The organism is Magnetovibrio sp. (genome assembly GCF_036568125.1).
Lineage (GTDB): Bacteria > Pseudomonadota > Alphaproteobacteria > Rhodospirillales > Magnetovibrionaceae > Magnetovibrio.
This window is the reverse complement of the sequence record NZ_DATCTF010000010.1, coordinates 1-56,531: the sequence shown is the minus strand read 5'-3', so window position 1 is coordinate 56,531 and position 56,531 is coordinate 1. Positions and strand designations below refer to the sequence as shown.

Annotated in this window: 58 protein-coding genes and 1 tRNA gene (1 of these 59 running past the window's edge); 31 read left to right on the top strand and 28 right to left on the bottom strand. The window is 56.8% G+C overall.

Going from position 1 to position 56,531, the window contains the following annotated elements; translation table 11 throughout:
- The 8 genes from VIN96_RS05010 to VIN96_RS04975 form a co-directional block, all read right to left on the bottom strand.
- Window positions 1-609 carry the 5' portion of a hydrogenase expression/formation protein gene (locus tag VIN96_RS05010; protein WP_331894366.1) on the bottom strand. Its footprint begins 231 nt before the window's first position, so the window shows 609 of its 840 coding nt (coding positions 1-609); its start codon is at window positions 607-609; its stop codon lies off the left edge, out of view.
- The gene (locus tag VIN96_RS05005) at window positions 606-998 is read right to left on the bottom strand and encodes a hypothetical protein (RefSeq protein WP_331894364.1); all 393 of its coding nucleotides are present in this window, start codon (window positions 996-998) and stop codon (window positions 606-608) included. Before VIN96_RS05005 ends, VIN96_RS05010 begins: the two co-directional genes overlap by 4 nt.
- Window positions 995-1,318 carry a HypC/HybG/HupF family hydrogenase formation chaperone gene (locus VIN96_RS05000; RefSeq protein ID WP_331894362.1) on the bottom strand — a complete coding sequence of 108 codons (324 nt, stop codon included), beginning with the start codon at window positions 1,316-1,318 and terminating at the stop codon, window positions 995-997. The genes VIN96_RS05005 and VIN96_RS05000 overlap by 4 nt, the downstream gene beginning before the upstream one ends.
- Before the next feature lie 4 nt (window positions 1,319-1,322).
- On the bottom strand, window positions 1,323-1,910 hold the full coding sequence (locus tag VIN96_RS04995; RefSeq protein ID WP_331894360.1) for a HyaD/HybD family hydrogenase maturation endopeptidase: 588 nt from the start codon (window positions 1,908-1,910) through the stop codon (window positions 1,323-1,325).
- 9 nt (window positions 1,911-1,919) lie between these two features.
- Window positions 1,920-2,624, bottom strand: coding sequence for a Ni/Fe-hydrogenase, b-type cytochrome subunit (gene cybH, locus VIN96_RS04990; RefSeq protein ID WP_331894359.1), 705 nt, complete (start codon window positions 2,622-2,624; stop codon window positions 1,920-1,922).
- A 22-nt stretch (window positions 2,625-2,646) separates the two neighbouring features.
- Window positions 2,647-4,437 (bottom strand): nickel-dependent hydrogenase large subunit, encoded by a 1,791-nt coding sequence (locus tag VIN96_RS04985; protein WP_331894358.1) that lies wholly within the window; start codon window positions 4,435-4,437, stop codon window positions 2,647-2,649.
- Between the two features lie 22 nt (window positions 4,438-4,459).
- The gene (locus VIN96_RS04980) at window positions 4,460-5,548 is read right to left on the bottom strand and encodes a hydrogenase small subunit (RefSeq protein WP_331894357.1); all 1,089 of its coding nucleotides are present in this window, start codon (window positions 5,546-5,548) and stop codon (window positions 4,460-4,462) included.
- A gap of 253 nt (window positions 5,549-5,801) precedes the next feature.
- Window positions 5,802-6,104 carry a ribbon-helix-helix domain-containing protein gene (locus VIN96_RS04975; RefSeq protein ID WP_331894356.1) on the bottom strand — a complete coding sequence of 101 codons (303 nt, stop codon included), beginning with the start codon at window positions 6,102-6,104 and terminating at the stop codon, window positions 5,802-5,804.
- A gap of 200 nt (window positions 6,105-6,304) precedes the next feature.
- Here VIN96_RS04975 and VIN96_RS04970 point away from each other — a divergent pair, with 200 nt between their 5' ends.
- The 11 genes from VIN96_RS04970 to VIN96_RS04920 all read left to right on the top strand — a co-directional run bounded on the left by VIN96_RS04970 (window position 6,305) and on the right by VIN96_RS04920 (window position 11,335).
- A complete protein-coding gene (locus tag VIN96_RS04970) occupies window positions 6,305-6,796 on the top strand; it encodes a YeeE/YedE thiosulfate transporter family protein (protein WP_331894355.1) in 492 nt (163 codons plus the stop codon).
- Window positions 6,797-6,799: 3 nt separating this feature from the next.
- On the top strand, window positions 6,800-7,429 hold the full coding sequence (locus VIN96_RS04965) for a YeeE/YedE thiosulfate transporter family protein (protein WP_331894353.1): 630 nt from the start codon (window positions 6,800-6,802) through the stop codon (window positions 7,427-7,429).
- A 34-nt stretch (window positions 7,430-7,463) separates the two neighbouring features.
- Complete coding sequence (locus tag VIN96_RS04960; RefSeq protein WP_331894351.1) at window positions 7,464-7,769, top strand: sulfurtransferase TusA family protein; 306 nt, start codon at window positions 7,464-7,466, stop codon at window positions 7,767-7,769.
- 18 nt (window positions 7,770-7,787) lie between these two features.
- The gene (locus tag VIN96_RS04955) at window positions 7,788-7,991 is read left to right on the top strand and encodes a hypothetical protein (protein WP_331894350.1); all 204 of its coding nucleotides are present in this window, start codon (window positions 7,788-7,790) and stop codon (window positions 7,989-7,991) included.
- 110 nt (window positions 7,992-8,101) lie between these two features.
- Window positions 8,102-8,374, top strand: coding sequence for a hypothetical protein (locus VIN96_RS04950; protein ID WP_331894348.1), 273 nt, complete (start codon window positions 8,102-8,104; stop codon window positions 8,372-8,374).
- A gap of 4 nt (window positions 8,375-8,378) precedes the next feature.
- On the top strand, window positions 8,379-8,855 hold the full coding sequence (locus VIN96_RS04945) for a hypothetical protein (RefSeq protein WP_331894346.1): 477 nt from the start codon (window positions 8,379-8,381) through the stop codon (window positions 8,853-8,855).
- A gap of 9 nt (window positions 8,856-8,864) precedes the next feature.
- On the top strand, window positions 8,865-9,155 hold the full coding sequence (locus VIN96_RS04940) for a hypothetical protein (RefSeq protein ID WP_331894345.1): 291 nt from the start codon (window positions 8,865-8,867) through the stop codon (window positions 9,153-9,155).
- Window positions 9,156-9,177: 22 nt separating this feature from the next.
- Window positions 9,178-9,456, top strand: coding sequence for a hypothetical protein (locus VIN96_RS04935; RefSeq protein WP_331894343.1), 279 nt, complete (start codon window positions 9,178-9,180; stop codon window positions 9,454-9,456).
- 29 nt (window positions 9,457-9,485) lie between these two features.
- Window positions 9,486-9,677 (top strand): hypothetical protein, encoded by a 192-nt coding sequence (locus VIN96_RS04930; RefSeq protein WP_331894341.1) that lies wholly within the window; start codon window positions 9,486-9,488, stop codon window positions 9,675-9,677.
- 43 nt (window positions 9,678-9,720) lie between these two features.
- On the top strand, window positions 9,721-10,668 hold the full coding sequence (locus VIN96_RS04925; protein WP_331894339.1) for a sulfurtransferase: 948 nt from the start codon (window positions 9,721-9,723) through the stop codon (window positions 10,666-10,668).
- Between the two features lie 22 nt (window positions 10,669-10,690).
- Window positions 10,691-11,335, top strand: coding sequence for a hypothetical protein (locus tag VIN96_RS04920; RefSeq protein WP_331894338.1), 645 nt, complete (start codon window positions 10,691-10,693; stop codon window positions 11,333-11,335).
- On the opposite strand, the gene VIN96_RS04915 is transcribed toward VIN96_RS04920, so the two are convergent.
- Window positions 11,332-12,753 (bottom strand): homospermidine synthase, encoded by a 1,422-nt coding sequence (locus VIN96_RS04915; RefSeq protein ID WP_331894337.1) that lies wholly within the window; start codon window positions 12,751-12,753, stop codon window positions 11,332-11,334. The two genes, VIN96_RS04920 and VIN96_RS04915, sit on opposite strands and share 4 nt — an antisense overlap.
- A gap of 409 nt (window positions 12,754-13,162) precedes the next feature.
- Here VIN96_RS04915 and VIN96_RS04910 point away from each other — a divergent pair, with 409 nt between their 5' ends.
- Both VIN96_RS04910 and VIN96_RS04905 read left to right on the top strand, forming a co-directional pair.
- A complete protein-coding gene (locus VIN96_RS04910; protein WP_331894336.1) occupies window positions 13,163-13,651 on the top strand; it encodes a hypothetical protein in 489 nt (162 codons plus the stop codon).
- Window positions 13,652-13,971: 320 nt separating this feature from the next.
- Window positions 13,972-14,952: a site-specific integrase gene (locus VIN96_RS04905; protein WP_331894335.1), complete on the top strand. Its 981-nt coding sequence runs from the start codon at window positions 13,972-13,974 to the stop codon at window positions 14,950-14,952.
- A gap of 56 nt (window positions 14,953-15,008) precedes the next feature.
- Here the strand turns inward: VIN96_RS04905 and VIN96_RS04900 are convergent, their stop codons facing one another.
- The gene (locus VIN96_RS04900; RefSeq protein ID WP_331894334.1) at window positions 15,009-15,245 is read right to left on the bottom strand and encodes a helix-turn-helix transcriptional regulator; all 237 of its coding nucleotides are present in this window, start codon (window positions 15,243-15,245) and stop codon (window positions 15,009-15,011) included.
- 104 nt (window positions 15,246-15,349) lie between these two features.
- Here VIN96_RS04900 and VIN96_RS04895 point away from each other — a divergent pair, with 104 nt between their 5' ends.
- Window positions 15,350-15,721: a hypothetical protein gene (locus tag VIN96_RS04895; RefSeq protein ID WP_331894332.1), complete on the top strand. Its 372-nt coding sequence runs from the start codon at window positions 15,350-15,352 to the stop codon at window positions 15,719-15,721.
- Window positions 15,722-15,883: 162 nt separating this feature from the next.
- On the opposite strand, the gene VIN96_RS04890 is transcribed toward VIN96_RS04895, so the two are convergent.
- Window positions 15,884-16,180, bottom strand: a complete 297-nt coding sequence (locus VIN96_RS04890) for a hypothetical protein (RefSeq protein ID WP_331894331.1) — start codon at window positions 16,178-16,180, stop codon at window positions 15,884-15,886.
- Window positions 16,161-18,101, bottom strand: a complete 1,941-nt coding sequence (locus tag VIN96_RS04885) for a hypothetical protein (RefSeq protein ID WP_331894329.1) — start codon at window positions 18,099-18,101, stop codon at window positions 16,161-16,163. Before VIN96_RS04885 ends, VIN96_RS04890 begins: the two co-directional genes overlap by 20 nt.
- Before the next feature lie 318 nt (window positions 18,102-18,419).
- Here VIN96_RS04885 and VIN96_RS04880 point away from each other — a divergent pair, with 318 nt between their 5' ends.
- Window positions 18,420-19,208 carry a hypothetical protein gene (locus VIN96_RS04880; RefSeq protein WP_331894327.1) on the top strand — a complete coding sequence of 263 codons (789 nt, stop codon included), beginning with the start codon at window positions 18,420-18,422 and terminating at the stop codon, window positions 19,206-19,208.
- 274 nt (window positions 19,209-19,482) lie between these two features.
- On the opposite strand, the gene VIN96_RS04875 is transcribed toward VIN96_RS04880, so the two are convergent.
- The gene (locus VIN96_RS04875) at window positions 19,483-21,030 is read right to left on the bottom strand and encodes a hypothetical protein (protein ID WP_331894325.1); all 1,548 of its coding nucleotides are present in this window, start codon (window positions 21,028-21,030) and stop codon (window positions 19,483-19,485) included.
- A gap of 970 nt (window positions 21,031-22,000) precedes the next feature.
- Window positions 22,001-22,075, bottom strand: a tRNA-Val gene (locus tag VIN96_RS04870).
- A gap of 247 nt (window positions 22,076-22,322) precedes the next feature.
- On the opposite strand from VIN96_RS04870, the gene VIN96_RS04865 reads away from it, so the two are divergent.
- From VIN96_RS04865 to fliN, 5 genes are all read left to right on the top strand, one after another.
- Entirely contained in the window at window positions 22,323-23,225 is a 903-nt protein-coding gene (locus VIN96_RS04865) for an N-formylglutamate amidohydrolase (RefSeq protein ID WP_331894323.1), read from the top strand.
- 7 nt (window positions 23,226-23,232) lie between these two features.
- On the top strand, window positions 23,233-23,772 hold the full coding sequence (locus VIN96_RS04860; RefSeq protein WP_331894321.1) for an N-acetyltransferase family protein: 540 nt from the start codon (window positions 23,233-23,235) through the stop codon (window positions 23,770-23,772).
- A gap of 59 nt (window positions 23,773-23,831) precedes the next feature.
- Entirely contained in the window at window positions 23,832-24,752 is a 921-nt protein-coding gene (locus VIN96_RS04855) for a hypothetical protein (RefSeq protein ID WP_331894319.1), read from the top strand.
- A gap of 156 nt (window positions 24,753-24,908) precedes the next feature.
- Entirely contained in the window at window positions 24,909-25,601 is a 693-nt protein-coding gene (locus VIN96_RS04850) for a class I SAM-dependent methyltransferase (RefSeq protein ID WP_331894318.1), read from the top strand.
- Between the two features lie 101 nt (window positions 25,602-25,702).
- Window positions 25,703-25,972, top strand: a complete 270-nt coding sequence (fliN, locus tag VIN96_RS04845; protein WP_331894317.1) for a flagellar motor switch protein FliN — start codon at window positions 25,703-25,705, stop codon at window positions 25,970-25,972.
- Between the two features lie 16 nt (window positions 25,973-25,988).
- On the opposite strand, the gene VIN96_RS04840 is transcribed toward fliN, so the two are convergent.
- The gene (locus VIN96_RS04840; protein WP_331894315.1) at window positions 25,989-27,272 is read right to left on the bottom strand and encodes a Y-family DNA polymerase; all 1,284 of its coding nucleotides are present in this window, start codon (window positions 27,270-27,272) and stop codon (window positions 25,989-25,991) included.
- Window positions 27,269-27,751, bottom strand: coding sequence for a translesion error-prone DNA polymerase V autoproteolytic subunit (locus tag VIN96_RS04835; RefSeq protein WP_331894313.1), 483 nt, complete (start codon window positions 27,749-27,751; stop codon window positions 27,269-27,271). Before VIN96_RS04835 ends, VIN96_RS04840 begins: the two co-directional genes overlap by 4 nt.
- A 231-nt stretch (window positions 27,752-27,982) precedes the next feature.
- On the opposite strand from VIN96_RS04835, the gene ald reads away from it, so the two are divergent.
- Entirely contained in the window at window positions 27,983-29,095 is a 1,113-nt protein-coding gene (gene ald / locus VIN96_RS04830) for an alanine dehydrogenase (RefSeq protein WP_331894312.1), read from the top strand.
- Window positions 29,096-29,103: 8 nt separating this feature from the next.
- On the opposite strand, the gene VIN96_RS04825 is transcribed toward ald, so the two are convergent.
- A complete protein-coding gene (locus VIN96_RS04825) occupies window positions 29,104-29,424 on the bottom strand; it encodes a hypothetical protein (protein WP_331894310.1) in 321 nt (106 codons plus the stop codon).
- A 249-nt stretch (window positions 29,425-29,673) separates the two neighbouring features.
- On the opposite strand from VIN96_RS04825, the gene phnD reads away from it, so the two are divergent.
- Window positions 29,674-30,537 (top strand): phosphate/phosphite/phosphonate ABC transporter substrate-binding protein, encoded by an 864-nt coding sequence (gene phnD / locus VIN96_RS04820; protein WP_331894309.1) that lies wholly within the window; start codon window positions 29,674-29,676, stop codon window positions 30,535-30,537.
- 51 nt (window positions 30,538-30,588) lie between these two features.
- Entirely contained in the window at window positions 30,589-32,319 is a 1,731-nt protein-coding gene (locus tag VIN96_RS04815) for a PAS domain-containing sensor histidine kinase (RefSeq protein ID WP_331894307.1), read from the top strand.
- 18 nt (window positions 32,320-32,337) lie between these two features.
- Here the strand turns inward: VIN96_RS04815 and VIN96_RS04810 are convergent, their stop codons facing one another.
- Window positions 32,338-34,008 carry a formate--tetrahydrofolate ligase gene (locus VIN96_RS04810; RefSeq protein WP_331894306.1) on the bottom strand — a complete coding sequence of 557 codons (1,671 nt, stop codon included), beginning with the start codon at window positions 34,006-34,008 and terminating at the stop codon, window positions 32,338-32,340.
- A gap of 147 nt (window positions 34,009-34,155) precedes the next feature.
- Window positions 34,156-34,614 (bottom strand): helix-turn-helix transcriptional regulator, encoded by a 459-nt coding sequence (locus VIN96_RS04805; RefSeq protein WP_331894305.1) that lies wholly within the window; start codon window positions 34,612-34,614, stop codon window positions 34,156-34,158.
- Between the two features lie 434 nt (window positions 34,615-35,048).
- Between VIN96_RS04805 and VIN96_RS04800 the strand changes: the two genes are divergently transcribed.
- Genes VIN96_RS04800 through VIN96_RS04785 form a run of 4 tightly spaced genes read left to right on the top strand, consistent with a single transcriptional unit; the run spans window position 35,049 to window position 38,186 of the window.
- Entirely contained in the window at window positions 35,049-35,222 is a 174-nt protein-coding gene (locus VIN96_RS04800) for a hypothetical protein (RefSeq protein ID WP_331894304.1), read from the top strand.
- Window positions 35,223-35,243: 21 nt separating this feature from the next.
- Window positions 35,244-35,861 (top strand): protease complex subunit PrcB family protein, encoded by a 618-nt coding sequence (locus tag VIN96_RS04795; RefSeq protein ID WP_331894303.1) that lies wholly within the window; start codon window positions 35,244-35,246, stop codon window positions 35,859-35,861.
- A gap of 11 nt (window positions 35,862-35,872) precedes the next feature.
- The gene (locus tag VIN96_RS04790) at window positions 35,873-37,264 is read left to right on the top strand and encodes an FAD-linked oxidase C-terminal domain-containing protein (protein WP_331894302.1); all 1,392 of its coding nucleotides are present in this window, start codon (window positions 35,873-35,875) and stop codon (window positions 37,262-37,264) included.
- Window positions 37,265-37,286: 22 nt separating this feature from the next.
- A complete protein-coding gene (locus VIN96_RS04785) occupies window positions 37,287-38,186 on the top strand; it encodes a Dyp-type peroxidase (protein ID WP_331894301.1) in 900 nt (299 codons plus the stop codon).
- Between the two features lie 19 nt (window positions 38,187-38,205).
- Here the strand turns inward: VIN96_RS04785 and hisS are convergent, their stop codons facing one another.
- The 4 genes from hisS to VIN96_RS04765 all read right to left on the bottom strand — a co-directional run bounded on the left by hisS (window position 38,206) and on the right by VIN96_RS04765 (window position 42,048).
- The gene (gene hisS, locus VIN96_RS04780; protein ID WP_331894300.1) at window positions 38,206-39,540 is read right to left on the bottom strand and encodes a histidine--tRNA ligase; all 1,335 of its coding nucleotides are present in this window, start codon (window positions 39,538-39,540) and stop codon (window positions 38,206-38,208) included.
- A gap of 82 nt (window positions 39,541-39,622) precedes the next feature.
- Entirely contained in the window at window positions 39,623-40,153 is a 531-nt protein-coding gene (locus tag VIN96_RS04775; RefSeq protein ID WP_331894299.1) for a hypothetical protein, read from the bottom strand.
- Window positions 40,154-40,199: 46 nt separating this feature from the next.
- Window positions 40,200-40,748: a phosphoribosyltransferase gene (locus VIN96_RS04770; protein WP_331894298.1), complete on the bottom strand. Its 549-nt coding sequence runs from the start codon at window positions 40,746-40,748 to the stop codon at window positions 40,200-40,202.
- A 4-nt stretch (window positions 40,749-40,752) separates the two neighbouring features.
- Window positions 40,753-42,048: an NCS2 family permease gene (locus VIN96_RS04765; protein ID WP_331894297.1), complete on the bottom strand. Its 1,296-nt coding sequence runs from the start codon at window positions 42,046-42,048 to the stop codon at window positions 40,753-40,755.
- 159 nt (window positions 42,049-42,207) lie between these two features.
- On the opposite strand from VIN96_RS04765, the gene rimO reads away from it, so the two are divergent.
- The 4 genes from rimO (at window position 42,208) to VIN96_RS04745 (ending at window position 46,329) form a co-directional block, all read left to right on the top strand.
- Window positions 42,208-43,527, top strand: coding sequence for a 30S ribosomal protein S12 methylthiotransferase RimO (rimO, locus tag VIN96_RS04760; RefSeq protein ID WP_331894296.1), 1,320 nt, complete (start codon window positions 42,208-42,210; stop codon window positions 43,525-43,527).
- A gap of 82 nt (window positions 43,528-43,609) precedes the next feature.
- Entirely contained in the window at window positions 43,610-44,047 is a 438-nt protein-coding gene (locus VIN96_RS04755) for a hypothetical protein (protein ID WP_331894295.1), read from the top strand.
- A gap of 38 nt (window positions 44,048-44,085) precedes the next feature.
- Window positions 44,086-44,739 carry an MBL fold metallo-hydrolase gene (locus VIN96_RS04750; RefSeq protein ID WP_331894294.1) on the top strand — a complete coding sequence of 218 codons (654 nt, stop codon included), beginning with the start codon at window positions 44,086-44,088 and terminating at the stop codon, window positions 44,737-44,739.
- Between the two features lie 69 nt (window positions 44,740-44,808).
- A complete protein-coding gene (locus VIN96_RS04745; protein WP_331894293.1) occupies window positions 44,809-46,329 on the top strand; it encodes a hypothetical protein in 1,521 nt (506 codons plus the stop codon).
- Here the strand turns inward: VIN96_RS04745 and VIN96_RS04740 are convergent.
- The 5 genes from VIN96_RS04740 to VIN96_RS04720 all read right to left on the bottom strand — a co-directional run.
- Window positions 46,304-47,584, bottom strand: a complete 1,281-nt coding sequence (locus VIN96_RS04740; RefSeq protein ID WP_331894292.1) for an HlyD family type I secretion periplasmic adaptor subunit — start codon at window positions 47,582-47,584, stop codon at window positions 46,304-46,306. The genes VIN96_RS04745 and VIN96_RS04740 overlap by 26 nt on opposite strands.
- Complete coding sequence (locus VIN96_RS04735) at window positions 47,581-49,263, bottom strand: ATP-binding cassette domain-containing protein (RefSeq protein ID WP_331894291.1); 1,683 nt, start codon at window positions 49,261-49,263, stop codon at window positions 47,581-47,583. The genes VIN96_RS04740 and VIN96_RS04735 overlap by 4 nt, the downstream gene beginning before the upstream one ends.
- Window positions 49,264-49,311: 48 nt before the next feature.
- On the bottom strand, window positions 49,312-50,619 hold the full coding sequence (locus tag VIN96_RS04730) for a TolC family protein (RefSeq protein WP_331894290.1): 1,308 nt from the start codon (window positions 50,617-50,619) through the stop codon (window positions 49,312-49,314).
- 122 nt (window positions 50,620-50,741) lie between these two features.
- Window positions 50,742-55,508: a FecR domain-containing protein gene (locus tag VIN96_RS04725; protein ID WP_331894289.1), complete on the bottom strand. Its 4,767-nt coding sequence runs from the start codon at window positions 55,506-55,508 to the stop codon at window positions 50,742-50,744.
- 147 nt (window positions 55,509-55,655) lie between these two features.
- Window positions 55,656-56,531: calcium-binding protein (locus tag VIN96_RS04720; RefSeq protein WP_331894288.1), on the bottom strand; the 876-nt coding region annotated here is incomplete at its 5' end.

Sequence of the window (56,531 nt, the reverse complement as noted above, 5' to 3'; positions counted from 1 at the left end):
GCGCAACACGTCCATATCCTGCTGGCTCATCGGCAACAGGGTGAAATTGATGATGTGGTTTTCACGGTTTGATTGATAGCTGAGCGCACGGTCGCGAATTTCCGCCAGGACCGGTAACGCATTCATGGTATCTTTGGCGTCTTCGGGAATAACCATGTTGGCATCCACGGTTTCGCTTGCTGGCAAGCGCAGCACCAACGGTACGTCCGCGATGATGACGACTTCCGGTTCATCCGAACGCGATAGGTTTTTGACCCGCCACAGCCCCGGAAAGATACTTTCTTGAATGTTCAACGGTTGCGGCTCGCTCATGTGACCGGACACCTCGCCCCGCCCCAGCACCTCGCCGATCAGTTCACGCGATTTTTCATCGAACTCATTCAAGCTAAAGCTCACCGATGCACCGTCGCTGGCTTGGCTCGCCATGATGCCGGCGATTTCCCGCAGTTTTTCGATTCCCGCCGTCGCGTCGCGCGCCAATTCCTCGGCGCGCGCCAGACGCAAGGCATTGTCCGTAGCATGGACGTCCAAGACATCCAGCCCGTTGCCATTGATGGACGGAATGTTCAGTTCCACGCCTTCGTCCTGGTCCCATTCGAACATTTTCATGCGTCGGCGCTCCTGTTTGTATCAACGGGAAGTAGTTCCGCGAGTTTGAATTCGTATTCCGCCCAATCCTTGATGCGCGGCACCAGGCCTTTGATATCACCGTCGCGCACGAACGCCACGGTGGGCTTAACCAACACCCCGTATTCAGCCGACAACGCCTCTTCATCCTCGGCGTTGACGACGGCGATTTGCAGAGATCCGTTTCGGCCCTTGACCAGTTCAGGTAAGATCACCGCCAAGTCTGCGGTTTCGGGACGTTTACCGACCTCGCCGGGAAAAAATACCAACCAATCGCCGTTGGAAACGATTGCAGCCAACTCAGCGGGGCCGAACACGCCCGCCGCGGTGCGTTCGATCAAACGATCGATGGATGAGGATGCGGTGATCATGCTGCGTTTTCCTTTTGACTTGGTTGAGCGCGGTGCGCTTCGGGAAGTTCCGGTTCGCGATCGATCAGATCCGCAAACAAGTGCTCGAAACTGTCGCCGTGCAACACGGCGTTGAGCGCTTGCAGTGCATCGGAAATTTGGTCGGCTTCGTCCTCATCGAGGATGCGCATGGCGTTGTCCAAGTGCACCAGCACCCAATCGCCCACTTGTGGCTTATCCAGCAACAGCGTCACCACGTCGCGAAACCCGCCATCTCGATCCTGGCAGTCGGCACGGCCGTCGCCCACCGTCACGATGCGCATAGGAATACCGAGACACATAACCTTACGCCCCCCCCGCCGTTTCAAGGGGGTGCTCGGCTTCGTATGCGCCGATGCCCAGATCGTGAACCAACAGACCTTCGCCTTCAGCCAGTGGAACGGTACGTTCCGTCACCTCGACGCCCCAGTCACGCAGTTGCTTGACTGCGATGTCCAGCGCTTGGTCGATTTTCGATTTGACCAAGTCGGTGAGCGAGCCGCCCCAATCTTCCAAATCCAATGCCTGCACGCCGATCAACGTCAGTTCGTTTGGATAATGACCGGTGAAGTCAGCGGCCGAGAGCACTTCCTGAAAGCCGGTTTGGTGCAGGCTCATTTTTTTCGCGCCAGTAAACTTGGGCACCTCATCGCCGGTAACGACGATCATCTCGCCGGGATCGAGACCGTAATCAACCGCATCGAAGACCAGCAGATTGTCCGCCTCTTGGACAAACTGCACCAAATAAAGGCCCTGGGTGCCGCCATCCATAATCACCACATCGTCCGAGGTCTGGTAGCGGCGATGAAATTCTTCCACCGCCCGCACACCGAAACCTTCATCGGCCCAAAGGATGTTGCCGATGCCGAGCACCAGGGTGTTGCCATTGCTCATCACACCCTCTCAATCACGGTTGTCTTTGAACATGCGATCACCGCTGATCATGGTCGAGATCAGGCTTTGACGCGACATGATGTCTTCGCGGATCGCCGCATAGACGTGAACGATGACGAACACCACGAACACCCACATCCCCATCCGGTGCCATGCGTGCAGCGACAAGGTGTTGGGGAAGATGTCGTAGACCCAGCCGAACAGGGTCGCCTGCCAACTGCCGATGCCCATGCCTTCGCCGTACAGCGCAAAGCCGGTGCCGATCATGAACAGCGTCATCAAGGTGATGCAAAAGAACATGAAGAACTGCGCCAGCGGATTGTGGCCGACATATTTTTTGGGTTCTTTTTCCATGAACAGGTACCACCGGAACTCAAAGAACAGTTCGCTCCAATAGTCCGCGCGCCAAAACGGAATGAACAAGATCTGCCGGGAATGGTGGTTGCCCACCACCGCCCAGTAGAGCCGCCCCAAAAAGCCGATGGCGAAGACATACGCCGCCGTAAAATGGGCGAAGCGAATATACCCCATCACGAAGTGATCGCTGGCCTCGCCACCGCCCACGCTGGGCAGCGGATTGCCGATGAAGTAACCCGACACCGCCAGCACCACGATGCTGAGCGCATTGATCCAGTGCCACAGCCGCACGGGCAGTTCGTAGACATAAACGGAGGTGGAGGGATCGATCGTTCCCGGTTTCACATCCATATTCATGGTCTTGCCTCCCCTTGGCTGATCAGCGGACTTTGACGTCGGCCATTTCCTGACCGTCCGGCGACATCACGTGGGTGGAACACGCCAAGCACGGATCGAAACTGTGCAGGGTGCGGATAATTTCCAGCGGTTGCTCGGGATCGGCCATCGGCGTGTCCATCAACGAAGCTTCGAACGCACCGATGTTGCCTTCGCCGTCACGCGGCGAGCCGTTCCATGTGGTCGGCACGATGCACTGGTAGCTTTTGATCTTGCCGCCTTCGATTTCCACCCAGTGACCCAACGCGCCGCGCGGCGCTTCGGTAAAACCCGCACCCCGTGCCGACTTGGGCCAAGCCGCCGGGTCCCACTTGGCCGTGTTGGCGGTGGAGCTGTCGCCGGCTTTGATGTTGGCGATCATCTTGTCGAAGAAATAACGCATCTTGTGCGCCGCCCACTGGCATTCCAGACCGCGCGCGGCGGTCCGTCCCAGGGTTGAGAACAAGGCCGTGACCGGCACGTCCAGTTTGGACAGAACCGCTTCGACCGGTTCCTTGAATTCGGGATTGCCTTGCGCGTAGCCGATGATGTAGCGCGACAATGGCCCCACTTCCATGGCATGACCGCGCCAACGCGGGGCCTTGATCCACGAGTACTTACCAGCTTCGTCCAATTCTTCAATTTTTTTGGCGTCGCCTTTGGCGTTGGGCCCCAGAACGAAGTTCGGTTTGGTTTGCCCCTCGAACGGATGCAGACCCTTTGCACCGCCTTCGTATGAATACCAAGAATGATCGACGTGCTCTTGAACCTGTTCGGGATCGAACAGATCGACCTCGTGCACCTTCGACAGATCGCCGTTGATGATGGCGCCGCGCGGCAGCATCAGGTTGGCCGCCGAATAGTCGTTGGCGTGATCGGGTATGTCGCCATACGACAGCACGTTGGTGCTCGAAAGCCCGCCGCCGTAGAGCCAGTCTTTATAGAAACTGGCCACGGCCAACAGATCGGGAATGTAGACCTGCTCGGTGAACTCGATGCAGCGATCGATGATCGACGACACCAGGTTCAAGCGTTCCATATTGATCGCGCCGACGGAGCCTTCCCCGTCCAGGTTGATGGCACAGGGCACGCCGCCGACCAGCCAATTCGGGTGCGGGTTCTTGCCGCCGAAGATGGCGTGGATTTTGACGATCTCCTTTTGGAAGTCGAGCGCCTCCAAATAGTGCGCCACCGCCATCAGGTTCGCTTCCGCCGGAAGCTTGTAGGCCGGGTGCCCCCAGTAGGCGTTTTTGAACGGCCCCAACTGTCCACTTTCGACGAACTTTTTCAGTCGCGTCTGGATGTCCTTGAAATACCCCGGCGACGACAGCGGCCACTTGGAAATGGACTGCGCCAGTTCCGATGTCGCCTTGGGGTCGGCGTTCAGCGCCGAAACCACATCGACCCAGTCGAGTGCGTGCAGATGATAGAAGTGCACCAGATGGTCGTGAACCTGCAACGTCAGCTGCATGATGTTGCGGATCGAGTTTGCGTTTTCCGGAATGTCGATGTTCAACGCATTTTCCACCGCACGCACCGAGGTCAACGCGTGGGTGCCGGTGCACACCCCGCAGATACGCTGGGTAAAGGCCCAGGCATCGCGCGGGTCGCGGCCTTGCAAGATCAGCTCCAACCCGCGCCACATGGTGCCGGTGGACACAGCGTTGCGGATCACGTTGTTGTCGTCGAGATTCACCTCGACACGCAGGTGCCCTTCGATGCGGGTCACCGGATCGACCACCACGCGGCGGCCGGAGTTATCGAGATTGAACCCGTTGGGTGTAGTCGTCGCCATGAGTTATGTCCTCCCCTGACCGTCAGTTTTCGCCATCGCCGGAACCCTTTTGCTGCGCTCTCTTCACGAGGCTCAATGCAGCATGGGCAGCGGCGGCGACACCGACAGTCGCGGCGGCAGCGCCACCGATTGTGTCTGCGTTTTCTTCAATGCCGAATGCGTTGACGGTGTTGGCGCGCTCGTAAAAACCGCCCTTGTCCCAAAAGCCGTCTTCCGAACAACCGATACAGCCGTGACCCGATTGGATCGGAAAGGACACGCCTTCGTTCCAGCGTGTGGTCGAACACGCGTTGTAGGTGGTCGGGCCCTTGCAGCCCATTTTGTAAAGGCAGTAGCCTTTGCGCGCCTGCTCATCGTCCCAGGTCTCAACGAATTGACCGGCATCGAAATGCGAACGGCGATAGCACTTGTCGTGAATGCGTTGGGAATAGAACATTTTCGGACGGCCTTGGCGGTCCAGTTCGGGCATGCGTTCGAACGTCAACAGATAGGTCACCACGCCGGTCATGACCTCGGCGATGGGCGGGCAGCCCGGCACCTTGATGATCGGTTTGTCCTTGATGACCTTATGCACCGGGGTCGCACCGGTGGGGTTTGGTTTGGCCGCCTGCACACAGCCCCAAGACGCGCAAGAGCCCCATGAAATGATCGCCTGGGCGTCTTCGGCCATGTATTTGAGCTTATCGACAAACGGCACGCCGCCCGGCATGCAGTATACGCCGCCGTCATTGAGCGGCGGATTGCCTTCGACCGCCAAGATATAGCGGCCTTTGTATTTCTCTTTGACCTCTTCCAAGATCGCTTCGGCCTGATGCCCGGCCGCCGCCATGATGGTGTCGTCGTAATCGAGCGAGATCATCGAAAGCACCACGTCCTTGACCAGAGGATGGGCGGAACGGATGAAGCTTTCCGAACAGCAGGTGCATTCCAGACCGTGCAGCCACAGCACCGGAATGCGCGGCTTGGTTTCCATCGCGTTGGCGATCTTGGACGCAAACGCAGGCCCAAGGCCGAGGGATGCCGCCGTCAGGCTGCAAAATTTCAAAAAATTCCGGCGTGAAATACCCTGACGCCTGATCACGTCATAGAAGGTCTCTGTTGCCTCCCCCATCGTCATCTCCCTTGTGAATGATTGGTACGGTTTGCACGGCTTCGCCGTTCTTAACCGGACCTATCAGCAAGGGGTGTGCCAGTCGCATTCGCGACGGGGAGACGCCCGCTAACCAATTGATTTAATACAATGTATTTCTTGCCATTTTGTGATTTACGGAAACATTGTGGGAAACAGATCTACCACAGTGTCAAGCATGCTTGCATCCCGTTGCGATGCGCTTCGCCATGCTGACGCCGCCAGCAAGCCGACTTTACGCGTAGATGTTCATATATTTCATGCAAATGACCCGCAGACAGGACGAAATGTTTTTGTCGTTCGCCACCAGGCACTGATCGTGGATGCGCATGATCAATTGCGGCAAGGTCAGTTTCATACGATCCGACATTTCTTCAAGCACGGTCCAAAAGACCTTTTCAAGACGAATCGTGGTGCTGTGCCCATGGATTCGAAACCCGCGTTTTTCGGGGATGAATTCGTTCACCTGATCGGTTGAACAGGCATTGAACATGTGTCCCAGAAAGTTTTCCGGTTCGATTTCGATAAAAATTGACATGTCCTGGCACCTTTTTATTGGGGGGTGAACGGCTGATATCCGGGAGATCGCCCCCTATTTTGCGATCTTGGCCGCACGCATATCCAGTCCGTTTCCAATAATTACTACCACTCGCATTTCCTGCCAGCCTAGACTTTTTTCAACGCGGCGGAAAACGCCGCACCTAGATCAAAACACCAAAGTGGGGAGGCTTCAGGCCCATGGAGTTTTTCAAAAAGACTCTCGATCCGGTCATCGCATTGATGGCCATCGCCGTTCTCGACATCTTTCTCTTCCTCATCGTCGGCGCGTGGACCGTGGGCGGCGGCGAAACCATGATGACCGGCCTGATCGCCGAAGTTTTTATGGGTGACGACCTCAAACGCCTGCCGTTTTGGAATCTCGTGTTCGTGCCCGACGCCGGTTATTGGAAGATCTACATCAGCCTCGGCATGCTGTTCGGCGCTTTTGTCGGCGCCAAGTTGAGCAACGAATTTTACCTGCGTTTTCCCCGCCGCATGTCGGAATGGCTGATGATCACCATCGGCGGCTTGCTGATGGGCGTAGGCATCCGCCTGGCGTTCGTGTGCAACGTTTCGACCTTCTTCGGCCTGACCCCGGAAATGAACCTCGGCGGGTATCTCGCCATCAGCGGCATCGTCGCGGGAGCGTGGGTCGGCTCGTTCATCTACAAAAAAATTCTGGAGGGTTGAGCCATGTCCGTCGTTGGCGAATGCATCGTTGCTTTCATTTTCGGGTCCGTCGTCGGGCTGCTGGTTCAGCGTTCGCGCTTTTGCAACACCGCCGCACTGCGCGATGCGATGTTGTTCAGCACCTATCGCAACACCAAGGCGTTGCTGGTCGCGATGATGATTTTGACGTTCGGCTTCACCCTGTTCATCACCTTCGGCGAAGGCAAGACCATGCACTTCGACGTCGGCTTGAACACCTTTGCCGGTCTGTTCATCTTCGGCGTCGGCATGGTGTTGGCCGGGGCTTGCACGGTTTCGACCTGGGTCAAGGCCGGTGAAGGCAACATCGGCGCGGTATGGGCGTTGATTTTCACCTTTGTCGGAATGTTTTTGTTTTCGCTGGTGTGGTCGGCGAACTACTGGCCGCCCGCCCCCGTCAGCATGACCGGCGAGCCCAACCTGGAAGCCCTGCAATTGGGCTACGCCAACGCCGCCACCTTGCAAGAAAAGTTCGGCATCCCGGCAATCGTCTTCGGTTTGATGCAGGTCGCCGTCCTCTACGCCATCTATCGCGCCATCTTGCGCAAGGAAGCCATCCAAGCCGGGCATCATCGAGACGTGGCTAAAAGCCATGAAGCCGCCGCGGCCGAGTAACCGATCAAAACCTTTATTTTAAGAGAGAAGCACCATGGGACTGTTCAGCAAAAAACCGAAAGCCGAAGAAACCGCCGCCAGCCACGACGTCACGCTCAGCGACGGCAACACCTACACGGTCGTTCAGGTGGTCGATTGCATCGGCGACAGCTGCCCGCGTCCGCAATTGATGACCAAAAAGACCGTCGGCCAAATCGAGGTCGGCCAAGTGATCGAGGTGATGGTCGACAATCCGTCGTCCATGGAAGCCATCCCGCCGATGTGCGACGAAATGAGCGCCACCCACCTGGAAACGGTCAAAGACGCCCGCTGCTGGAAAATTTACGTCCGCAAGGATTGATCCATCTGGAGAACCACCATGTCGAAAATCGCCATGAGCATCTACGCCTGGGGCGCACTGCTGGTTTCGTTGGGCGGCATGGCGGCGATGTTGATTGCACCGCCGCCGAGCCTGCGCACCGATCGCGACGGCGTGGCTCATTTCACGCCCAAGGTCGAACACCCCGAAACCGGGCAAGCGATCAGCGTCAACACCCTGATCCGCCACTACCGCGGCGATTGAGGAGCACGAACAATGGACTTTGAAACCACCGCGCAAATCACCATGGCCGTGCTGGCGTTCGGCGTCATGTACATCAGCTTTCTCAAGAACACATTGTAAGGGGCCGCACCATGGATAGAGACAGCGTGATTTTTTGCATCGGTTCGCTGGCGGTGTCGTTGGTGGTGGCGATGGTGGCGTTTCCGTTCGCCGCCATGGATGCCGAGACAGTAGCCGCCGCAGAAAAACCCAAACCGGTTTATGAAATGGGCAGCGTCGACGTCGGCAAGGGCTTCGGCGAAGTTCCGGTCGAAGACTTGATGTCGTACTACATCGAAAACCCGCCCGCCGCGAAAACGTCGGATGCGGGCGCGGCACCTGAAATCCGCTTCGGGGGGTGTTGATCGCATGTTGGTCCGAGTGCTGAGTATCGCTTTGACGTGTTGCGTCGCCATTTCCGGCAGCGCGCTCGCACGCGACGACGCCAGCCTCACCGTGGCCGACAGCTTATCCACTGCCCCGCAGAGCCGCGTCATCGACATTCGAGACGAGACATCTTGCTTGGCCGGTTCCCTCCCCCAAGCGCGGTGCTTGCCGGTGGGGTTTTTCATTTCCCCCACCGGCAAGGTCATCGACTTTCACGCTTTACGCTGGCTATTGGGCACGGTCGGGCTGACGGGCGGTGAAAGCGTGTTGGTGGTCGCCGCGAACGCCGACGATGCGCATGCCGTCGGCACCCTGCTACACCGTGCGGGACAACGCCACGTGGCGGCCTACGACAAACCGTTTCACGCCCCGGCGAACGCATCTTCGGGAAGCCCACGCAGCTTGAGCAGGGAAACCGTTTTCACCGCGCCGATGCGCGATGACGCAGATCGAAAATAGGAATTTGGCATGGACGTTTTATTGCACCTGACCACCCCCGACGCGGTTCGCGTCGCCGCACCCTTGGGCCGTGCGCTCAATCGTCAAGGCGTCGCGTGGGGGTGCTTTCTCACCAATGACGGCGTGACGGCCTTGGCCGACGCCGATTTTCTCGACGCCAGTGACGGTGCGGATCGTGTCGCGGTGTGCGAGCATTCGTGGGACCTGCACATGCCCGGACACACCTGCCCGGTGGAAAAAGGCAGTCAGACCATCAACAGCCAACTGATGGCCCAGGCCGCCAAAGTGGTCAGCCTGTGAAAGCCCGCAAAGGACCGATGACATGAGTAGCAAATCCATCCTCGTTCTAGGCCGGCGCGATCACACCGAAGCGATGCGCGTCGCGGCGGGCCTGACCATCGTCGGCAACGACGTGCGCCTTGTATTCATGACCGAACCTGTCGCCGACACCGAGGCCAACGCCGAACAGGCGGAGCTGTTGGAGTTGTCCGACATCACACCCGAAACCACCGTTCAAGAAATGGCCGATGACTTGGCCTTTTTGGACGCCGACGCCTTGGGCCGTGCAATCGCCGAAAGCGATCGCGTCGTCAGCCTGTAGGCCAAAAACGAAAAGACGGAGCAACCGCCATGATGACCATTTTGGAACTGAACACAGGCCTGTTTCCCGATGCCGATGCGGTGGCGAAAGCCATCTCGACGCGCGAAGGGCATGACCGGGTCAAACGCCTGGACGTGAGCGGCCTGAAACCCGACGACACGGCCAACTGGGATGCGGCAGCAGCTGCCATCCTCGACGCCGATCTGATCGTCACCTTGTAGCGCTAGAACCGCTACGCCAAGTTCGAGAAAGGGAGCTTTCTAAATGACAACAGCGAAACGAGTTATGGGGAAATGGCTGGGCATCGCCTGCGCCGCGATGATCGTTTTCACGATGGGCAGCGCCAAAGCCGCCGATGCCCTGGTCAACGTGGAATGGGTTAAAGCCAACAGCACCAAGGCCGGCGTCGTCACCGTCGATGCGCGCGGCAAAGCCGACTACCTGCGTGGACACATCCCCGGCGCGGTCAACACCGATTACGCCAAGGACGGCTGGCGCGTGTCCAAGGACGGCGTGCCCGGCGTGTTCCCCGACGACACCACGAAACTGGCCGCCTTGATCGGTGGTTTGGGTATCGACAATTCTACCCACGTGGTGCTGGTCGCACCGGGGGCGAACTCGTCCGACATGGGTACCGCGACGCGCATGTACTGGACCTTCAAGGTTCTCGGGCATGACAATGTCTCAATCCTCAACGGCGGCATGAACGCCTATCTGGGCGCGAAAGACAAAGACGGCAATCCCACCAACCCGCTGGAAAAAGGCGCGGCCAAAGTCACCGCCAAGACCTTCAACGTCGCTTTGCGCAAAGATATGATCCCGTCCACCGCCGACGTCAAAGCTGCGTTGGACAAGGGCACCGTCATGGTCGACAACCGCACAGCCGACCAATACATGGGCGTCAACCGCCACGGGAAGTCCAAAGCCAACGGCACCATTCCCGGCGCGACCAACCTGCCGCAAAGCTGGATGACCGAAAACGGCGGCGGCATGTTCCGTTCCAAGGACACCATCGCCCAACTGTATCAGGCGGCGGGCGTGCCGACGTCCGGCGAACAGATCAGCTTCTGCAATACCGGGCACTGGGCGTCGATCGGCTGGTTTGCGTCTTCGGAAATCCTCGGCAACAAGGATGCCAAGATGTACGATGCCTCCATGACCGGCTGGACGGCGGCAAACATGCCCACCGAAGCCAAAATCAAGGTCAAATGATAACGCCGACACACAGGGTCTTATGACGCACACACCATACATCGCCATAAGCTCGAACCCGGCGACCGCGGTGCTTTACGGCATCGCGGTCGTCGTCGTTTTGGCGCTGGCCGGATTGCAAACCGCCCGCGCTGACACGCCCCCATCACAAACACTGGCCGCCGAACTGCTGATTGTGCGCGGTGACCTCGCGCGTTTGTATATGACGAACAACCTCCCCCCCGCGCATATCGACGGTTTGCGCGATCGCATCGCGGGTGCGTTGGGATTGTTGCCGTGGCTGCTGCGCCAAGTTGGCGACGACGCGGGCGCGCTGCGATTGCGTGCTTCAAGCGACAGCGCCCTGATCGACAACCTCGACCTGTTGATCGCCCGCCATCCGCTGGACCTGTCGCCGTACGAGCTGGAACATCTAACGGCCCAACAGCGCCGCGAGGCCGTCGCCATTCACGACACCTATTGCGCCGGGTGTCACGATGACACCGGACAAGGCGACCCGGACACCGCACTGCCCGCGCGCGATTTGTTCGAAATGGCGAAAGAGGCCGCGCCGGAGGTTTTCCTCGCCCGTCTGATCAACGGCGTGAAGGGGGATGAGACCTTGCTGTTCGCCAATCCCCTGACACCTGCGCAAATCGGCGCGCTGTGGCACTTATACCGCCGTTAAGACGCCAGGATGTTCTTGAACTGCCACGGATCGGTTTCGTCGATCTCTTCTTCGAAATAGTCCCACCGGGTCGAAAGCGGCGTCCAGTCCGTATAATGGCCTTCGACCGGGCCCAGATAGGGACGTTGCACCTCGAGACAGCGCACGTGATCCATTTCATCCGTTTCGACGATACCCGCGTCGGGGTTTTCCAACGCCCAGACCATGCCCGCGAGCACCGCGGACGTGACCTGCAAACCGGTGGCGTTTTGAAACGGGGCCAGTTCGCGCGTTTCCTTGATCGACAGGCGCGAGCCGTACCAATACGCGTTCTTGGCATGGCCGTACAGCAACACGCCCAACTCGTCGATGCCGTCGACGATTTCATCTTCGGACAAAATTTTGAAGGTTTTCTGCTGCGCCCCGGAACCGAAGATTTCATCGAGGCTGAGCACCGCGGCATCGCACGGATGATAGGCATAGTGACACGTCGGGCGGTATTCGGGCTGCGCCCCCGCGCCGATTGTGTAGTAGTCGGAAATCGAGATGGCTTCGTTGTGGGTGACGAGGAACCCGTATTGCGGCCCCGGCGTCGGGCACCACGAATGCACCCGCGTCAACGCGCCGGGCTGGGTGATGTAGATAGCCGCTTGCGAGCCTGCGCCGTGACCGTGGGCATTGTCGGGCATCCATTTTTCATGGCTGCCCCAGCCCAGTTCCGCGGGTTGGAAACCTTCGGAAATGAAGCCTTCGACCGACCAGGTGTTGACGAAGGTGCCGAGCGCCTTGGGCTCGCGGACGTATTGGGTGTCGCGTTCGGCGATGTGGATGCCCTTGACGCCCACCGCCTGCATCAGTTTCGCCCAATCCTCGCGATTTTGTGGCGTATCGGACTCGACACCGGTGTCGCGGGCGATGTTCATCAGGGCTTCCTTGACGAACCAAGACACCATGCCCGGGTTCGCGCCACAGCACGAAACCGCCGTGGTGCCGCCCGGGTTGGCTTGTTTTTCCGCCCGCACAGCCTCGCGCAAGGCGTAGTTGGTACGCTTTTCGGGCTGGCGCATGTTGCTGAAATAGAACCCCGGCCACGGTTCGACCACGGTGTCGATATAAAGTGTGTTGAGACGGCGGCAATGCACCATGAGGTCGAGTGACCCGGTATCGACGGACAGGTTGACGCAAAACCCCTGATCCTGACCGGCAAACAACCGGTCGAGAACCGCACGGTAGTTCTCCTTGGTGATCGCCATGTGGTGAAACTTCACTCCCCGCTGAGCGAGGAAATTGGCGTGCTCGTTCGACGGATCGATGACGTGAATGTTGTGGCTGTCGTATTCGAAATGACGTTCCAGCAACGGCAGCACGCCGCGACCGATGGACCCAAAACCGATCAAAACGATGGGGCCCGGAATTTTGTGATAGATGGGAGCACTCATGAAGCTTCTACTCGCAAAAACATGGAAGACGACCCGGCGGAGCGATGCATTTACGCACTGTCTATCGTCAACAATATGACACCTGCGATGATTACCAAACACCCAACGATCTTTTTCGTCAGGTCGGTTCTGGAAATCGACAAAGATCCCGCTAACTACGGCATACGAGCTCCACACTTCATATAAAAGGCCAAAAACGGCGAAATTCTGGCTAAAAATAAACATAAATTCGTAAGCGTTGTTTACGAATTTATAGCCCCCACCTTATCGACTACATTCGACACCACCCGTAACAAGCGGAACAATAAAGCAACCCATGAATGCTTTTGAAATAAGAACATATCCTCATAGGAGTATTTCCGACGTTGCTGTATAGTGGCTAGGTTTCACAAGAATGGGGAAAAGCGACATGGGACAGTTAGATGAAAGCGGTCAGTTGACGCCGTTTCCGTGGGGAAGGGCCACCAAAAACTCAATCACCAATGGGATTGCGGCAACAGTCGCTTCAGGTCTTATGTCGCTTCAAACAGGTGATGCTTTGACAGCGTCATTTGCCTTAGCCGGAACATTTGGAGCAACTTTTGCAGGAACATTTTTTGGAGAATTCACCAACCATACATACGATGACCCCCACCCGACCTTTGACCGAAGAACCACGGTATTGTTCAACTTGGTTGGTATGACGTTATGTTTCTTCATATTTGTCGTGCCCGCTATGATTCTAGGTGCGCTTGTCACTCCTGGTACAATTTCCTTACCTGGATTTTTTGGGTATGCGGCTTTCTGTTTGTCAGGCTTTTTCGTTGCGATCGTACGCGGTTTGTTGATCAACCTTCACTTGGTGCGAGATGAAGACTATGACAAAAAAGACCCCGACGGCAGTATCATAACTATGTGAATACGGTCGGAATACGGTCGCATGCCCGAGGTGTTTCATGTGTCTCTGGGAGTTTCAGCATCTTTGATTTGACTATGTAGAGCTATCAATTGTACCGCCCCCGCTTAAGCGGCACATAGGTGTTTCTCCAACAATCCCGACATAACAAACGCTGTTTCAATCTTCGCCCTACACCCGAAAACGACAAAACCCCAAGGTTTCCCTTGGGGTTTTGATGGTGGGCACGACTGGGATTGAACCAGTGACCCCTTCGATGTCAACGACACTAAAGTCCTGACTTCTCAAGACCTTGCCTTCTCCATGCACAATGGAGACTGTGAATGGCAAGCATCCGGCAACTTCCCTCAGGGCGTTTTAACGTCCAAATCAGGCATCCGAACACCAAGCAAAAGTCCAAATCATTCCCCACGAAAGCTGAAGCCGAAGCTTGGGCCGCCCAGATTGAAAGTGAGCATCTCAAAGCCCAAGCACAGGATATTGAACAAACGCCCAGCATATCGTTTGAGGATTTGGGAACTAGGTACTGTTCCTTAGTCTTGAAGGGACGAACGTCCTTCACCATCACCAAACAACGCATCGAACGCATGGCACAGCACCTTCCAAAGAGAGCCACTGCCATCACCAAGCGCGATATCAATACCTATCGTTTGATGCGTTTGGAACAGGTCTCTTCAGTTTCTTGCAGGGATGAACTGCAATTGATCCACCGTATCTATAGGTGGGCTCATCGTGAAATGTTGTTGGATGAAACACGGTATCCCTCACCCTGTACTGGCATTGCCATGCCGCCAACCAGCAAGCCCCGTAACCGTGTTGTTGAGAGAGATGAACTGGAACTTCTGCTGAATGAACTTCAACCCATCATGCGTGTTGTCGTAGAACTGGCCTATGAGACGGCTATGCGTCGTGGAGAAATTCTGAAACTCACACCAAAAAACCTCCACCTTGAGGATCGCATCTTGGATGTCGTGGATGGCAAGACAGGTGATCGATCTGTTCCCCTCACAAAAAGGGCCGTAGAGCTCTTGAGAGAGTCGTTAGAAGCCTGCCCTTCATCTTCTTCCAGATTATTCCCCGTTGAGCCTCACAGCGTTTCTACGGCCTTTAGAAGGGCGCGCAAACGAGCAGGGCTGGACAGTGATGTACGGTTCCACCAATTACGACACAGTCGCATCACAATGGTTGCGAGGAAAGGCTTCAACCAAGCACAAATTATGATGGTGAGTGGGCATAGGGATGTGCGAAGCGTTCAACGATATACTCACCTCAACGTCATGGACGTTATCAATCACTTGGATTGACGGCTTGACGTTATGTGATGGGGAAAGAGGCGTTTTATCTGAGAAAAATTTTCGACCTATCGTGACGGCAATATTGCCAAAAAAGCAACGGGATCAAACCCAATTGCCTCTGCGATATCCAGAAATTCAATCAAGTCAATTCGCCTCTCTCCCTTTTCATACTTGCTCACGAAGGATTGGGGCTTTTGAAGACGCCCCGCCACCATTGCCTGTGTCAGGCTAGCGCTTTTCCTCTTCTCAATTAGAAGGAGCCGGAATTGTTCGTACCGATCTGAATGCAGCGACGAGGACATGAAGAAGGATATCCGCCAAAATTGAACGGATTACCCAATAATCCCCTTTCAAAATTATCCCATAACGGGTTATTTTGAGCACTTACCTTTAGGAGAGAAAGAGTATGTTTGGACGCATGAAAAGAAAGATGTTTGCTGCCAAGGTCATGGCCGAAATCAAAGCTCAAACAGGCAATCAGGAGTTCGTAGACCGCCTCTTTTCGACAGATTGGACTGAAGAGCAATTGGAGCACCTCAGGAAGCACGCATACTATCGGAAAGATTCTGCGGCTTCATTCCTTTACGGATGCCACATGCTCCATCAGGGAATGCTTGACGATGGGTTTGATACAGAGATGAGGGCCGCGTGCTGCTATTTCCTCACTGATAGATTGCGCAAAGCAAACACGAACCCCCAGTTCTGGCAGCAACATATTTTGATATTTGGCAACTTGAACGATGCCGTGATGCAATTCTCTGAGCAACTTCAAAGCTAAAACATTAGCTTCAGGGTTGCTTGACCACCACAATACAGAATTAGTCTATCCGGGTGCCTGCTTGGCACTCAGAACCAGACGATTTTGCAGGGCATTGAAACTGTCAGCTTGTAGCCAGAAGCGGGCATAAGGAGAGCCATGTTACTGAAAAGACCATCTAATCTATGTAGACTGATATTTCTGAATTGCAGTCAAATATTGCCGTTCACTTTCATCCTTAAACTTCTCTTTATTGTCATCTAAGGTTTTAAATTTTTCGTAGACGCTTTTGTATATGATCTGTTGAGCTTGGTGTGAAAGGTTAGACTCATCAAACTCATCCATTTCAACAGCATTCTCTAGATAACAGTTCAACAAACCCATCAACCCATCCTTATCGATTTGGTCAATAGCTTCCCAGCCTGCTGATTCTGAATATTTAAAGAAGCCTTGTCCATTCTCAATTTTTAAGATTTTCATACCCTTTCCTCCTTTCTTCATAAGCTTCTGTTCCAGCTTCAAGGCATCCCATTGTTACGTTAAATGTATCCAGTTCTGCTCCATCGACGGAGGTAAGTTTTTTGCCCATTGGGTCACCGGAGTAAACTCGATATATGGGTTTACCGTCTTCAATTTCTTTTTTAGTGCATAGTAGGTAGTCGGGTAATATCGACGCTCCGACAGTGCTGTTATGTGTTACGAGTACCACGGGCATTGTCTTTGAGATGTCTTTGATCATCTCGTTGACTTCGCTTTTCAAAAATATGTTGTCAAATGAAGATTCGGGTTCGTCGATGAGTAACATGTCGTATTGCAGGGCATCCTGAATAACGTGTAGCAAATTAAATTCAGATCGTTCGCCACCAGACGCTTCAGCCCCATCACGATTTAAAACTTTGTACTCAATGTTTGCGAAGTACTTATAAAGGTCGGCTTTTGCTAACCCATCAATCTCTTTCAATTCTTGAAGGAACTTGTAGGGGCTTTCATAGACTGTGTAAGCGTCTCTAAATGCAACCTGTCGACCACTTAATTTTTTCAGTTCACCAGCGCCTGAAAATTTTAATGCCTTTGCGACGACAGCGAAGTCTTTGGTGCTGGTTCGTTTAATTTCACGTTCAACTCTTGCTAAATTGACGACCTCTTCAAATTTTGAAACTTTGTTCATGTTCATTGCTATGTTGTAGAGGTCTATTTCCTCAATAGGGGTGGCTGAGGTTTTGATTTGAAGCTTTTCCTTCACACTGCCAATAATTTCATTCAGCCATATTCGTTTTAACCTTCCCTCCTCCCTAGTCGTGAACTCCATCATCAATTCAACGAGTAATTTCTTTAAAGTTTCAACTGAGACATGCTTATCAATTATACTCCTGAACTCATCATTTCTCATTAGGTGCTTGGTCGAATCAATCAGCTTCACCAAACTTGATTGGTCTGAAACCTGAAACTTTTCTTCACTAAATAATTTTGCATTTGAAAAGGCATCCCGTCTTTCCGATTCCGATGCAAACTTTACAAGTGATGCCACGTAACTTGACACCGACCTCAAGTCAGCTTCGATATCAACGTCTATGATATCGTTTACAACATGTTGGAGTTCTTCCAGGTATTCGCGTGTTAGTAAGCTATGCTTGGCGCTTAATATCTTATCGAATTTTCTTTCGTCCTCTTCAGAATTTCTTGCAACCAAAGAAAACTGCTTGATGTATTTAACGTCAACATTTGCTTCCCGATATATTTTATCAAGTGTGTATGACTTGCCTGATGATCTTTCACCAACCACGACATTTAAACCTGTAGATAACCGCTGGCCATTCGCGAACACTTCAAATAAATAGCTCCCCTCCTCGGGAGACAGAGACACCTTAGCCTTGTCACGTAGACAGTTTTTTATGGAAGAAAAGTTTGTGTCATCACATGCTAAGTAGGTTTGACGTGTTGGGATAATGTTGAGTTCCTGAGACATTCTGCTGTCGCTAAAATACACGGGGACAAGTCGCTCGGCATCCTTAATTGAATACATGAATTTTTTCGGACTCATCACCTCCCCAGCGGTAATGAAGTCTGACAACTCCTCTATGACATGCTTTGGTATAGAAGGTTTCTTGTCATAGTGCGGAATCAGGATGAAATTGCTTAGGTCCCCAAACTCTCTTTGAAGGTCTGCAACAGAAATTGAATCTGTTGGGTTTGGAATCAGACTTTCCACTACCGCACATTGTTCGTGGAATTCATATGGGTCGTCTCCATTTGCTATGAGAAGCAAATGCCCTGTATCCAAATTAATTTCAATTCCTGGGTAGACTGTAATGCCCAATTCATTCTTGATTTTTACATATTGCTTTACGTCAAAGGTGTTGTGATTTGTGATTGCAATGGAATCAAGGTTTGCACTGCCCACGTAATCCTTTAAGCGATCCATATCAAAAACAAAATGTGCATCGCTGGGTGTGCAAACAGTATGAATGTGAAAGTCAATTTTTATCATTGATCCCCCGGTCCCATTGTTCTTCATCTGAGATTACACAGAATCTAGTTTCACCTATGCTGTAGCAGCAAAAGTTACACAAACCCTGTCGAACCCCGCATATCATATGATAGTGACCAACTTGTGTTATACAATTAATTCAAGAGATTTACCAGGATAGGCTGCGGGATGTACCAAGGCATCTTCGCTTCTGATAAGCGACTGCAGAGTGAGACAAAAAGGAACAGATTGATGGCGCTGGAGAGGTTAACACTGTTGGAAAATGCTGTTGATAGTCTCAATGAAGCTTTGCGGAAGTACAACGAAGGGATTGATGGAGACACAAAATCATATAAATTTGCGATTACCCACTTTTCTCATTTCATTGAGTTGATGTTCAAATATTACGTCAGCAAATCTCATCCCTTACTGATTTACAAAAACCCCTACAGCAAGAGTCTAGAGACCTCTCGGGGGCGGAAGGATGCAACCACAATTGGTCTCTGGGAAGCTGTTCAATTTTTAAAAAATGAAGGGAAACCTATCCAAGAAGAATTCAAACAGGATATGGAGTGGTTAAAGAAATTACGAAATAAAATTGAACATCATGAATTCAAGATGGATACCAGGGAAGTGCGACTAACCCTGGGCAGGTTAGTCCGAGCATTTATTGATTTTAATGAAAGTCACTCAACTTTAAATTTTGATGAAAAAATTGACGTAATGCGTTACCCCGCGTTTGTCTCGTTAGCTGACGAGTACAAGTCTAGATTGGAAAATGCTAGGGCAACCGCTACAGAAGAAAACGACGATGACTCCAACTACAATTGTCCCCATTGCGGTGCGACCGATACTGTTTCCTTAAGTGGGGATTTGTTCACTTGTCACCTATGTGATCAAACGGAAAGCGCGATTACCTGTAGGGAGTGTTCAGCAATCATCTCTGAAACAGATGCTGTTGATTTGGATATTGATCAACATTCGCCGGACCCAATCTATGTTTGTGAGAGTTGTTACGATAAAATGTGCTACGAGGAATAGTGCTGCCACTTGAATTGATACAATGCCCGCTTCGGGTCATTTGCAGGCCTTCACGCAATAGCTTGTAAATGTCCGTAATGCTCCGACAAGTGGACATTATTTCTGGCAACATTGAGGCCCACCAATTTCTCAATGCGTAGTGGTCCAGTAAGGGGGGATTTAGGAGTATACGAAGGGAAAGGATGTACGAAGGAAGAAGGATGTACGAAGGAAGAAGGATAACGACGGTATATCACCAAATATCCTTCTGCTTCCTTGCGTTTAGGAACAATCCCTAATCGATTGGACCATGAATAGATGTCCATTCTGCTTCTCGGCGATAGTATCCAGAATATGCTTCTATATCTTTCAAAACCTCCATTCCAAAATCTTCGTCAGGAATAACAAGGCCTGGAACATAGTCCTCACTGGGCAGATCAAAGACCGTTTCATCACGATCAATCTCTGGCTTAAGGCCAACCACTTCTTCGAAGGCTTCCTCCATTGCGTTGTGCAGTGTCTTCTCCGCTCCTCTCCTGACAATAAACGAATCGTGGATTGGCAGAGCAGTTACTGGTCTGGGTAAATTCAGAAGTTTCAACATCACCCGTTCAGCAATATCTGAGTCTTTCCGCTGCATTTTCCCCCATGTGCCTGAGAAGAAGAACTGTTCAATCGGGGTATGGACTTCGAGCAAATCGCGCAACAGATTTGAATAGTCTCGGCCCGTCATCGCCTCAAACATGTTCCGGCACGCTAGATTGCGTTCATGCTTGCTCATACTGCCCCAATTACTAGGCAAGGGATCGGGCAAAAGGTCAGGAGCAAAGCGATGCCATTGGTTTTGATGCCGAGACGACGTGGCGCTATTCAGCAGTTGGTTAAACGCCTTCTTGATAATGGGCCGTAGACCAGAATCCCACCCCTCTAAAATATATGCATCGTTAGGAGGAGTTTCGTGTACGAGAGCATAAAGCATCCGGGGTTGCATTGTGGAATAGTCCATCTCCACGGTCATAGCACCATCAATCTCGATATATTTCCTGAACTGGCTAGGAATGCCTTGCCACCATCCACCGTAGAAACGTCCGCCATTGTTGAACGTGCCATTGGCAAAGATGCGTCTTAGCGTTCGATTGGAAAATTCAAAGGGTTCACGCGGTTCTTCATCGTCATCCAAGACCTGTTCCCTAGCCATCCGTTTTTTCAAATTCTCCATCTCTTGATCAGAGATGCGCAGATTGATGAAGGTCGTTTGAAGGGTAGAATTTATACGCCTTACATTCTCAAAAGCTCGATCTAGCCCAAAGCCCTCGGCAGTTGGATAGGGGACGTACTCATCACCATGTTTGACGATAATCTCAGGGCCGTCAAAGACATCGATACAGGCCCAATTTAATCTACGAGCGGAGAAGACCCTGATCAGTCTGTATGAGGCCCGCATCCTTGATGAGATTCCCGGAAAACCTTTACGTCTAGGGTGATGATCAATGAATTTTTCAGCAGCAAGAAAATCAATAACATTAGTGTAAATGATATTGCTAATACGAGATGTCCCGCTCTTGTAGTTCCAATATGGACCATCCTTAATGAAGTAGCGCTTTCCCCGATTGTAGCCAACGAATTTTGCCTTATCCCCCTCCCATGCTGAGAGAAGGTCTAAAATGATCAGTCGTATATGTCTTTTGTATTCATCGATGTTTTTGGAAGAAACAAGCGGCTTGCCAGCACGCCGGGCATACGCTTGGTAATGCCGGAAAAACCAATTCACGACCTCTCGCACATTGCGGTGTGCTGAGGTCAGATCAGTCCGATTACGTCGAGAGTTATATAAATCATCCATTTTCCTTATCCTATTCGATCAAATATAGAAACATCCTAACCTCATAGGGGTATCTCGTGATGTTTCATGTTATTATTATATGTTTTCAATATGTTATGTGTTATCAGCCTGGGTCACAGGAGCATGCATAAGCACCTCCACATCTCCCCGGCATAGACCTCGATAATGAGGGTTATAAACGCCTTTAAATGAGTTCCTATTGTGGGCGGCACATTGGTCAATCAACACCGTGCTAGGAACGGCACTTGAACACATACGGCCAACAAATCATTGGGACTGCACCAGGGCCAAACGAACATGGTTCCCAGCCGTTTACTGGGCCTGGCACTTGCGGCATTTCAGCCACCTAGCGGTATCCTCCCGCTTTCGAGACACACTTATTTAGCGAGCTATGAGTGTGATAGCCCGGCAAGCCATGTTTAACGTGCACTTCATCACACGTACACGGCTACTTCCCATCATGGTATGGGGGAACAGAGCGTTCTAAAGTTAAGATATTTGAGGCAGAGTTTTGTTCGTAATATCAGGTGCCTAGCACTTTAAAAAAACAGATCCCGTTAGGGCTCAAAATAACTTAAAAATATAACGGCTCGTTTCACCGTTCTTAAAATATGGATAAATATATACAATCATAAAGAGCGTTTGTCAAGAGCGAATTGGCCTACCACCTGTTTTTGCTGCGAAAATTTGAAGGCTGAATGCACGTATATAGAAGAGCCCCTCCCCCCCTCTGCCCCCCATTAAGACTTGCCCCCAGAAAACCACTATGTGTTTGCTGACAGCACGCCTCTTACTTCGTTTGGAGGATTCGTAGCTCAGCGAGAGAGCCACAGCAGAACCCGCTAGGGTTCTAGCGACTTCGTTGACCATGCACAGAAATAGAGTAGAATCACTGTGCACGACGTTAATTTTCACGGAGAGGTGCAAGGCCTCTAAAGAGAAAACCCCCAGGTTTCCCTGGGGGTTATCATGGTGGGCACGACTGGGATTGAACCAGTGACCCCTTCGATGTCAACGAAGTGCTCTCCCGCTGAGCTACGCGCCCGATTGGTATCGGGTCCGACGCGAATATGCGGTTTTGTGCGGCGGACGCGGCTTTTTAATCCGATCCGGCGGGCTTGGCAAGCCCTCAATCACGATCAAGGCGCTCAACTTGTGTGAACGGCGGTGAATTTGGCGTTGCCAGGGCGGTTCTCAATCTGTAACACCTTTAAGTCAGGGGTGGGCACAGCGTTCGCTCTTGTTCACACGCCCTCAGATTCGCCGCCCCACAAATTGGATTTCCGCCACCGATGACGACCACCGCGCTCAATGCCACGCCTTTGCTGGACCCAGAAGTCGAAACGCCGTTCGACATCTTGGAACCGCTGGTGCAGACCGCGCCGGTGGTGTTCGCATCGCCCCACAGCGGCCACGACTACCCCGCATCGTTCGTCGCCGCCAGCCAGTTGGACCCGGTGTCGCTGCGCCGGTCCGAAGATGCGTTCGTCGACGAGCTATACGAACAGGCCCCGCATTTCGGCACGCCGCTGATCCGCGCCCATTTCCCCCGCGCTTACGCCGACCCCAATCGCGAGCCATGGGAACTGGACCCCGACATGTTCGACGAACGCCTTCCCGGTTGGGTCAACACCACCAGCCCGCGGGTGCGCGCCGGGCTCGGCACCGTCGCCAAGGTGGTCACCGACGGCGCAGAAATTTACGCCGGCAAGATCACCTTCATTGAAGCGCAAAGCCGTGTTGAGCATTGCTACAAGCCCTATCACGCCGCCCTCGATGCGCTTTTGCAGCGCACCCACGAACAATTCGGCACCTATCTGCTGATCGATTGCCATTCCATGCCGTCGATCGGCGGGCCCATGGACCGCGACCCCGGCGACAACCGCGTCGACATGGTGCTGGGCGACGCCAACGGCACCGCCTGCACCCAACGCGTCACCAATTTGGCCCATCAGGTGTTGCGCGACATGGGCTACCGGGTCGTGTTGAACACCCCTTACGCCGGCGGCTTCACCACGCGCAATTACGGCAAGCCGTTCGAGAACAAGCACGCCTTGCAAATCGAGGTGAACCGCGCGTTGTATATGGACGAGCAAACCATCACGCGTTCGGATGGGTTCGCCAAGCTGGCGCAAGACCTCGGCCGTTTGATCGAGGCCTTGGTCGGCATCGACCAAAGTCTTTTGCAACGGTGAGGCGGTCATGACCGATATTGCAAGCCACATCGTCATCCGCGATTCCCGGCCCGAAGACGTGGCCGACATCCAGCGCATTTACGCCCACCATGTGCAGACCGGCACCGCCAGCTTCGAAGAAGTCGCGCCCAACGTGCACACCATCGCGGAGCGCCGCCAGGGCGTTGTGAACGGCGGGGCGCCGTACATCGTCGCGGAACTCGACGGCGTGGTTCACGGATTTGCCTACGCAACCAGTTTCCGCCCCCGTTCCGCGTATCGCCACACGGTGGAAGATTCCATCTACGTCGATCCCGAGGCGACCGGCAAAGGCATCGGCTCGCAGCTTCTCGGCACCTTGATCGAGCGCTGCACTCAACTGGGCTATCGGCAAATGGTCGCCGTCATCGGCGGCGCGCAGAACGTTGCATCGATCAATCTGCACAAGCGTCACGGCTTCGCGCAGGCCGGGCACTTGAAGTCCACCGGTTTCAAATTCGGCGCGTGGGTGGATACGATCATCATGCAACGCCCGCTCGGGCCCGGCGACAGCACCCTGCCCGAATAAATCGCGCTTCAAACATTGCCTCAAGCTGGCATGCCCTTTGCTACGCTGAGGGCATGATGATGACAGCCACACCCCTTTTCCGTTTCGCCTACACCCGCCCGATTCTGGCCGGATTGACTGCGGGTATTGTCTTGCTTTTGGCTGACCGCGCCCTGTCCGCGCCGCTTGCGGAAACGGCACAAGCCTATGAAAAAGAAGCAAATACCTGCATTTCCGCCATTGCCGAGCAAGAACGCCGCCACACCATCCCGCACGGCCTTTTGCAGGCCATTTCACTGGCCGAGTCGGGGCGCTGGTTCGAAGACGTCGGTGACGCGCGCGTCCGCAAAGGGGGGGAAATTATTGCCTGGCCATGGACCGTCACGACCGGCGGCAAGGGGCATTTTCTGCCCAACCGCATCGATGCCATCGCATTCGTGCAGTCTTTGCAAGCCGACGGCGTGCAAAACATCGACGTCGGCTGCATGCAGATCAATCTGAAATACCACCCCGATGCCTTCGCCAGCATCGAACAGGCCTTCGACGCCCGCGCCAACGCCGCCTACGCCGCGGGTTTCCTCAAGGCGCGTCATGCGGTGTCGCGATCGTGGCTGCAAGCGGCAGGGGATTATCATTCCACCACGCCCGAGCTCAACCACAACTACCGCCTCAAAGTTTCGAAACTGTGGCAAAAGACCGCCAGCGCCGACTTCATGACCGCCAGCACCGCCACGCCCGGCGATGCATCCAGCGCCCTGCCGCATCACAAGGCGCTGATCGTTCAGCCCGACCCCAACGCCACGCAACGCTTCAACAAAGCCTTCAAGATCCGCCGCGACACCACCACCAGCGTCCGCCCCGGCCAAGAAATCGCCAATCGCGTCAACGCCTTGAAACCCGGTGCACACCTGATGCGGCCGACCGGCGCAAGTCGTGAGGACACCTTCGCCCAGCGCCGTCAGGCGCAATTGGCGGCGTGGCGTCAATCCAACGTCAATTGATTGTCCCTGCTTTTAAGCTCACGCCCTGGTGACAATTTCACGGTTGCCGTGGCGGTGCGCTCGTCCTAAAAGAGGCTCCCCATTGTTTGACGCGCGAACGACACTATATTGGTGTCTCGCAGACGGGCGCGGCTCCACACTTTTAACGGCAAGGCTATGACGGCACCTCTCACCCCACGCACCAACAGCGAAGTTCTGACCGCGACGCTTGATTTCCATGACAAAAAGGTCGTCGATATCGGCTGCGGCGAAGGTCATCTGGTGCGTTTGATGACACGCCACGGGGCCAAAGCCTTCGGCATCGAATGCAACCCTGAGCAGTTGGAAAAAGCCCACGCGGAAAAACCCGTGGCGGACGAAGTGTATTACGCCGGTCGCGCCGAAGACCTGCCGTTCGCCCCCGACAGCATCGACATCGCGGTGTTTTTCAACAGCCTGCATCACGTCGATGTGGACAATATGGGCCAAGCCCTGCGCGAGGCGGCGCGGGTGTTGAAATCGGGCGGCTTCCTGTACGTCTGCGAACCGATTGCCGAAGGCCCGCATTTCGAGTTGATGCAGCCCGTGCACGACGAAACCGTGGTGCGCGCCAAGGCCTATGAGGCTCTTCAAGGGGCCGATCAATTCGGCCTCTCGCTGCAAAACGAGTTCACCTACGTCCACCCGGCCCAGCACAAAGACTTCGCCCACTTCAAAGAACGCATGCTGCGCATCAACCCGCAGCGCGAAGAAGAATTCGCGCGTCTGGAAGACGACCTGCGGGACGCCTTCGCGCGCCTGGGCCAGCCCACCGACGGCGGGTTCTCGTTCGACCAGCCGATGCGCGTCAATCTGTTCAGCAAAGACTGAATTCCCGCATTTTCGCCACCCGTCACGCCGTTCATGGTCGTTTAAGAGATAAGGCGCTATACTGAGCGCCTGTTGAACCGATTCGCGAACTGAGAGCAATCATGGCAAATGGCATAAACGAGGAAGACGAGCACAAGGCCCTGTTGGACGTGCCGCTCGAAGTCACGGCCGTTCTGGGCACCGCCAACATGAAGGTCAGCCAGCTTCTCAAGATGGGTCGCGGCGCCGTGGTTCAGTTGGAACGCAGCGTCGGCGAAGACATCGAGATCAAGGCCAACGGCAACCTCATCGCCCGCGGCGAAGTGGTCGTGGTCGAGGATCACCTCGCCATCACCATGACCAAAATCTACAAAACCAACATCAGCCGCTGACGTTTACGGCTGTCCTTTAAGCGCGCACGGTGCGCAACTCCGCCCACGCGGTGGTGTAACGCGGCGAACGGTGTTCGCGGCGCAGATGCCAGCCGCTGCCGAACCCCGTCGCCCCCAACCGCACCAGATCGCGTCCACCCCTGTGCCCACCGTTCAGGCGGTCCAAAGCGTTTTGCAGCCGCTCGGCCTTGTCCTGGCGAACCGCCGGGGGTGCGAACAGGCTTTGCTGCGCCGCCCCCGCCGGGGCGAGGTCGAGCATCATCACCCCGGCCTTTTTATAGCCAAAGCCCGGTTTGTAGGCCTGGCGTAACGCCCGCACCGCCGCCGCGGTCAAATCCGCGGTTAGGTTCGACGGGCTCGCCAGCGCCACCGTGGCGCTGGCCTGGCATTGGGGCTGGCGGGTGTTGAACCGATCGGTCAGCGCGAACGCCGTGACTTGGCCGGCCACCAGTCCGCCTTGGCGCAGGCGTTCGCCCGCCCGCGCGGCGAAGGTGGCGATGGCGTCCTTGACGTCGTCGAAGTCCATCACCGGACGCGAAAAAGACCGCGACGCCACGCAAGACTTGCGATCCGGCGGCTGACTTTCCAACGCAAAACACGGCGTGCCCAACAGCTCCACCTGGGTGCGCGCACCGGTGACGCCCATATGTTTGCGCACCCAGTGTTGCGATTGGCGGGTGAAGTCCAGCGCGCTGAGCACGCCCAGGGCCTTCAGGCGTTTCGACCATTGACGTCCGATGCCCCACACGTCGCCCACCGGGGTCGCGGCCAGCGCGGCCTCCCGCGTCCGCTCGTCGCCCAACACTGCGACGCCGCCCAGAGCCGGATTTTTCTTCGCCCGCTCCGCCGCCAGCTTGGCCAAGCTCTTGGTCGGCGCAATGCCGACGGACACCGGAATTCCGGTCCAGCGCTTGACCGTGGCGCGCAGCGCGCGCGCATGGGCATAGAGGTCCCAGCCGTCGAACCCGTCGAGCCCCAAAAACGCCTCGTCGATGGAATAGATTTCCACATCGGGACTGAACTGACCGAGCACCGCCATCACCCGCGCCGACATATCGCCGTACAGTTCGTAATTGGATGAAAACACCTGCACGTCGTAACGCGTCAACAAATCGCGCACCTTGAAGTACGGCACGCCCATAGGGATGCCGATGGTCTTGACCTCGCTGGAGCGCGCCACGATGCAGCCGTCGTTGTTGGATAGCACTGCCACCGGACGGCCTTCCAGGTCGGGGCGGAACACGCGCTCGCACGAAGCGTAAAAGTTATTGCAGTCGATGAGGGCATAAAGGCGCGTCATTTCGACAAGTTCCGCACCGAATTGGTGACCACCCCCCAAATGGCCGAGGTTTCGCCCCCCTCTTCATCGTTGGCCAGATGGATGGGCGGAAAATCGGGGTGTTCCGCCACCAACCGCCACGCGCCGCGCCGTCCCTTGAGACGCTTGACCGTCAACTCGCCCTCGACCACCGCGATCACCACGTGGCCGTCATGGGGCTCGACACTGCGATCCACCACCAGCAGGTCGCCGGGGAAAATGCCCGCGCCGGTCATCGATTCACCCTCGACCCGCACGATGAACGTCGCCGCCGGATGGCGGATCAAGTGGCGGTTCAGATCCAGGCTGCCTTCGATATAGTCCTCGGCCGGCGACGGAAACCCGGCACGCACCGGACTGGCCAGCACCGGCAACGGACGCTTGGTCTTCGCCCCGGCGCGCCACGCCCGTCCCTGGCCCAACGACAGCCACACCGGCGGCGTTTGATACGCCGGCGGCATCGGGGACACCGGGGGGCGGGGCGGGGCGAGCGCCGGGGATATAGGCCGGCTCAATGGGGGTTTCGCCAACGGATGGGACATGGCTGCGGCTCCTCTTCTTGGGCAACATCGCAAAAGAACGAAACAAGAACATAACATGTCATGCGCCCCCCTTCAACGGCCTTGCAAACGCCCCTTAGCGGTTCATACTGAAAGAGAATGGCACAGGACCTAGCAACCGGGAGGTGCGTGATGTTGATCGGCGTTCCGAAAGAAATCAAAGTCGGCGAGTTTCGCGTCGGCATGACCCCCGCCAGCGTGCGCGAGGCCATCGCCCACGGCCATCGGGTGGTGGTCGAAAGCAACGCCGGCATCGGCATCGGCGCATCGGACCAAGATTACGAAAAGCTCGGCGCGACCATCGCGGCGGATGCGGCCGTTGTGTGGGCCACAGCCGACTTGGTGGTGAAGGTCAAGGAACCCCAGGCGGTCGAACGCGCCCACTTGCGCCCCGGTCAAATCCTGTTCACCTATCTGCATCTGGCCCCGGACGCGGCGCAAACCAGCGACCTGATCGCCAGCGGCGCGATCTGCATCGCTTATGAAACCGTGACCTCGGCACGCGGCGACTTGCCACTGCTCCACCCCATGAGCGAGGTCGCGGGGCGCATGTCGATCCAGGTCGCGGCGCATGCCTTGGAACGCGAGGCGGGCGGACGCGGCATGCTGCTGGGCGGTGTGCCCGGCGTCGCCCCGGCGAAAGTCGCCGTCATCGGCGGCGGCACGGTGGGCACTAACGCGGTGCTGATGGCTGTGGGCAGCGGCGCGGACGTGGTGGTGCTGGACAAAAGCAACGAGACGCTCCGTGCGCTGAATGCGCGCTTCGGCGCGCGCATCAAGACCGTTTATTCCAACAGCGAAACCCTGGAACAACACGTGATCGACGCCGACGTGGTGGTCGGCGGGGTGCTGATCCCCGGTGCCGCAGCACCCAAGCTGGTCAGCGAAGACATGATCAAGGCCATGCGCGCGGGCGCGGTGGTGGTCGACGTCGCCATCGACCAAGGCGGCTGCATCGCCACCGCCCACGGCACCACCCACAAAGATCCCACCTACATCCTCCACGACGTGGTGCATTACGCGGTCACCAACATGCCCGGCGCGGTGCCGCACACGTCGACCTACGCGCTCAACAACGCGACGCTGCCGTTCATCCTCGCCATTGCCGACAAGGGTGCGAAGAGGGCGTTGAAGGACGACCCTCACCTGCTGAACGGCTTGAACGTGATGAATGGAAAGATAACGTGTCGGGCGGTGGCCGAGGCCCAGGGCCTCGACTTCACCGATCCGCAAGATTTGCTCTAGGACAAGCTCTAGACGGCGTGAAAAAACACACCCCACATCAGCAAACCAACCGCCGTTAAAACGATGGAGTTGGCTGCGATGCCGCCAAAGGCCGCCGTGGAAAACTGGCGCAAGCCGATCAACAGCGCCATCACGCCGCCGCCCACGGCGAGCAAGATGCCCAACAGCATCACCGCCGCATTGAGGTAGACGAAGAACTCAGCCTCGACGGGGTTGTAGGGAATGAACGAGCCGCCCCAAAACAGGGCGTTGGCCGCGGCGCCGATGACAACGGGCAGCACAAAGGGCATTTTCCCCTTAATCATCAGGCGGGTAGGCTTTGCGATCATATGCATATCCGTATCTCCCGCTACAGGTTGTTTCATTGACGTTAGAGTGACATGGTTTCTCGGCAGGTGCTGTGACGGTGCGCATACCCCCTCATGTCACCCCCGTTTGGCCGCCGAAGGCATGCCTTGAAACGTCATAAACTTGTAACCACATGAAATTCGTAGCATCATTTGTCGGACTTAACGCGCAAGGGGACGATTTAAGAGGCCCTAAAGTGCGTCAAGCTGCGCCTATGGTGGGAGGATTGTATGATTATCAAACGGTTATGTTTGTATATTTCGGTGCTGTTAGTGGCGATGGCGACACAGGCGCACGCGGCATCGCTGACAGACACCCGCCCCTTGACCCTTGGCTTCATGCCGTACCTCAACGCCGAACTGCTGATCGAAAAATACACCCCGCTCGCGACCTACCTGTCCGAAAAGCTCGAGCGCGAAGTCCACGTTACGGTGGCCAAGAACTATGCCGAGCACATCCGCTTGGCCGGAGAAGACAAGATCGACATTGCCTTTCTCGGTGGCAGCACCTATGTGACCATCGGCGAGAAGTACGGTTTGAAGCCTCTTTTGGCGCGTTACGAATTTGAAGGCACGCCAACCTTTCGCTCCGTCATATTCGTCGACAAGAACAGCCCCTATAAAAACCTAACCGACCTTGTCGGCAAGCGCGTGGCGTTCGGCAACGCTAATTCCACCCTAAGCACCCAAGTGCCGGTTTACATGTTGCTGCAAGCCGGAGTTGGCTTGGGCGACCTGGGCCAATACAGACACCTGCGCAACCACAGCAACGTAATCCTCGGCGTCGAATTCGGCGATTTCGATGCCGGTGCCGTGGCCGAGGAGGTGTTCCGCGAAAATGCGGACAAGAACATCCGCCCCCTGGCCTATTCCCCCGACCTTTCCACCCATGTTTTCGCCACACGAAGCACAATGAACCCAGAACTGCGAAAAAAAATCGCTACGGCTCTTTTGGATTTGCAGCAGACCCCCCGAGGCCTCGCCATACTCAAAAACATTGGTGAAACCTTGACGGGGTTCGTGCCGGTTAGCGATCGGGATTATGACTTGCATCGGGATATTCTCCGTCAAGTCATCCCGCTTCTTGAACCGTAAGGCCATGGCATGAAAACGCAATTGGCGCGTAGGAACAGGTGGCTTTTTATCGTGCTTGTATCGGCATTGGGCGCATGCGTCGCGAGCGCAAGTTTTTATGTCTACTCCCAGCAAAAGCAACAGCTCGTCCGTGGACTGGAACGGAAAGCGGAAACGGAGGTCGATCTGATCGGCGCCAGCCTGACCGACGCCATGCTGCGTCATGACTATTCAGAAGGTCTTCAACTCCTCACTGGTTGGCCGAACAATCACCACGGCATCGACTTCTTGCAGGTGGTATTCGACAACGGCCGAGTTTTCTTTTCCTACGGTGACGAAAATGCATCGAACGATCTGTTAAAAATTGAACGCACCTTTCAATACGCCACACGATCCTTGACCATGACGGTGGCGCACGATTTGGCAGAAACGAAGGATGCCCTGACCAATTTGGGCTGGAACTTGGCGATCTATTCTCTACTGCTTACGGCCCTGATGGGAACAACCCTGTGGTTTGTTTTGTTTCGTTGGATGATCGCGCCGATGGAACAGGAAATCGAAACGCAAACCCATGAACTCAGGGCCGCAAAAACCAACCTGGAAGATCAGGTCAAGGATCGCACCGCCTTGTTGTTGAGCGAAGTTGAGATTCGTAAAAAAGCCGAACAGTCCTTGCGCAAACTGGTCCGCGCCGTCGAACAAAGTCCCGTCATGATCTTTATCACCAACCTCGATGGAATGATCGAGTACGTCAATCCGAAGTTCGTCCACATTACCGGTTACAGCCCGGAAGAAGCCATCGGGCGCACCCCAAACATACTTAAATCCCCCGACACGCCCGCGAGCGTGCATGAAGATCTGTGGTCAAACATCAAAGCGGGCCGGGAATGGCACCACGAAATGAAGGACCGCCGCAAGGATGGAACAGAATTTTGGGCCAATGTCTCCATTTCCCCGATCCGCGGCAGCGATGACGTCATCACCCATTTCGTCGCGATGCACGAAGACATCACCGAACGCAAAATGGCCGAAGAGGCTATGCGCAATGCACAACAAGCGGCGGAATTGGCGAACAAGGCCAAAACCGATCTGATGGCCAACATGAGTCACGAACTGCGCACGCCGCTCAACGCCATCATCGGTTTTTCGGAAACCATGAAGCACAGCGTGTTCGGCCCCATGGGCAACCCGCAATATGAAGAATACGCAGCCTTCATTCACAGTTCGGGCACGCACTTGCTACACCTCATCAACGATATTTTGGATGTATCCGCGGTCGAGGCCGGCAAGTTGACTTTGAGGGAAGAGGAAGTGAGTCTCGCCGATATCTGCGAAGCCGCCCTTCACATCATCCGTCCCAAAGCCCGCGAGGCCTATATTACGCTCACCGGTATTGAAGACACGACCCTGCCCTTGCTGATGGCCGACCCGCTCCGCCTCAAACAGATTTTCATCAATCTTCTTTCCAACGCCATCAAGTTCACACCTGAACGCGGCACGGTCACCTGTAGTGCGTCGTTGGATGAAGAAAATAATATGCTCATCACCTTCGCCGACACCGGCATCGGCATGGATGGGCCAAGCCTGAACAAGGCCTTGGAAAAATTCGGCCAGGTGGACAGTTCTCTATCGCGCAAACACGAAGGCACGGGATTGGGCTTACCGCTTACCAAAGGATTGGTTGAGCTTCATGGTGGCGTCATGGAAATTTTCAGCGAGCCCGACAAAGGCACCACGGTTACCATTCGCTTTCCCGCAGAGCGCGTGATCATGGTCGACCAAGACAGCCTTGCCATTGTCTGATGCCATCGCCGACCCCGTTTAGAACAGTCCCTCAATTTCGCCATCGGCGTTGACGCGGATGCCTTCGGCCGACGGGTGACGCGGCAGACCCGGCATGGTCATGATGTCACCGCAGATCACCACCACGAATTCCGCGCCCGCAGACAAGCGCACGTCGCGCACCGGCACCACATGGTTGGACGGCGCGCCCAGCAAGTCCGGGTCGGTGGAAAAGCTATACTGAGTCTTGGCGATGCACACCGGTAAATCGCCAAAACCGTCGTCTTGATACATCTTGAACTTGGCGCGGATTTTTTTGTCCGCGATCACCCCTTGGGCGCCGTACATCATCCGCGCCACCGTGCGGGTCTTGTCCCACAACGGCATATTGTCGGGGTAAAGGGTGCGGAACTCAGACGCATCGGATTGCGCCAACGCGACCACCGCCTTGGCAAGTTCTTCCGCCCCCGCACCGCCGTCGGCGTGATGGGTGCAGGCGATCGCCCCGACCTCCAATTCGGCGCATCTCTGGCGCAATAGATCGACCTCTTGATCCGTGTCCTCGGCGAAACGATTGAGCGCAACGACCACCGGCACGCCAAAATGGTGCAGGTTTTCCACGTGGCGCGACAGGTTCTCGAAACCCTTGATCAAGGCGTCTTCGTTGGGTCGAGCGTATTCGCCCTTTTGCGCCCCACCTTGCATTTTCAGGGCGCGCAACGTCGCCACCAGCACCACGGCGTCGGGCTTGAGACCGCCTTTGCGACATTTGATGTCGAAGAATTTCTCCGCGCCGAGGTCCGCGCCGAAGCCGGCTTCGGTGACAACGTAATCGGCGCACTTCAAAGCCGTCTTGGTGGCCATCAGCGAATTGCAACCATGCGCGATGTTGGCGAACGGCCCACCGTGCACGAACGCTGGCGTGCCTTCCAAGGTCTGCACCAAGTTGGGCTTGAGCGCATCCTTGAGCAGCGCGGCCATGGCCCCCTCGGCCTTGATTTCGGATGCCCGCACGAAGCGTTGCTGGTCCATATCTTGGCCGATGATGATGTTGCCGAGTCTGCGTTGCAGATCGCTCAGATCGGTCGCCAGGCACAAGATCGCCATGATCTCGCTGGCGGCGGTGATGTCGAACCCGCCTTGACGGGGCGCGCCGTTGGCCACCCCGCCCAAACTGGTGACCATGTCGCGCAACGAACGATCGTTCATGTCCACGGCGCGCCGCCAACTGATGCGACGATTGTCCAGGTGCAAGTCTTGACGCCAATAGATGGCGTTGTCGATCATCGCTGCGAGCAAGTTGTTGGCCGCCGCGATGGCGTGAAAATCGCCGGTAAAATGCAGGTTGATGTCTTCCATGGGGATGACTTGCGCATGACCGCCGCCCGCCGCGCCACCCTTCATGCCGAAACACGGGCCCAGGCTCGGCTCACGCAAACAAATCGCGGTTTTCTTGCCGATGCGCGACAGTCCGTCGCCGAGGCCAACCGTCGTGGTGGTCTTGCCCTCGCCCGCCGGGGTCGGTGAAATGGCGGTGACCAAAACCAAGCGACCGTCGTTTTGATCTTTCTGGGCATCGATCCAATCGAGCGCAACCTTGGCCTTGTCATTGCCGTATCGCACCAAAGCATCATCCGGGATAGCGAGTTTGGCGGCGATGTCGCCGATGGGTTGAGGCGTGACCGCCCGTGCGATGTCCAGATCGTTCATTGTGATAGTCCCCATCCGCGCTGTTGCTGCTGTCGTGATTTAAACGCGCATTGAGATGGAACGCAATCCGCCGGTACGGATTTGCGCACGAAAAAGGCCGCTCCACCAAACGGTGGATCGGCCTTTGTCATCGTCAAACCGGTTTGCTTACTTAGAGCATACCCGCGCCGATTCCCGCATCAGCTCCAAAAAACGCTGACGCACCACGGCATCGTCGATCTGATAGAACGTGCGGACCAATTCCAGCGTTTCGCGGCGATCCAGAATTTCCGCATCCGGCGCGCTGGCGGGAATGGGCTTGCCTTTTTTCGAGCCTTTGTCGGCGTACGATTTCAGCTCGGTCGTCATTTCGTCGAAGAAATACGAAATGGGAACACCCAAAATGCGGCTGAATTCGAACAGACGACCGGAGCCGATCCGGTTCGCGCCACGTTCGTACTTTTGAATTTGTTGAAACGTCAAAGCGACCTTTTCGCCAAGATCTTTTTGGCTCATGCCCAACAGTCCGCGGCGGGCGCGAATGCGTGCACCAACGTGTGCATCAATGGGCGTAGGACCGTCTTTCGTCTTGCGCGGAGCACCTTTGGCTTTTGCAGTTACAGTCATATTGAACACCTTTGTTTTCTACCCTTCCCAAATGCAATCATAAGTCGGAATGGTGCAAATAAATCTTATTTTTCTTGGCGCAACCAACGACTCCAATAACCACAACTCTTTATAGACTGTTTTTTCCGAATAATCGACAACGATTAATCTCACAAATGAAAAAAACATTAAAACGATGCCTGAAACCCTCGAGTTTTCCACAAATTCAAATTATTTTGATCCGTTGAAGGAGTTGATAACGTGCTGTATCGCCTTCGACATCGGCCGCACCCGCAACGGCGCAACCAACGCACCCCATATGCGAGTTTAAGTATATAACATAATCCTGTAATAAGGGTGTATGGCGGGCAAAATCTCATTCCCTCTTGGCCCGCAAAACATAAGCGTTCATGATGGTGGAAGAGTTTAGGAACACCGGTGCGTTGAGTGCGCTCATGATCGACCAGACAAAACCCGCCGCAGAACGAATTACGGGCGAAATGCAAAAACGTCCCGTACGGTTGCAGCGCGCTCAGGAACTGAAAAAGAAAATTGGCACGATCATCAAGGACCATCCCAACAAAAGCATCAGCGTGATCCGGCGCTGGTTGCATGAAGACCAGAGTTGAAAGCCCCTGCAATTGAATTCCATGACCATACGCCCCGTCCTTCTGTCATTGCTTTGCGCCGTCATCGCCGCCCCCGCGCCCGCATGGGCGAGCGGCTCGACCTTGATGTCCACACCCGTCGAGCAAAGCGCGACCATCCGCGGCGACCTGCCCGGGCCGGGGCGTCCTGGGGTTTTCGCATTGCGCACGTCCGATCAATGGAAGGCATTCCAAGGAGAACAGCGCCTTAACTGGCCTGTGGCAATCGATTTCAACCGCGACATGGTGATCGCCGTGATGCTGGGCACGCGCAACAGCGGCGGCTACACCGCCAAAATTTCCGATGTACGCGCCACCGATTGGGTGGTCGAAGTCACCTACAGCGAAATACCACCTCAAGCGACACAGCCTGTCATCCAGACGTTGACCAACCCGTACGTACTCAGCGTCATCGCGCAATCGCAAAACCCGGTGGTGTTCAGCCGTGGTCATTTCGGCATGCAAGCCGTCCCCTACACCGAATACACGCGCCTGATCCGCAAGATCAGCGAACTGTCTTATCAGTTGGACGACGAACAGCGTAAAAACGCCATGGCGCAAGGACGCATTCGCGATCTGACGGATTTGCTCACGCGCTCAACCGCACAACCCGCGAACTGAGAACCCAAGACATGACCGCCCCCAGTCGCCCCATCGATGCCATTTACTCTCAACTTGAAACCCTGTTCGGCGCGCGTGTGTCGATCAACGCCGGGGTGCGCGAGACCCATGGCCGTGGCGAGGGCTCCCAACTCTGCCAACCGCCCGATGCGGTCGTATTTCCCAACTCGACCGACGAAATCAGTCGGTTAGCCAAGCTGTGCCACGGCGCGGGCGTGCCGCTGATCCCGTTCGGCGCTGGGACGTCGTTAGAAGGTCACGTCGCCGCGCCGATGGGCGGCGTTTCGATCGACTTCTCCAATATGAACGCCATCTTGGAGGTGCACGCCGAAGACCTCGATGCGGTGGTGCAGCCGGGCGTAACGCGCAAGCAGCTCAACGCTCACCTGCGCGACACCGGCCTCTTTTTCCCCGTCGACCCCGGCGCGGACGCCACCATCGGCGGCATGTGCGCGACCCGCGCCAGCGGCACCTCGACCGTGCGCTATGGTTCGATGAAAGACAACGTCCTGGCGATGGAAGTGGTGCTTGCCGACGGGCGTGTGATCAAAACCGGCAACCGCGCCCGCAAGTCGGCGGCCGGTTACGACCTGACCCGCTTGATGATCGGTTCGGAAGGCACGCTCGGCATCATCACCGCCGTCACCGTCAAGCTGCACGGCATCCCCGAAACCGTCACCGCTGCCGTGTGCCCGTTTCCAGACATCGAAAGTGCCGTCAATTGCGTCATAACCGCCGTGCAGATGGGCGTGCCGATGGCCCGCATAGAACTGATGGACGCCGTGTCCATGGCGGCGGTCAACGCCTATTCCAATCTCGCGTACGCCGAAGCGCCGACCTTGTTTTTGGAATTCGAAGGCGCCCCCGCGTCGGTGACGGAGCAGGTCGAAACCCTCAAGGCCTTGGCCGAAGATCTCGGCGGCACCGACTTCCAATGGGCCGACAAGGCCGAGGACCGCAATCGCCTTTGGTCGGCGCGCCACACCATGTACTACGCGGGGCTGGCGTTGCGCCCCGGTGCACGGGCCCTGACCACCGACGTGTGCGTGCCCATTTCCAATCTGTCCGACTGCATTGGCCGCACCCACAAAGCGCTGGAAGAAAGCGCGCTGACCGGTCTCATTCTCGGCCATGTGGGTGACGGCAACTTCCACACCCTGCTGCTGTTCGATCCGGAAAATCCGGCCGAGGTCGAGGAAGCCGAACGCCTCAACGCCGCAATCGTCGACCAAGCCTTGGCGCTGGAGGGCACCTGCACCGGCGAGCACGGCGTCGGTCAAGGCAAGACCAAGTATCTGCGCCAGGAACTGGGCGTAGAAGCCGTCGATGTGATGGCGCAAGTGAAGGCGGCGCTTGATCCCACCAACATTCTCAATCCAGGCAAAGTGATCCCGAAAAACTGACGACGAAGGGAAGGACACCGCGATGAGCACCCCGCAAAGCGGCATTTTCGTTGAAGGCCACCGTTACCTGCACGCGTTGGAATACACGCTCGATCCCACCGCGAAGCCGGGCGCTCTAACGGCGGCCCTACAGGCAGCGGCCAACATCGCCCACACGTCTATTGCCGAAATCGTAATCGCCTTCGGGCCGATGCTGTGGGCGCGTCTGGCGCGCGACAGCATGCCCAGCGGCTTTACGGACTTTCAGCCCATCGATGGTCCGAAAGCGCACGCCCCCGCTACCCAGCACGACATCTTGGTGTGGCTGCACGCGCCGAACCGCGATCAGGTGATGGATGCGGTGTTGGCCATCGACGGGGTGTTCACGAAGGTCGCCCACCGCGAGCTTGATCTGCCCGGCTTTGTATATCGCGACAGCCGCGACCTCACCGGATTCGTCGACGGCAGCGCCAACCCCAAGGACGACGCGGCCAAAACCGCAGCAGCCTTGGTGCCCGCAGGTGAACCCGGCGCGGGCGGGGCGATCGTGTTGTCGCAAAAATGGGTGCATAACTTGGCCAAGTTCAACACCTTGAAAGTGCCGGATCAGGAACGCGTGATCGGCCGCACCAAGGCCGACAGCGTCGAACTGGAAGGTGACGCCCAGCCCAAGGACTCCCACGTCAGCCGCACGGACCTCAAGGTTCACGGCGTGGCGCAAAAGATGTACCGGCGCAGTTTCCCATACGGCACGGCGGGCGAACACGGCCTCTACTTCCTCGCTTTCGCGTGCGAGCAAGAACGCTTCGACAACGTGCTGTCCAGCATGTACGGGTTGAGCGAAGACGCCACCACCGACCACCTGCTGGACTTTTCCACACCGGTCACCGGAAGTTATTGGTTCGCGCCGTGCGAAGAGGATTTAAAGGCTGCGCTGGATTAGATCTGAAGGCATTCCAGATTTAAGGCGTCCAGGTGTCGATATCGACCACCGACTGTTCGCCGTTGATCATGTCTTTGACTTCGTGGTTTTCCTGCTCCGCGTTGGCGGGAAACCACACATAAGGGATGCCTTTGCGCGAGGCGTATTTCATCTGCGCCTTGAGCGATTTGGCCTCGTGATACATTTCGACCTTGAAGCCGCGTTCGCGCAGTTTGCGGGACGTTACGCCCAGGTCTGTACGTGACGATCCCGGCAGGCACGCGACCATCACGTCGGTCGGGCATTTTGCGCCGACCTCGATGCGGCCTTCCTTGACCAGCTTGGAAAAGATCCGCGAAAAGCCGATGGAGATGCCCACCCCCGGCAACTTCTGGCGCGAGTACGAACCCACCAGATTGTCGTAGCGCCCGCCTGCGCACACGGTCGGGAAATCGGGATAATCGACCAGTTTCCCCTCGTAAACGGTGCCTGTGTAATAGTCGAAGCCACGCGCGATGGACATGTCGGCGACAACGGTGCCTTTTTCCAGGTGCGCCAGTTCCAACATCACGAAGGTCAGTTCTTCCAGCCCCGCTTCCAGCAATTCGTTGTCGATGCCGAATGCGCGCACTTCATCGGCGAACCCCGTGTCGGCGGTTTTGATCGAGGCCAGTTCGACGCATTTGCTCGCCACCGACGGGGCGAGGCCGAGCTCTTCGGTCAATCCTTGGATCACGCCGTCGTGACCGATCTTGTCGAGCTTGTCGGCGATGCGGATGGCGTTCACCACGTCTTCGATGCCCAGCCCCTGATAGAAGCCTTGCAGGATCTTGCGGTTGTTGATGTGCAGACGCACCGGACCGACGTCGAGGCGCGACAGCACGTCCAAGGTCATCGCCGGGATTTCGGCGTCGAAGTGCAACGAGACCTCGTCCATGTCGATGACGTCGATGTCGCATTGGTAAAATTCGCGCAAACGGCCTTCCTGCGGGCGTTCGCCGCGCCAACAACGCTGCATCTGATACCGTTTGAACGGAAACACCAGATCGCCGAAGTGCTGGGCGACGTAACGCGCCATCGGTACGGTCAGGTCGTAATGCAGCGCCAGGCGGCCGCCGCCGCTGGCTGTATCGTCTTCGCCGGGCTCGGCCGCCAAGCGGCGCAAACCATAGATTTCCTTGTCCGCGTCGCCACCCTTGGCGGCGAGCACGTCGATTTCTTCGACCGACGGCGTTTCGATGGAACAAAAACCGTATTGTTCGAACGCGGCGCGGATCTGATCCAGCCAGCGCTGTTCGACCAAGCGCACCTCGGGCAGCCATTCCAAAAAGCCGGAAATGGGGCGCGGTTTGTAGATGTCGTTTTTGCCGCTCATGGGAGGTGTCCGATCCATCGTTGTCCAATAAGGGGGCTATTTGTATCCGAGCGGCCTTCCGTAATCAAAGGCTAATCAAGGTTTAATCGGCTTTGAGACGCTCCAAAGGGCCCTTGAGCTTGCGTGCGCGGGCTTTGAGCGCCGCAATAGGGCTGACGAGCGCCGTTTCAGTCATTTTCAGTGCGACGTCGATCAAGCTGGCATCCTTGTGCGCCAACTCGGCCATGCCTTGCAGCGCCGAGGTGCGCACGATGCGGCTGTCGGCGCGTTCGAACCATTTGGTGAAAATGCGCGCCAAATCGTCGATCTCGTCGCTTTCCAGCTCCAAGCGCGTGACCAACTGCGCCAGATGCCACCGCACCTCGTTCTGGGTTGCGACCTCAATTAAATCGAGGAGAAAGTCCTTGTGACGCGCCAACAGCTCGGCGTGCTGCACCGTGGCCTTTTCCAAGGCGTCCGCCGCACGCATGCGCACCGCCGGGTTGGCGTACGACATCAGGTCCACCAGTTCGTTGATGTAGCCGGGGTTGCCGACCGCCAGACGCACCGCCGCGCCTACCTGCCCGGTGGTGCGGCCGTCACCATCTTTCAACAAATTCAGCATCTTGCCCATGCAGCGCCCTCATCCGCGTATGCGCATATGATAACACAAGTGGGGGCTATTTGGGCGAGTGCGCAATGGGCTTATGGGCGGCGATTTCCTCATCGCTGAGCCCTTGCAGTTCGTGGGGAAACACCAGCCACTTGTCGGTTTGATGAACGTAGTAATCGGGTTCGAAATCGACTTTGCGCTTGGTCGGTTTGTAGTAAATCGTCGCGACTTTGATGGTGCCGGGCGTGTTGGCGCGCGACAGCTCCCGGATCCTGCGGATCACCGCATCAACGCTGCGCCCGGAATCGAAGGTGTCATCGACGATCAGCAGGCTGTCTTCGGCGTTGGCGTTTTCAACGATGTAATGCAATCCGTGCACGCGGATTTCGTCGTTTTGCTGCCAAATCCCGGTGTACGACGAGGTGCGGATGGCGATGTGATCGGTGGTGATGCCGCGATGTTCCAACAACTCCTGCACCGCGATGCCCACCGGGGTCCCGCCCCGCCAGATCGCGACGATGTAGTTGGGCATGAAGCCGTCGTCGAGGATCTGGTGGGCGAGCCGGAAGGAATCATCGAGCAACTCGTTCGCCGTGATGAAGATTTTATCGCTCATGCGCTCAGCCGTACACGTAGTGCAGAACGCCCAGCACCGCCACCAGCAACACGGCGGGGTTGGCATCCGCCATGCGCCCGCTGGCGATCTTCACCACCGCGTAGGTGATGAAGCCGATAGCGATGCCGTTGGCGATGGAAAACGTCAGCGGCATCAAGATCGCGGCCAGCACGGCCGGCGCGTACTCGGTCACGTCGTCCCAGTTGATATCCAGCATGTTGCGCATGAAATGCGTGGCGACGAACACCAGCGCCGCCCCGGTGGCGTAGGCCGGAATGCTTTTCGCCAGCGGCGCGAAGCCCAGGCACAGCAGGAAAAACACCGCCACGACCACCGCCGTCAGGCCGGTGCGCCCGCCTTCCTTGATGCCCGCGGCGCTTTCGATATAGGAGGTGGTGTTGGAGGTGCCGAACAGCGAACCGACGATGGTCGCCACGGAATCGCTGATCACCGCGCGGCCGATGTTTTCGATCTTGCCGTCGGCGTCGATTTTGCCCGCGATGTTGGCGACGCTGGTCAGCGTACCGGCGGTGTCGAAAAAGTCCACAAACAGAAACGCGAACACCACACCGATCATGGTAGCGGTCAGCGCGCCTTGAATATCGAGCTTGAACAGCGTCGGTTCCAAACTGGGCACCGAACCGACCACGCCCGCCAGTTCCGTCGTGCCGGTGGCCCAACCGACGATGCTGACCGCGATGATGCCGATGACGATGCCGCCCGGTACGCGCAATTTATCCAGCACCACCATGATCGCGAAACCAGCCAGGAACAACAGAACCGGCAGGCTGGTGAATTCACCCAAGCCCACCAAGGTCGCTTGATGATCGACCACCACACCGGCGTTTTTCAGGCCGATGATGGCCAGAAACATGCCGATGCCCGCGCCGATGCCAAGCTTCAACGATTTGGGAATGGAATTGATCACCCATTCGCGCAGGCCCGTGAGGCTCAAGATCAAAAACAGCACGCCGCTGATGAACACCGCGCCCAGCGCCACTTCCCAGGGCTGCTTCATCCCCAGCACGACGCCGAAGGTGAAGAACGCGTTGAGCCCCATGCCGGGTGCCAGCGCCACCGGCCAGTTGGCCCAAAAGCCCATGATCGAAGACCCGACCATCGCCGCGATGATGGTCGCGACGAACACCGAACCGAAATCCAATCCGCCGTTGGACAGGATCGCGGGGTTGACCACGATGATGTAGGCCATGGTCAAGAAGGTGGCGAAACCGGCCAGAAATTCCGTACGCAAGGTGCTGCCCTTGGCGGTGACGCCAAAGTATTGATCGAGCCAATTCATGAACGTGATCCTTTTTCCCCAGATGGATGCGTCGTCACCGACCGCTCCCTCTCCAGCCTCGGATGACCGGAAAATTACGCATCGAACGCATTGCAGGGTCAACGAAAAACAACCTTAAGCGCTGTTTACAGGGGCATACGATCGCCATATATAGTCTCAATGGATAAAAAAACGCCCCCCAAGATCGGTATCATTTCGCTGGGTTGTCCCAAGGCGTTGGTCGATTCGGAACGAATCCTCACCAAGCTGGGCGCCGAGGGCTATCTGATCTCTGAAACCTACGACGACGCGGACGTGGTGCTGGTCAATACCTGCGGCTTCATCGACAGCGCGCGCCAGGAAAGCCTGGAAGCCATTCAAGAAGCCATGGCCGAAAACGGCCGGGTGATCGTGACCGGGTGTCTCGGCATCGACGAAGGCGCGATCCGCGAAGTCGCGCCGGGCGTTCTGTCGGTCACCGGACCGCATCAGTACGAACAGGTCGTCAACGCCGTGCACGACGCCATCCCGCCGCTGCACGACCCGTTCATCGACCTGATCGGGCCGGAAGGCATGAAGCTGACCCCGCGCCATTATTCGTATCTGAAAATTTCGGAGGGCTGCAATCACAGCTGCAAGTTCTGCATCATCCCCGACATCCGCGGCAAGCTCGACAGCCGCCCGGTCGGCGATGTGCTGCGCGAGGCCGAACGCCTGGTGGAAAGCGGCGTCAAGGAACTGCTGGTGATTTCCCAAGACACCAGCGCCTACGGACTGGACCTCAACTACGTCGCAAACGACTGGCGCGGCCATCCGGTCAAAAGCAACATGTATGATCTCGCCAATGCGCTCGGCGATCTGGGCGCGTGGGTGCGGCTGCATTACGTCTACCCCTACCCCCATGTGGACAGCGTGATCGAATTGATGGCGGACGGCAAAATCCTGCCATATCTGGACATCCCGTTCCAACACGCCAGCCCGAACGTGCTCAAAGCCATGCGCCGCCCCGCGCACCAGGAAAAGACCCTCGAACGCATTCAAAAGTGGCGCGAAATCTGCCCCGAAATCGCCATCCGCTCGACCTTCATCGTCGGCTTCCCCGGCGAGACGGAAGAAGATTTCGAAACCCTGCTCAACTTCCTGGAAGACGCACAGTTGGACCGGGTCGGCTGTTTTCAGTACGAAAACATCCAAGGCGCACAAGCCAACGATCTGCCCGACCATGTCGATGCCGACGACAAGCTGTCGCGCTGGGAACGGTTCATGGAACTGTCCCAAGACATATCGGAGCGCAAACTGCTCGACCGCATCGGCCAATCCATGCAGGTGTTGATCGACGACGTCAACGACACCGGCGCGGTCGGTCGCACCTACGCCGACAGCCCTGAGATCGACGGCAACGTCTACCTCGACGGCGCGATCGACCTCAAACCCGGCGATATGGTCAAAGCCACCATCACCAAGTCGGGCACCTACGATTTGTGGGCTGAGGTCGAGTGAGCGCCTAGGCCGGTCACACCGTTAGGGCCTGCGATTTGACACAGCAGGCACGACAGACCTCAAAGTTTTAGGACATATCCCAATGGACAAGTACTCGGATCAATACCTAGAAGAATACAACACCAAATTTAGTCAGCACGTTATCAGCGCGGCATACTTCTATAAGGACGATCAGCCTGAAGGGATCAATATCCACCTGACCGCCGGTGTGGTTGATCCACACCTCATCAAAACGACTGTGAAGGTGGCGGAAGTCACCGGACACGTCGGCTACCGGAAGGTCACCGAAGGCGAATTATCAATAGAACACCTTGTTGATATGACGGAAGAGCTGATCAAGGACGTCAAGAACCAACCGACAAGCCTGCTATCGGCGGAAAAGCTCAAAGAACATACGGTTTTCACCGGAATTATCGCCGGAAACATCATTGCGCTCTTGCTTCTGGGGCATATCCAAAATGACGAACACAATGGTTATTCGTATGAAGTGAATTCGAAAGATGCAAAGCCTCTACGGTAGACATATACAGAATGATCAAGACACCTGAGGAAACCGACATGCCCCTGAAAGTCGCGATCATCCCCGTCACGCCGCTGCAGCAGAACTGCACCCTGATGTGGTGCACGGACACCATGCAGGGCGTCGCCATCGATCCCGGCGGGGACATCGATGCGGTTCAAGACGCCATCGCCGAGCTTGGTTTCACGCTGGTCAAGGCTCTGCTCACCCATGGTCATTTCGATCATGTCGGCGGCGCGATGGATTTGGCGGAACGCACCGGCGCGCCGATCGTCGGCCCGCACAAGGACGACGAATTCATCACCACCAAGGTGGTTGAAGGCGGGCAGAAATTCGGCCTCGGCGGCGGGCGCGACATCAGCGGCAACATGTGGCTGAACGACGGCGACACGGTTGAGTTCGGCAATCTCACCCTCGACGTGCTGCACACCCCCGGTCACACCCCTGGGCACATCGTTTTTTACAATGCCGAGGCCCAAGTCGCGCAAGTCGGCGACGTGTTGTTCAAAGGATCCATCGGGCGCACCGATTTTCCGCGCGGCGATCTCGACACGCTGATCACGTCGATCACCACCAAGTTGTGGCCGTTGGGCGACGATGTTGCGTTCGTGCCCGGCCACGGCCCGACCAGCACATTTGGCGAGGAACGCGCCACCAACCCGTTCGTCGGCGACCGGGCCTTGAAGGGCTAACACCTTATAGGCCTTGATTTTCGTGCGTCCTTCCGCTTCCCTGTCAGCAGCAACCTGAGGAAGCCACCCATGGCGTTTGGCCATCGCGCCCAGATCAACGACCCGCTCCGCCCCGCCCACGTCGTGTTGGCGGTGTTGATCGTCGCGCTGGGGGTGGGTTTGCGCGTGCAAGGCGCACAGGGCGATTTGTGGCAGGACGAAATCTGGTCGCTCAATCACGCCGCCACCATGAGCGCGTGGCACGAAGTGTTTTGGAACGTCATCCACGACAACAATCACCCGTTCAACACCTTGTATCTGTACCTTGCTGGGCCAGGCCGCGAACCTTGGGTGTACCGCTTGGCGTCGATCGTCGCGGGCGCGCTGTCGATCGTCGCGGCCGGTTGGGCCGTGGCACGCGGTGGCGGCGGGCGCATGCTGATCGCCATGTTGCTGACGGCGGTGCTCTACCCGCTGGTGCATTTCGGATCGGAAGCGCGCGGCTACGCCCTGATGATCCTGTTCGCCTACATCGCCTTTGGCGCGGTCGACCGGGCGCAAAGCCCGACCGGCCCGGCGCGGTGGGTGTTCGGCCTTATGGTCACCTTGGGCGCACTTTCGCATTTTTCCATCCTGCCCATCGCGTTCATGATGAGCGTCGCGTTCGGCCTCAAGCGCCTCAAGGATGGTCACGGCTTTTGGTCATCCGTCCATGCGACCATGCGCTTCAGCGCGCCGGCGGCGGGCGGCTTGGCGCTGATCGGCGCAGGGGTGATTTACGGCCTCAATCATTTGACGCGCGGCTGGTACGGCGGCGGCGCGGCCTATTGCCCGGACGAAGGCTGTTTCATCGGTGCGCTGGATTCCATCGTGCGCTTCACCACCGGCGGCTTCGGTGCGGGCATGCCGGGCTTGCACTCGGGCCTGTTCGTTATTTTGGTCATCGGCGCCGTTTCGTGGCTGCTGCTGGAACATCGCTCGCGGGCGGTTCTTTACGCCACCCTGTTCATCGGCACGCCTTTGCTCTATCTGGCGTTGGGCCAACCCAATGTGCCCTTTGGACGCTATTTCATCGCCATGATAGCGTTCTTGCCGCTGTTGCTGGCCGATCTGGCCGGAGAACTGCGCGGTCGGGCGCGGTCGGGACGCGTCTTCGCCGGAGTGGCGATCCTCGCCCTGGTCAGCGCCAACGCCTGGGCCGTGACGCGCTTTCACCAAAACGGCCGCGGCAACTACGGCGAAGTCTACGATCTCATCACCGAAAACAATCCCGGCCACACCATTTCGGTGGGCAGCGATCACACCTTTCGCTTTTCCATGGTCTTCGATCATTTGGCGCAAACGCGCCAGTTGGACAAACAAATGCTGTACAGCCAGCCCAAAAACGTCAAGCGCGAGCATCCCGACTGGTTGGTTCTGGTGATGCGCAGTGCGGGCGCGGCGAAAAAGATGGTGTGCCTGGGCGGCGAGGACACAGACAGTTCGCCGGTGCTTTACGGTTGGATTGGATCGTCAGAATACTGGGGATTGGCGGGGGCGAATTGGGATGTTTATCACCGTTTGCCGCTGACGCCGGAAAGCTGCTCTACCGTTCCTGGAGCGCCGTCTTGAACGAGCCCAGGAACGGCGAGGCGATGTATTCCATCACCGAACGGGTGCCTGTGACGATTGAACACATCACCTGTACGCCCGGCACCAGCTGATAGCGCTGGCCCTTGCTTTCGAAATAATCGACGTCTGTTTTGATGCGCACCTTGTAAAAGGTCGTACCGTCTTTGGTTTCGACGGTGTCGGGGCTGACGTGCGATACCGTACCTTCCAACGGGTCGAACCGCGCACCGTCGCCGGACGCCAGACGCACCCGCGCAATTTGGCCGACATGGACATAACCGACGTCTTGTGGCGCCAGCTTGGCCTCGACCACCATGACGTCACCGACCGGCACGATGTCCACCACCGCGCTGCCCGGTTGGATCACGCCGCCGCGCGTCACCACGTGTAGGGTCATCACCACGCCTTCAACCGGCGAAACCAAGATGCTGCGCTTGAAACTGTCTTCGAACTTGCGCACGCGGTTCTTAAATTCATCCAAGGATCGGCGCTTTTCATCTAAGTCTGTGCGCGCCTGAATGCGAAAGCGCCCCTCGATGCTTTCCTTATTGAGGCGTTCTTGCTCATAGGCCGACGCGAGGCGATTGAGCGCCGCGTTGTCTTCGGAAATCATGCCGTCAAGGTTCGCCACCTCTTTGAGCAGATTGAGATGCAACATGCGGTTGGTCAGGTCGTCCTTGAGCAATTCTTCGCTGATGGCGACTTGCTCTTTGAGCAATTTCAGCTTTTGACGGGTGTTGGCCAACCGCGCCTTGATCTCGTCGCTTTCGCGCAAGCGCTGGTTCATCAAGGCGTCCTGGGTCGCCATGTCGTTGATGAACTGGGTGCGGCGGTTGTCGAACATCGCCCTGGTTTGTTGCGCGAGCGTGGGATGCTCTTGCTCGAACCCATCGGGAAAGACCATGTCTTCGCCGCGCACTTCCGCTTCCAAGCGCGCGACGTCGGCGGTCAGCGAAACGATGCGCACGTTCAATTCCTGCACATCCGCGCCGCTGGCCGTCGATTCCAGCGCCAGCAAGGGCTGGCCTTTGCGCACCCGGTCGCCTTCACGCACCATGATGTCTGCGACGATGCCGCCTTCAAGGTGCTGCACGGTCTTAACCTGCGACGACGGCACCACGTTGCCGACCGCGAAACTGACCACATCCAACCGCCCGATCATCGCCCAGATGAAAAACGCGGCGACCACCCCGATCAGGGTGAGCAGGAACAGATGGGTTTCCTTGCTGATGTTGATTTGGGGTTTGTCGTTCATGCGCCCCCCTTCTGCGTGGCGGCATCCGTACCCTTGACCTGCAGCAGACGCGGTACCGGCTTAACGTTCAAGTCCAAAACGTGCGGTGCGCCCTTGATGATGTTGGGATCGTGCGACAACGCAATGATGGTGCAGCCTTTTTGGCTAAGCGTATTCATCACTCGGCCCATCTGCTGGGTGCCTTCGCCGTCCAAGCCTTCGGTCGGTTCGTCCAAGATCACCAGGCGGCCTTCTGAGGCCAGCGCCCGCGCCAACGCCAAGCGGCGGCGGATGCCCAGCGGCAGATTGCGTCCGCCAGCTTGCAAGACCATGTCGAAACCTTCGCGGCTGCGGGAAAAAAACATCTCAAGTCCGGCGTCGCGGATCACCGCATTGAGACCTTTTTCATCGAGATCGGGATTGTACGCCAAAATGTTGTCGCGTACCGTACCGCTGAAGAAACCTGGTTCTTGAGGCAGATAGATAATCTGTCGCCGCCACCATTCCGGCGCAACCTGGGTCAGTTCGACGCCATCGACCAAAATTTGGCCGCGCGATGGTGACATCAGGCCCGCCAACAACCGCGCCAAAGTGGTCTTGCCGGTACCGTTACTGCCCGACACCACGAACAGCGCGCCGGGCTCCAGCTTGAGGCTCAAACTTTCAAACATCGGCGTCGGTTGGCCCGGATAGGCAAAACCCAGATCCTTCAACTCAATCCCGCCTTTGTAGACGCCTAGTGCCGCGCCGCGTCGCGCTTCACGCGGCACCCGCATTAGGTTGTCCAAGGTGGCGCGCGCCGCTTTGGCGTTCGCCAACATGCCTGCGGACTGGGTGATCCGCACCACCGGCCCCAAGGTGCGCGCCGCCAGGATGTTCGCGCCGATCAGCAAGCCGACGTCCAGCTTGCCCGCCACCACCAGCATGCCACCGGTGGCGATGATCGCCGTGGACATCAGGGCCTGAATACCCTGGGTTAAATTCTGCATGCCGCCTTGGCGCCCCGACATGGTCGCGCGCACGGCGTCCAGGGCATCTTGCATGCGGTTCCAACGTTTGAACAAAAACGCTTCGGCGGTAAAAGCGCGCACGGTATCGGGATCGGATATGGCGCTGTCGAACAATCCTTGGCGTTCCGCCATTTGCCCTTGCAAGCGCTCGGTCGGACTTTTCAACGCCTTGAGGTTCATCCACCCCAAGCCGATCGCAACCAACACGAACACAACCGCCACGGTTGCCAGCGGCGCGCTGAGCATGGTCAGCGCAAACAAGAACACGAACGCGAACGGCAGATCGAAATAAGCCGCCATGTTGGGCGCGGCGTAAGCTTGTTGAATGGCGTCGGATGCCGCGGCCGCCTCGCGCTTTTGTCCCGGCGACATTTGCGCCAACACATCGCCGCGCGCGGCCAACAGCACCTCATATGTGCCCCCCGCATAGGCACGGTCGAAGGGCTGTGAAAGCGCGGTGGCGATTTTGAGGCGGATTTGACGGAACGAAATCTCGAACGCGATGGCCAGGATCACCCCGGACGTCAACGTAAACAGGGTCGAATCCACCCCGTGCGAAACGTAGCGATTGAGCACCTGAATCACGAACAAGGGCGACGCCAACGCCAAAACGTTGGCGAACAACGACGCCCCAGCAAGTTCCAGGGCAACCGAAGGATAGGCTTTAAGACGTTTGAAAAGTTCGCCCACGTCCGCGCTCCTGCTGCAACGACGCCGGGTATGGTGCCCGGCTTCGCCTTACTTTAGCACGGAAAGATCCAATTGCCCCATGACGTTGAGAACCGTCAAGGTGGCGATCGCGACATCGGTCTCGGCGCGGTCGGCTGCGGCCAAGGCGTTGATCAAGGACGTTTCACCCGACAGCACGTCAATCAAGGAACGCTGACCCAAGGTCCGTTCCTTGCGCGCCAAATCCAAGAACTCAGACGCGATGTTGGCTTGGTTCTTCAAGAAGTCGGCGTTGGCGCGTGCGGTGACGAGGCTTTGCCACGCGTTGCGTGCCTGCTCTTCTATCTGGTCGCGGGTGTCTTTAAGACGGCTGGAAGACGCTGCGTAGCCGGATTTCGTCGCCAGCAACGTGTTGGCGGCGGTCCACCCCATATTGAAATCAAAGGTCGCTTCGACTTTCACCAAGCGCTCGTTCTTGACGCCAAGGGTGCCGCCGACGTCACGCTTGTATTTCTGTTCCGCACTTGCGCTGATGACCGGGCGATAGTTGGCGGCGATGACGCGCGAAATCTCGGAATCGGCGATGCCGACCTGAATGCCCGCGATCTTGACCTGCGGGTTGTTTTCCAACGCCGCTGTGACGACGTCTTCTTCGCTGGCCGGCAGGGTGATGCCCTTGATGTTGGGCAGTTCAAGCCCGGCAATGTCGGCAGGCGGGGCGCCGAATACGGCGCGGTAACGGTTCAAGCTTTGGCGCAAGGTGCCTTCGGCGCGCACCCGCGCGGCCTGGGCACCCGCCAATTGGGTTTTGGCTTGCAAAGTGTCGGTGGCGAAGCCCGAACCACGTTGCACGCGGGCGTCTTCCAATTCGGTTTGACGCTTGATGCTGGCTTCGCTCTTGGTTTGGTGGTCCAAAACGCGCTTGGCGCTGGCGACGTTCATCGTCACCCGCAACGCAGCCAAAAGGATTGCTTGGCGGGTTTGTTCCAGCGTTGCTTGGGCCTGTTCGACCGCCAGCTTGGAACCGTCGACCGTTGCCGCCGTCGCGCCGAAGTCCCATACCGTTTGCTTTAGGCTCAAATCGACTTCGCGCTGAGCCATCGAGGTCGTGGTGCGCGTGCTGGTGGGATTGTGCGTAGCGATGTGCTCGTTACCCAGATTGGCGGTAATGCTTGCGGTCGGATAGTAACCGCCGCCGGCGACATCGACATTCGCCCTGGCTGCTGCCAAATCGGCTTCGGCTGCCTTGATTTGCTGGTGCTCGACCAGCAAAGCCGACAGTTCATCGACAAGACCTGCGGCATTGACCGAGGGAACCTGGGAAACGAACAAAATGCTACCCAGCAAGGCCGCTTTAAAGCTCATCGGTGTGCGCACGGTATCCCCCTAAGAATCGTCATATTTATACCTGACCAAATGTATTCGGTCTCTCCAGACAAATAAAGCCAAAAGTCTAAGAAATCGTAACGATTCTCAGACTTATCTCATCGCGGCGCACCTTAAGCAATCACAATGTCGTTAACCGACGTGATCGCGCTGTCCAGCGTAGCCATCAGCGTAAAGGTATCACCGGTGGCTTCATTGGAAGCGCCGTCGCCAGTCCACTGATAAACCGCCGTAGAGTTGTCATCCGAAATGACCAAAATGCTGGTTGCCGCCGTATCGGTCCACGTCGTCGCCGCATTGATCGCCGTCCGCGTACCATCAATTGAATCCGCCGCCCCCGCATAAGAGACGTTGTTGAGCGCCAGGAAGAACACCTCCCCTGCCGCATTCGCGTCACTGCCCCCGAGGGTAAGTGACGTAACCGTCCCGACCGTTTCAAAACCGTTGAGATCGATTTTGTCCGTTCCGGCGGTGAAACTGGTGATGGTGTCCGCGCCATTGAGCGCGGCTGTGGCAGCAAAGACAAACTTATCTGCACCCGAACCGCCCGTCAGCGTGTCATTACCGGCACCACCGGTGATCGTATCGCCATGAGAACTGGCGGTGATGGTGTCGCCCTTCGTCGAACCGGTGATGGTGGTCGCGCCGGTGGCGCTGGCGTTGTTGACGGTAAAGCCATTGCTGCCCGTCGCGGCATTCAAGTTGATCGTGCCGATTGCGGCAGAGGCGGAGGTGATCACCGCCGTGCCGTTGTTAGCGGTCGATGACGTCGCCGAGAAACTGCCGTTGAGCGTGGCGTTGGCGGTTGCGCCTGAGTTCACGACCAGAACATCGCTTTGTCCACCAGAAGCACCGCCCAGATCGGTGATCGTATCCGTGCCGACCGTAACATTGAAGGTGTCGTTACCCGCGCCGCCGGTGAGCGTATCGTTGCCGCCGGCAGCCGTGAGCGTATCGTTACCGCCGCCGCCGGTGAACGTATCGTTGCCAGCACCGCCGGTCATCGACAGTGCGGAAGTCGAAACATTCGCGCCATTGAGTGTAATCGTATTAGAGCTAGACGTGACGGCGGAACCGCCGATGGTCAAAGCCTGAGCCCCGCTGTTCAACGTGATGGAATAGGTGGCATCGGATTTCAATGTGATGGTTTCAAATCCGGAGACCACCGCCATGGCCGCTGCCGAAACTGTGCCGCCGCCATTAAGCACCAAGGTATCGGAAGTAGACGAGTCCGTCGTTCCATCGGCTCGGCCGCCGTACAACATCTTGGTGATGCCGCCATACGAAGAAGAAGATAGCGTACTGTTGCCCAGCAGATTTGTATCCACCTGAATGGTGTCATTACCATCACCGCCATATACGTAAGCGATTTTCGCCGTGCCCGAGATGGTCATGCCATCATTACCGCCATTGGCATCGATTTTTTGGTACGACCCGCTGACGACCTCGATGGCATCGATTTTGGTGGTGGCGATGAAAGAGCCAACATCCCACATCAAGTCGTTGATACGGCTGTAGGTCTGGGCATTGGTCACATTCTCCGCAAGATATGCATCGCCCCCCGGCTCGCCCGCCTCTCCATCCAAATGGACCATAACACCCTTGGTGCCGTCGTTGATGACCGTGGACGTCCCGCTGAGGGTCAAGCTGAAGCTGGTCAAATTCAATCCGGAATAATCGAAGACATTGAGGTTTGTGTCGGGAATGCCGTCGCTGCCCGAGGTCGAGTTATCAACACCCTTCAAATCATTGTTGTTGCCAGTGCCGTCACTGACGGTTGATTGATAGATACCGCCGATGAGGATGTGATCGGTGGAGTCCACCTTGTGGTTGTTACTATCGGTGGTGTCGATGCTGCCAAAATTTTGAATATTGAACGTATCGCCGCCGCCGCGACCGAAGATCAACATCCCATCAGCGGTTTGATCGATGGTGAAGGTGTCCGCCGTGGTGGTACCCGCGATGGCATAGCCAACCTCACTTGTCCCCATATTTTCAAACACCAACACATCCCCAGATTCAGGAGTCGACGTCACCCCTTTGGGGTTTAGGGCGGTATATGTGGATGAATACGCTGTCGAGAGCGAAATATCCGAGAACAAATATTGGGTGATACCGTGGAAACTGATGGTCGTGGCGTCGGTTCCACTGGAAAACGCAGAGCTGTTAAACCCGCTGGTAACGGTGCGGATGTCGAACGTGCCGACATTGGAACTGGTCGAATCGATGGTCAGCTTGATCATCATGCTCTGCATTTGATCAAAAGAAATCTGGTTCGATCCGCCTGGATCGTTGACCGTATCCGTGCCGCCCAGCGCAGAATGGGTGAAATAGAAATTCGTGTTCTTCGTGGTGCCGACCAACGCATCGCTGCCCGTGGTGCCCGCAAAATGTTCGTCGAACGCATAAGTAACATTCTCATATAACGGATCGTAAATGTTTGTGTATTCCCCAACGTCGTATTTGGGATCAAACGCAAACGGGTCATAAATACCATCGCCTGGGCCATAGAGACCATAGTCGCCAAAGTACTCGCCCTCGCCAAAATAAAGGTTGTCTCCAGGGCCGAAGAACGGATCACCGCCGTTGAAATAAGGATCACTTCCCGGGCCGAAAAATTGATCGCCACCACCGAAATAGAAATCATTCCCATAAGGACTCGGGCCATAGGGGCTATAACCACCGAAACCTGGCTGCGAAAACGGACTCGAACCGAACCCACCTTCAGGTCCGCCGCCGGTTATGGTCGGCACATAACCACTCTCTCCAGCAGCAATAAATGCTGCCTGCATTGCCTGCTCCGGTGTCGCCCCGGCTTCCAAGGCAGCCTCAAACGCGTTGCGTGCGGCAGCGACGGCAGGATCGTCCATATTGCCGCCACTGGCGGCCTGGGCAATGGCATCGAAGTTTTCTTGCGGCGACTTGTTCGGGTCAATCGAAGGCAGGTTCGTACCACCCTGCCCCGGCCCAGTCTGGGGCGCATTCGGGGTGAACTGTCCCGGTTGCTGCGGTGCATTGGGGTCCTGGCCGGTAAATTGCTGATCCATACTGAACGCTGCCGCGGCTTTTTGCGCCGCCAGCATAGCCTCTTGCGGGGTCGCGCCGTTGGCGATGGCCTCTTCAAACGCAGCGCGCGCCACGTCTACGGCAGGATCGTCGAGATTTCCGTCCGTGGCCTCCATCGCTGCGGCATTGAAGGCCTCTTCCGGCGTTGCGCCTGCGGCCATGGCCTCCAAATATGCTTGCTGAACGGCAGCGTCTTCGGCGGCCTGTTCATCTGTCTGCCCGTTCGCGCCTTGACTACCCGTCCCGTCGGTCGGTGTCGCCGGCGTAACGGTGGTCGTCAGAAGGGTCGTGTCAACCACACCGGTCTGGACGAATTGAGTAAAGACCTGCTGCTGAATATCCGCGGCTGTGTTCGCCATTTGACTGAATTGATCTGCGGCCTGTTTGGCGGCAGTGGCTTCGGCGGCTTGTTGTTCCGCCTGGGCAGCGGCTTCGGCCTTCGCGGCGGCTTCGGCCAATTTCGCTTCTGCAGCGGCGGCTTTGGCAGCGGCGGCCTCGGCTTGCGCGGCGGCTTGCGCTTCAGCTTCCGCAGCCTTGGCTTCGGCAGCGGCAAGTTTGGCTTCGGCAGCGGCCTTGGCATCTGCTTCTTGGGCGGCTTCGGCTTCGGCCTTGGCGGCTTCGGCTTCAGCCTTGGCAGCATCGGCTTCGGCCTGAGCTGCGGCAGCATCGGCCTCGGCGTTGGCGGCCTCTTGGTCCGCTTGCGCAGCTTCTTCCTCAGATTTGGCCGCGTCTTCTTTTTGCTGGGCAGCGTCTTGTTGGGCCTGCTCAGCCTTTTGCGTCGCCTGCTGGGCCTTGACGACCGCTTTCTTGGCTTCGGTACGGACCAAAACCGTCAAAGTGCGGCCATAGTCCTGTTGGATTTGTTGCGGGCTCAACAACACCACCTCGGTTGGCTGCTGAAAGGGGTTAAACACCGATGTCGAAGCATTGGCCTTGTTCAGCACTCGGGAACCACCCTGGTTGAATACGACCAACTCGCCCAAAGTGCCGTCGATGTCCGGCACCAATGTTACCTTGTCGACACCACTGTTGCCGTTACCACTGTTCCCGATACCACTGTTGCCAATACCATTGCTGCCGTTACCATCGTTGCCGACACCACCGCCCACACCAGACGACACCAGACCGGTTGAGCCACGAATGCCGATCGTGGTATTGGGGGTGTGCAGAACCATTGAATCGGGGCCGGTTTTGGCGACTTGGCCGCTAACGAACGAAAACACGCCCTTGACCAACGTGGCTTCAAACACACCTGTCTGCGCATCGGGGTCATAGACCATTTCGTCCAAGACCATACGTCCGTCGGCATCCAGTGAAAAAGTCGTGTCGTCGGCGAACACCACGCCGATCGAGCTTTTGGCACCCGTTTCGATCACGTCGCCTTGAAAAACCGAATCGCCACTGCCCAAGGTGACCTGCGTACCGTCGGCGCGGGTCACCGTTACGCTGCCTTCCAGATCGGTAACGGAACCGATGGGCTCGCCCAGTCCAGCCGGACCAGCTTGCAATTGCGCATATTGGCCCGGCGTCATCGGCCCGGCCAGTTTGGTCGCCAACTCACCGGGGATCACCGCGCCGCTGCTCAAATGCAGATCCGGCGCCGTCTCACTGGAAAAATATCCTGGAATAACAATGGACTGTCCACTATCGACTTGAAGCGTTAGATCGTAGCCTTGGCGGACAAAATCAGCGGACAAATAGGCGTCGCCTCCCGCCAGATTCAGCGGCCCGTCGCCATCACGCTCAGCCGTGTTTACAACGACGACATCATCCGTGTTGTTGTCGAAACGCTCACGCCCTGTCAGACCGTCCATTTTCCCAGCCCTTTTCCCCTGAACTTGTAGATACGATATATTTTAAACCGACGGACGGGTCTGTCTAATTTATTTTTATCATATTTATCCAAACGCTCATTGGCTTGAGCGTATTTTTCGGCGTTTGGAAGGATCAATGGGGGAACGTTAAGTGATGGTGAAATCAGTCGCATCGAGGTCAGCGATGGCAACCCCGCTCAACGTGATCTCCATGTCGGCTGCGCCGTTCCCATTGACGTCGATTTGCAAAAGTTTCGAGGTGTCATTGAACGCGATCTGCGTATTGCCGGTATTGGCGAAAGTCGCAGCGGTCCCCGTGAAGGCGGCTACGGTCCCATCCCACGCCCCAGTCAACATGCCTTGCAGTTGGATGACATCCTCACCTAGAGCATTGAAATCAGTGATAGCATCGCCCGCACCTACGGATGAATTAGATATTGAATCATAACGGAATATATCCGTACCCGTCCCACCCGTCATTGTATCCGCACCAGCACCGCCGTTGATGATGTCATTGCCAGCACCACCAATAACGATATCGTCGCCCAGACCCGTCGAGATCGTATCGGAACCCGCCGTGCCCGTGATGTGATCTTTTCCATCGCCGCCACTGGCTGTGCTGCCGGTGCCGTGCAAGGTCGTTTGACGGCCCAATTGGTAGAACGTGGCCGTGCCGCCGTTGTTGAGGAACTTCAACTGATCCATATAGGTCAAGGTATCGTTTACACCTGCGCCGGCAATCGTATAGGTGTAATCGGCGTTTTGCGTGATGGTGTAATCGGCCTGCGTGCCGGCATAGACGGCTGTGTCGATCTGCACAACGTCGTTGAGCGTCAGATAGATCGACCCCGTCAGGCTGTTGGTGCCCAGCCCACCCGTCAACTCACTGCCGTGCTGATTGCTGCTGAGCGTGTCGTTGCCGTCGCCGCCGTCGATGATGTCGTAGCCGTCGCCGCCAATAACGATGTCGTCGCCCAGACCCGTCGAGATCGTATCGGCACCCGTCGTGCCCGTGATGTGATC

Excerpts from the sequence above, each read along its gene's own strand:
- VIN96_RS05005 (WP_331894364.1), bottom strand. The coding sequence starts at position 998 with ATGATCACCGCATCCTCATCCATCGATCGTTTGATCGAACGCACCGCG.
- VIN96_RS05000 (WP_331894362.1), bottom strand. The coding sequence starts at position 1,318 with ATGTGTCTCGGTATTCCTATGCGCATCGTGACGGTGGGCGACGGCCGT.
- VIN96_RS04995 (WP_331894360.1), bottom strand. The coding sequence starts at position 1,910 with ATGAGCAATGGCAACACCCTGGTGCTCGGCATCGGCAACATCCTTTGG.
- cybH (WP_331894359.1), bottom strand. The coding sequence starts at position 2,624 with ATGAATATGGATGTGAAACCGGGAACGATCGATCCCTCCACCTCCGTT.
- VIN96_RS04985 (WP_331894358.1), bottom strand. The coding sequence starts at position 4,437 with ATGGCGACGACTACACCCAACGGGTTCAATCTCGATAACTCCGGCCGC.
- VIN96_RS04980 (WP_331894357.1), bottom strand. The coding sequence starts at position 5,548 with ATGGGGGAGGCAACAGAGACCTTCTATGACGTGATCAGGCGTCAGGGT.
- VIN96_RS04975 (WP_331894356.1), bottom strand. The coding sequence starts at position 6,104 with ATGTCAATTTTTATCGAAATCGAACCGGAAAACTTTCTGGGACACATG.
- VIN96_RS04970 (WP_331894355.1), top strand. The coding sequence starts at position 6,305 with ATGGAGTTTTTCAAAAAGACTCTCGATCCGGTCATCGCATTGATGGCC.
- VIN96_RS04965 (WP_331894353.1), top strand. The coding sequence starts at position 6,800 with ATGTCCGTCGTTGGCGAATGCATCGTTGCTTTCATTTTCGGGTCCGTC.
- VIN96_RS04960 (WP_331894351.1), top strand. The coding sequence starts at position 7,464 with ATGGGACTGTTCAGCAAAAAACCGAAAGCCGAAGAAACCGCCGCCAGC.
- VIN96_RS04955 (WP_331894350.1), top strand. The coding sequence starts at position 7,788 with ATGTCGAAAATCGCCATGAGCATCTACGCCTGGGGCGCACTGCTGGTT.
- VIN96_RS04950 (WP_331894348.1), top strand. The coding sequence starts at position 8,102 with ATGGATAGAGACAGCGTGATTTTTTGCATCGGTTCGCTGGCGGTGTCG.
- VIN96_RS04945 (WP_331894346.1), top strand. The coding sequence starts at position 8,379 with ATGTTGGTCCGAGTGCTGAGTATCGCTTTGACGTGTTGCGTCGCCATT.
- VIN96_RS04940 (WP_331894345.1), top strand. The coding sequence starts at position 8,865 with ATGGACGTTTTATTGCACCTGACCACCCCCGACGCGGTTCGCGTCGCC.
- VIN96_RS04935 (WP_331894343.1), top strand. The coding sequence starts at position 9,178 with ATGAGTAGCAAATCCATCCTCGTTCTAGGCCGGCGCGATCACACCGAA.
- VIN96_RS04930 (WP_331894341.1), top strand. The coding sequence starts at position 9,486 with ATGATGACCATTTTGGAACTGAACACAGGCCTGTTTCCCGATGCCGAT.
- VIN96_RS04925 (WP_331894339.1), top strand. The coding sequence starts at position 9,721 with ATGACAACAGCGAAACGAGTTATGGGGAAATGGCTGGGCATCGCCTGC.
- VIN96_RS04920 (WP_331894338.1), top strand. The coding sequence starts at position 10,691 with ATGACGCACACACCATACATCGCCATAAGCTCGAACCCGGCGACCGCG.
- VIN96_RS04915 (WP_331894337.1), bottom strand. The coding sequence starts at position 12,753 with ATGAGTGCTCCCATCTATCACAAAATTCCGGGCCCCATCGTTTTGATC.
- VIN96_RS04910 (WP_331894336.1), top strand. The coding sequence starts at position 13,163 with ATGGGACAGTTAGATGAAAGCGGTCAGTTGACGCCGTTTCCGTGGGGA.
- VIN96_RS04905 (WP_331894335.1), top strand. The coding sequence starts at position 13,972 with ATGGCAAGCATCCGGCAACTTCCCTCAGGGCGTTTTAACGTCCAAATC.
- VIN96_RS04900 (WP_331894334.1), bottom strand. The coding sequence starts at position 15,245 with ATGTCCTCGTCGCTGCATTCAGATCGGTACGAACAATTCCGGCTCCTT.
- VIN96_RS04895 (WP_331894332.1), top strand. The coding sequence starts at position 15,350 with ATGTTTGGACGCATGAAAAGAAAGATGTTTGCTGCCAAGGTCATGGCC.
- VIN96_RS04890 (WP_331894331.1), bottom strand. The coding sequence starts at position 16,180 with ATGAAAATCTTAAAAATTGAGAATGGACAAGGCTTCTTTAAATATTCA.
- VIN96_RS04880 (WP_331894327.1), top strand. The coding sequence starts at position 18,420 with ATGGCGCTGGAGAGGTTAACACTGTTGGAAAATGCTGTTGATAGTCTC.
- VIN96_RS04875 (WP_331894325.1), bottom strand. The coding sequence starts at position 21,030 with ATGGATGATTTATATAACTCTCGACGTAATCGGACTGATCTGACCTCA.
- VIN96_RS04865 (WP_331894323.1), top strand. The coding sequence starts at position 22,323 with ATGACGACCACCGCGCTCAATGCCACGCCTTTGCTGGACCCAGAAGTC.
- VIN96_RS04860 (WP_331894321.1), top strand. The coding sequence starts at position 23,233 with ATGACCGATATTGCAAGCCACATCGTCATCCGCGATTCCCGGCCCGAA.
- VIN96_RS04855 (WP_331894319.1), top strand. The coding sequence starts at position 23,832 with ATGACAGCCACACCCCTTTTCCGTTTCGCCTACACCCGCCCGATTCTG.
- VIN96_RS04850 (WP_331894318.1), top strand. The coding sequence starts at position 24,909 with ATGACGGCACCTCTCACCCCACGCACCAACAGCGAAGTTCTGACCGCG.
- fliN (WP_331894317.1), top strand. The coding sequence starts at position 25,703 with ATGGCAAATGGCATAAACGAGGAAGACGAGCACAAGGCCCTGTTGGAC.
- VIN96_RS04840 (WP_331894315.1), bottom strand. The coding sequence starts at position 27,272 with ATGACGCGCCTTTATGCCCTCATCGACTGCAATAACTTTTACGCTTCG.
- VIN96_RS04835 (WP_331894313.1), bottom strand. The coding sequence starts at position 27,751 with ATGCCGCCGGCGTATCAAACGCCGCCGGTGTGGCTGTCGTTGGGCCAG.
- ald (WP_331894312.1), top strand. The coding sequence starts at position 27,983 with ATGTTGATCGGCGTTCCGAAAGAAATCAAAGTCGGCGAGTTTCGCGTC.
- VIN96_RS04825 (WP_331894310.1), bottom strand. The coding sequence starts at position 29,424 with ATGATCGCAAAGCCTACCCGCCTGATGATTAAGGGGAAAATGCCCTTT.
- phnD (WP_331894309.1), top strand. The coding sequence starts at position 29,674 with ATGATTATCAAACGGTTATGTTTGTATATTTCGGTGCTGTTAGTGGCG.
- VIN96_RS04810 (WP_331894306.1), bottom strand. The coding sequence starts at position 34,008 with ATGAACGATCTGGACATCGCACGGGCGGTCACGCCTCAACCCATCGGC.
- VIN96_RS04805 (WP_331894305.1), bottom strand. The coding sequence starts at position 34,614 with ATGACTGTAACTGCAAAAGCCAAAGGTGCTCCGCGCAAGACGAAAGAC.
- VIN96_RS04800 (WP_331894304.1), top strand. The coding sequence starts at position 35,049 with ATGATCGACCAGACAAAACCCGCCGCAGAACGAATTACGGGCGAAATG.
- VIN96_RS04795 (WP_331894303.1), top strand. The coding sequence starts at position 35,244 with ATGACCATACGCCCCGTCCTTCTGTCATTGCTTTGCGCCGTCATCGCC.
- VIN96_RS04790 (WP_331894302.1), top strand. The coding sequence starts at position 35,873 with ATGACCGCCCCCAGTCGCCCCATCGATGCCATTTACTCTCAACTTGAA.
- VIN96_RS04785 (WP_331894301.1), top strand. The coding sequence starts at position 37,287 with ATGAGCACCCCGCAAAGCGGCATTTTCGTTGAAGGCCACCGTTACCTG.
- hisS (WP_331894300.1), bottom strand. The coding sequence starts at position 39,540 with ATGAGCGGCAAAAACGACATCTACAAACCGCGCCCCATTTCCGGCTTT.
- VIN96_RS04775 (WP_331894299.1), bottom strand. The coding sequence starts at position 40,153 with ATGGGCAAGATGCTGAATTTGTTGAAAGATGGTGACGGCCGCACCACC.
- VIN96_RS04770 (WP_331894298.1), bottom strand. The coding sequence starts at position 40,748 with ATGAGCGATAAAATCTTCATCACGGCGAACGAGTTGCTCGATGATTCC.
- VIN96_RS04765 (WP_331894297.1), bottom strand. The coding sequence starts at position 42,048 with ATGAATTGGCTCGATCAATACTTTGGCGTCACCGCCAAGGGCAGCACC.
- rimO (WP_331894296.1), top strand. The coding sequence starts at position 42,208 with ATGGATAAAAAAACGCCCCCCAAGATCGGTATCATTTCGCTGGGTTGT.
- VIN96_RS04755 (WP_331894295.1), top strand. The coding sequence starts at position 43,610 with ATGGACAAGTACTCGGATCAATACCTAGAAGAATACAACACCAAATTT.
- VIN96_RS04750 (WP_331894294.1), top strand. The coding sequence starts at position 44,086 with ATGCCCCTGAAAGTCGCGATCATCCCCGTCACGCCGCTGCAGCAGAAC.
- VIN96_RS04745 (WP_331894293.1), top strand. The coding sequence starts at position 44,809 with ATGGCGTTTGGCCATCGCGCCCAGATCAACGACCCGCTCCGCCCCGCC.
- VIN96_RS04740 (WP_331894292.1), bottom strand. The coding sequence starts at position 47,584 with ATGAACGACAAACCCCAAATCAACATCAGCAAGGAAACCCATCTGTTC.
- VIN96_RS04725 (WP_331894289.1), bottom strand. The coding sequence starts at position 55,508 with ATGGACGGTCTGACAGGGCGTGAGCGTTTCGACAACAACACGGATGAT.